General features: G+C 35.6%; 48 protein-coding genes, 7 pseudogenes, 1 riboswitch and 1 other annotated feature (1 of these 57 running past the window's edge). Of the genes and pseudogenes, 7 read left to right on the top strand and 48 right to left on the bottom strand.

The genetic code is table 11. From position 1 onward, the window contains the following. From tssK to MKL33_RS12040, 15 genes are all read right to left on the bottom strand, one after another. Positions 1 to 200, bottom strand: the 5' portion of a protein-coding gene (gene tssK, locus MKL33_RS12110; RefSeq protein WP_270907017.1) for a type VI secretion system baseplate subunit TssK. 1,165 nt of this gene lie to the left of the window's left edge; only the first 200 of its 1,365 coding nucleotides appear in the window; the start codon lies at positions 198 to 200; its stop codon lies off the left edge, out of view. Positions 201 to 216: 16 nt separating this feature from the next. Beyond that, positions 217 to 1,311 (bottom strand): type VI secretion system protein TssA, encoded by a 1,095-nt coding sequence (tssA, locus tag MKL33_RS12105; RefSeq protein ID WP_005076736.1) that lies wholly within the window; start codon positions 1,309 to 1,311, stop codon positions 217 to 219. Between the two features lie 22 nt (positions 1,312 to 1,333). Then, a complete protein-coding gene (gene tssH, locus MKL33_RS12100) occupies positions 1,334 to 4,015 on the bottom strand; it encodes a type VI secretion system ATPase TssH (protein ID WP_081320104.1) in 2,682 nt (893 codons plus the stop codon). Positions 4,016 to 4,163: 148 nt separating this feature from the next. Next, on the bottom strand, positions 4,164 to 4,427 hold the full coding sequence (locus MKL33_RS12095; RefSeq protein WP_004793184.1) for a PAAR domain-containing protein: 264 nt from the start codon (positions 4,425 to 4,427) through the stop codon (positions 4,164 to 4,166). Positions 4,428 to 4,443: 16 nt separating this feature from the next. After that, entirely contained in the window at positions 4,444 to 5,211 is a 768-nt protein-coding gene (locus MKL33_RS12090; RefSeq protein ID WP_270907016.1) for an OmpA family protein, read from the bottom strand. 2 nt (positions 5,212 to 5,213) lie between these two features. Beyond that, entirely contained in the window at positions 5,214 to 6,173 is a 960-nt protein-coding gene (gene tagF / locus MKL33_RS12085) for a type VI secretion system-associated protein TagF (RefSeq protein WP_086400014.1), read from the bottom strand. Positions 6,174 to 6,210: 37 nt separating this feature from the next. Then, positions 6,211 to 10,032: a type VI secretion system membrane subunit TssM gene (tssM, locus tag MKL33_RS12080; protein WP_270907015.1), complete on the bottom strand. Its 3,822-nt coding sequence runs from the start codon at positions 10,030 to 10,032 to the stop codon at positions 6,211 to 6,213. 30 nt (positions 10,033 to 10,062) lie between these two features. Next, positions 10,063 to 11,472 carry a hypothetical protein gene (locus tag MKL33_RS12075; RefSeq protein WP_270907014.1) on the bottom strand — a complete coding sequence of 470 codons (1,410 nt, stop codon included), beginning with the start codon at positions 11,470 to 11,472 and terminating at the stop codon, positions 10,063 to 10,065. Further along, positions 11,469 to 12,467, bottom strand: coding sequence for a type VI secretion system baseplate subunit TssG (gene tssG / locus MKL33_RS12070; RefSeq protein ID WP_032003317.1), 999 nt, complete (start codon positions 12,465 to 12,467; stop codon positions 11,469 to 11,471). The genes MKL33_RS12075 and tssG overlap by 4 nt, the downstream gene beginning before the upstream one ends. After that, positions 12,431 to 14,242: a type VI secretion system baseplate subunit TssF gene (gene tssF, locus MKL33_RS12065; RefSeq protein ID WP_069122792.1), complete on the bottom strand. Its 1,812-nt coding sequence runs from the start codon at positions 14,240 to 14,242 to the stop codon at positions 12,431 to 12,433. The genes tssG and tssF overlap by 37 nt, the downstream gene beginning before the upstream one ends. Positions 14,243 to 14,258: 16 nt before the next feature. Continuing rightward, positions 14,259 to 14,735, bottom strand: a complete 477-nt coding sequence (gene tssE, locus MKL33_RS12060; protein WP_002048404.1) for a type VI secretion system baseplate subunit TssE — start codon at positions 14,733 to 14,735, stop codon at positions 14,259 to 14,261. Positions 14,736 to 14,813: 78 nt separating this feature from the next. Continuing rightward, positions 14,814 to 15,317, bottom strand: a complete 504-nt coding sequence (locus tag MKL33_RS12055; RefSeq protein ID WP_000653195.1) for an Hcp family type VI secretion system effector — start codon at positions 15,315 to 15,317, stop codon at positions 14,814 to 14,816. Positions 15,318 to 15,366: 49 nt separating this feature from the next. After that, the gene (gene tssC / locus MKL33_RS12050; protein WP_161281980.1) at positions 15,367 to 16,848 is read right to left on the bottom strand and encodes a type VI secretion system contractile sheath large subunit; all 1,482 of its coding nucleotides are present in this window, start codon (positions 16,846 to 16,848) and stop codon (positions 15,367 to 15,369) included. Further along, positions 16,841 to 17,344 (bottom strand): type VI secretion system contractile sheath small subunit, encoded by a 504-nt coding sequence (tssB, locus tag MKL33_RS12045; RefSeq protein ID WP_005041656.1) that lies wholly within the window; start codon positions 17,342 to 17,344, stop codon positions 16,841 to 16,843. Before tssB ends, tssC begins: the two co-directional genes overlap by 8 nt. Before the next feature lie 16 nt (positions 17,345 to 17,360). Further along, positions 17,361 to 18,050 carry a hypothetical protein gene (locus MKL33_RS12040; protein ID WP_119685752.1) on the bottom strand — a complete coding sequence of 230 codons (690 nt, stop codon included), beginning with the start codon at positions 18,048 to 18,050 and terminating at the stop codon, positions 17,361 to 17,363. Between the two features lie 742 nt (positions 18,051 to 18,792). Between MKL33_RS12040 and MKL33_RS12035 the strand changes: the two are divergent. Beyond that, a pseudogene (locus MKL33_RS12035) lies at positions 18,793 to 19,796 on the top strand (formylglycine-generating enzyme family protein). A 235-nt stretch (positions 19,797 to 20,031) separates the two neighbouring features. On the opposite strand, the gene MKL33_RS12030 reads toward MKL33_RS12035, so the two are convergent. From MKL33_RS12030 to MKL33_RS11940, 18 genes and pseudogenes are all read right to left on the bottom strand, one after another. Continuing rightward, positions 20,032 to 20,937 carry a tetratricopeptide repeat protein gene (locus MKL33_RS12030; protein ID WP_161281978.1) on the bottom strand — a complete coding sequence of 302 codons (906 nt, stop codon included), beginning with the start codon at positions 20,935 to 20,937 and terminating at the stop codon, positions 20,032 to 20,034. Positions 20,938 to 21,012: 75 nt separating this feature from the next. Continuing rightward, positions 21,013 to 21,913 (bottom strand): annotated as a pseudogene (locus tag MKL33_RS12025) (tetratricopeptide repeat protein). 80 nt (positions 21,914 to 21,993) lie between these two features. Next, the gene (locus MKL33_RS12015; protein WP_161281976.1) at positions 21,994 to 22,899 is read right to left on the bottom strand and encodes an SEL1-like repeat protein; all 906 of its coding nucleotides are present in this window, start codon (positions 22,897 to 22,899) and stop codon (positions 21,994 to 21,996) included. A 16-nt stretch (positions 22,900 to 22,915) separates the two neighbouring features. Further along, the gene (locus MKL33_RS12010; protein ID WP_069037101.1) at positions 22,916 to 23,686 is read right to left on the bottom strand and encodes a putative type VI secretion system effector; all 771 of its coding nucleotides are present in this window, start codon (positions 23,684 to 23,686) and stop codon (positions 22,916 to 22,918) included. Positions 23,687 to 24,370: 684 nt separating this feature from the next. Beyond that, entirely contained in the window at positions 24,371 to 24,868 is a 498-nt protein-coding gene (locus tag MKL33_RS12005; RefSeq protein ID WP_270907011.1) for a hypothetical protein, read from the bottom strand. Between the two features lie 184 nt (positions 24,869 to 25,052). Further along, the gene (locus tag MKL33_RS12000) at positions 25,053 to 25,499 is read right to left on the bottom strand and encodes a hypothetical protein (protein WP_228143220.1); all 447 of its coding nucleotides are present in this window, start codon (positions 25,497 to 25,499) and stop codon (positions 25,053 to 25,055) included. A 45-nt stretch (positions 25,500 to 25,544) separates the two neighbouring features. Beyond that, positions 25,545 to 25,859 carry an SUKH-3 domain-containing protein gene (locus tag MKL33_RS11995; protein WP_250621027.1) on the bottom strand — a complete coding sequence of 105 codons (315 nt, stop codon included), beginning with the start codon at positions 25,857 to 25,859 and terminating at the stop codon, positions 25,545 to 25,547. A gap of 159 nt (positions 25,860 to 26,018) precedes the next feature. After that, on the bottom strand, positions 26,019 to 26,327 hold the full coding sequence (locus MKL33_RS11990; protein ID WP_161281975.1) for a hypothetical protein: 309 nt from the start codon (positions 26,325 to 26,327) through the stop codon (positions 26,019 to 26,021). Positions 26,328 to 26,475: 148 nt separating this feature from the next. After that, positions 26,476 to 26,781, bottom strand: coding sequence for a hypothetical protein (locus MKL33_RS11985; RefSeq protein ID WP_161281974.1), 306 nt, complete (start codon positions 26,779 to 26,781; stop codon positions 26,476 to 26,478). A gap of 182 nt (positions 26,782 to 26,963) precedes the next feature. Next, a complete protein-coding gene (locus MKL33_RS11980) occupies positions 26,964 to 27,446 on the bottom strand; it encodes a hypothetical protein (protein ID WP_204084727.1) in 483 nt (160 codons plus the stop codon). Positions 27,447 to 27,515: 69 nt separating this feature from the next. Beyond that, positions 27,516 to 28,058, bottom strand: a complete 543-nt coding sequence (locus MKL33_RS11975; protein ID WP_270907010.1) for a hypothetical protein — start codon at positions 28,056 to 28,058, stop codon at positions 27,516 to 27,518. A 76-nt stretch (positions 28,059 to 28,134) separates the two neighbouring features. Then, positions 28,135 to 28,652, bottom strand: a pseudogene (locus tag MKL33_RS20690) (SMI1/KNR4 family protein). A 17-nt stretch (positions 28,653 to 28,669) separates the two neighbouring features. Further along, positions 28,670 to 29,221, bottom strand: a pseudogene (locus MKL33_RS20630) (RHS repeat-associated core domain-containing protein); the annotation flags it as partial. 109 nt (positions 29,222 to 29,330) lie between these two features. After that, positions 29,331 to 30,149, bottom strand: a complete 819-nt coding sequence (locus MKL33_RS11960) for a PoNe immunity protein domain-containing protein (RefSeq protein WP_270907008.1) — start codon at positions 30,147 to 30,149, stop codon at positions 29,331 to 29,333. Between the two features lie 131 nt (positions 30,150 to 30,280). Beyond that, positions 30,281 to 31,297: a PoNe immunity protein domain-containing protein gene (locus tag MKL33_RS11955; RefSeq protein WP_119684745.1), complete on the bottom strand. Its 1,017-nt coding sequence runs from the start codon at positions 31,295 to 31,297 to the stop codon at positions 30,281 to 30,283. 7 nt (positions 31,298 to 31,304) lie between these two features. After that, on the bottom strand, positions 31,305 to 32,876 hold the full coding sequence (locus MKL33_RS11950; protein ID WP_057053269.1) for a hypothetical protein: 1,572 nt from the start codon (positions 32,874 to 32,876) through the stop codon (positions 31,305 to 31,307). Then, a complete protein-coding gene (locus tag MKL33_RS11945; protein ID WP_270907007.1) occupies positions 32,876 to 35,953 on the bottom strand; it encodes a DUF2345 domain-containing protein in 3,078 nt (1,025 codons plus the stop codon). The genes MKL33_RS11950 and MKL33_RS11945 overlap by 1 nt, the downstream gene beginning before the upstream one ends. Before the next feature lie 104 nt (positions 35,954 to 36,057). Continuing rightward, positions 36,058 to 36,954, bottom strand: a complete 897-nt coding sequence (locus tag MKL33_RS11940; protein WP_270907006.1) for a LysR family transcriptional regulator — start codon at positions 36,952 to 36,954, stop codon at positions 36,058 to 36,060. A gap of 98 nt (positions 36,955 to 37,052) precedes the next feature. Here MKL33_RS11940 and MKL33_RS11935 point away from each other — a divergent pair, with 98 nt between their 5' ends. From MKL33_RS11935 to MKL33_RS11925, 3 genes and pseudogenes are all read left to right on the top strand, one after another. Continuing rightward, on the top strand, positions 37,053 to 38,393 hold the full coding sequence (locus tag MKL33_RS11935; RefSeq protein ID WP_270907005.1) for an MFS transporter: 1,341 nt from the start codon (positions 37,053 to 37,055) through the stop codon (positions 38,391 to 38,393). Further along, positions 38,386 to 38,787 carry a hypothetical protein gene (locus tag MKL33_RS11930; RefSeq protein WP_270907004.1) on the top strand — a complete coding sequence of 134 codons (402 nt, stop codon included), beginning with the start codon at positions 38,386 to 38,388 and terminating at the stop codon, positions 38,785 to 38,787. The genes MKL33_RS11935 and MKL33_RS11930 overlap by 8 nt, the downstream gene beginning before the upstream one ends. A gap of 95 nt (positions 38,788 to 38,882) precedes the next feature. Then, positions 38,883 to 39,233, top strand: a pseudogene (locus MKL33_RS11925) (ABC transporter permease); the annotation flags it as partial. Here MKL33_RS11925 and MKL33_RS11920 read toward each other — a convergent pair. The 5 genes and pseudogenes from MKL33_RS11920 to MKL33_RS11900 all read right to left on the bottom strand — a co-directional run. Further along, positions 39,128 to 39,598: pseudogene (locus MKL33_RS11920) on the bottom strand (amidase family protein); the annotation flags it as partial. The pseudogenes MKL33_RS11925 and MKL33_RS11920 overlap by 106 nt on opposite strands. A gap of 12 nt (positions 39,599 to 39,610) precedes the next feature. Beyond that, on the bottom strand, positions 39,611 to 40,045 hold the full coding sequence (locus MKL33_RS11915) for a CopG family ribbon-helix-helix protein (RefSeq protein ID WP_001118705.1): 435 nt from the start codon (positions 40,043 to 40,045) through the stop codon (positions 39,611 to 39,613). Between the two features lie 4 nt (positions 40,046 to 40,049). After that, the gene (locus tag MKL33_RS11910; RefSeq protein ID WP_001000625.1) at positions 40,050 to 40,175 is read right to left on the bottom strand and encodes a hypothetical protein; all 126 of its coding nucleotides are present in this window, start codon (positions 40,173 to 40,175) and stop codon (positions 40,050 to 40,052) included. Positions 40,176 to 40,341: 166 nt separating this feature from the next. Next, a complete protein-coding gene (locus MKL33_RS11905; protein WP_270907003.1) occupies positions 40,342 to 43,053 on the bottom strand; it encodes an SIR2 family NAD-dependent protein deacylase in 2,712 nt (903 codons plus the stop codon). A gap of 127 nt (positions 43,054 to 43,180) precedes the next feature. Beyond that, the gene (locus MKL33_RS11900) at positions 43,181 to 43,534 is read right to left on the bottom strand and encodes a winged helix-turn-helix transcriptional regulator (protein ID WP_270907002.1); all 354 of its coding nucleotides are present in this window, start codon (positions 43,532 to 43,534) and stop codon (positions 43,181 to 43,183) included. A gap of 92 nt (positions 43,535 to 43,626) precedes the next feature. Between MKL33_RS11900 and MKL33_RS11895 the strand changes: the two genes are divergently transcribed. Next, complete coding sequence (locus MKL33_RS11895) at positions 43,627 to 44,163, top strand: NAD(P)H-dependent oxidoreductase (protein WP_270907001.1); 537 nt, start codon at positions 43,627 to 43,629, stop codon at positions 44,161 to 44,163. 39 nt (positions 44,164 to 44,202) lie between these two features. Here the strand turns inward: MKL33_RS11895 and uca are convergent, their stop codons facing one another. The 5 genes from uca to MKL33_RS11870 all read right to left on the bottom strand — a co-directional run bounded on the left by uca (position 44,203) and on the right by MKL33_RS11870 (position 51,881). Further along, a complete protein-coding gene (uca, locus tag MKL33_RS11890; RefSeq protein WP_270907000.1) occupies positions 44,203 to 47,808 on the bottom strand; it encodes an urea carboxylase in 3,606 nt (1,201 codons plus the stop codon). A gap of 2 nt (positions 47,809 to 47,810) precedes the next feature. Further along, positions 47,811 to 48,464 carry an urea amidolyase associated protein UAAP2 gene (locus MKL33_RS11885; protein ID WP_270906999.1) on the bottom strand — a complete coding sequence of 218 codons (654 nt, stop codon included), beginning with the start codon at positions 48,462 to 48,464 and terminating at the stop codon, positions 47,811 to 47,813. A gap of 15 nt (positions 48,465 to 48,479) precedes the next feature. Then, positions 48,480 to 49,220, bottom strand: a complete 741-nt coding sequence (locus MKL33_RS11880; protein ID WP_270906998.1) for an urea amidolyase associated protein UAAP1 — start codon at positions 49,218 to 49,220, stop codon at positions 48,480 to 48,482. Positions 49,221 to 49,248: 28 nt separating this feature from the next. Next, positions 49,249 to 49,344, bottom strand: a riboswitch (guanidine-I (ykkC/yxkD leader). A 186-nt stretch (positions 49,345 to 49,530) separates the two neighbouring features. Further along, positions 49,531 to 50,694 carry a zinc-dependent alcohol dehydrogenase gene (locus tag MKL33_RS11875; protein WP_270906997.1) on the bottom strand — a complete coding sequence of 388 codons (1,164 nt, stop codon included), beginning with the start codon at positions 50,692 to 50,694 and terminating at the stop codon, positions 49,531 to 49,533. Between the two features lie 236 nt (positions 50,695 to 50,930). After that, complete coding sequence (locus MKL33_RS11870) at positions 50,931 to 51,881, bottom strand: 3-hydroxyacyl-CoA dehydrogenase NAD-binding domain-containing protein (RefSeq protein WP_270906996.1); 951 nt, start codon at positions 51,879 to 51,881, stop codon at positions 50,931 to 50,933. A gap of 203 nt (positions 51,882 to 52,084) precedes the next feature. On the opposite strand from MKL33_RS11870, the gene yddG reads away from it, so the two are divergent. Both yddG and MKL33_RS11860 read left to right on the top strand, forming a co-directional pair. Beyond that, the gene (gene yddG / locus MKL33_RS11865) at positions 52,085 to 53,017 is read left to right on the top strand and encodes an aromatic amino acid DMT transporter YddG (protein ID WP_270906995.1); all 933 of its coding nucleotides are present in this window, start codon (positions 52,085 to 52,087) and stop codon (positions 53,015 to 53,017) included. A gap of 128 nt (positions 53,018 to 53,145) precedes the next feature. Then, entirely contained in the window at positions 53,146 to 53,577 is a 432-nt protein-coding gene (locus MKL33_RS11860) for an SRPBCC family protein (RefSeq protein WP_270906994.1), read from the top strand. Positions 53,578 to 53,629: 52 nt separating this feature from the next. Here the strand turns inward: MKL33_RS11860 and MKL33_RS11855 are convergent. The 5 genes and pseudogenes from MKL33_RS11855 to MKL33_RS11835 form a co-directional block, all read right to left on the bottom strand. After that, positions 53,630 to 54,196 (bottom strand): annotated as a pseudogene (locus tag MKL33_RS11855) (TetR/AcrR family transcriptional regulator). A gap of 659 nt (positions 54,197 to 54,855) precedes the next feature. Next, the gene (locus MKL33_RS11850) at positions 54,856 to 55,479 is read right to left on the bottom strand and encodes a LysE family translocator (protein ID WP_046813615.1); all 624 of its coding nucleotides are present in this window, start codon (positions 55,477 to 55,479) and stop codon (positions 54,856 to 54,858) included. Positions 55,480 to 55,502: 23 nt separating this feature from the next. Then, positions 55,503 to 56,156, bottom strand: a complete 654-nt coding sequence (locus tag MKL33_RS11845; protein WP_270906993.1) for a YggS family pyridoxal phosphate-dependent enzyme — start codon at positions 56,154 to 56,156, stop codon at positions 55,503 to 55,505. Further along, positions 56,153 to 56,362: a hypothetical protein gene (locus MKL33_RS11840; protein WP_270907278.1), complete on the bottom strand. Its 210-nt coding sequence runs from the start codon at positions 56,360 to 56,362 to the stop codon at positions 56,153 to 56,155. The genes MKL33_RS11845 and MKL33_RS11840 overlap by 4 nt, the downstream gene beginning before the upstream one ends. Before the next feature lie 45 nt (positions 56,363 to 56,407). Next, positions 56,408 to 57,627 (bottom strand): IS3 family transposase gene (locus MKL33_RS11835; RefSeq protein WP_103270969.1). Its coding sequence is split into 2 segments (ribosomal slippage): positions 56,408 to 57,351 and positions 57,351 to 57,627, totalling 1,221 coding nucleotides; the frame shifts between segments, so codons are not numbered across the junction. Further along, positions 57,236 to 57,352, bottom strand: a sequence feature (AL1L pseudoknot). It overlaps the preceding gene by 117 nt. Positions 57,628 to 57,671: the final 44 nt, after the last annotated feature.

Genomic DNA, 57,671 nt, shown 5'->3' with positions numbered 1-57,671 from the left:
ATCTCTACAGACTCAAGAGCAAGAATATGCGTACTCAACTGAGCTTCATCGAAACTTAACTTTTGAATGCCATACGAAAAAGGCACAACTGCGCGAACCGTATGATTTAGGCGTTGTTCATGATAAGTATCTTGAATTTGGAAATGTTGAGGTCTTAAAAATAAACCTTCGCCCCACAGGACTTTTTCAGCTTTAAACATATGTCTTTACCAATCTTTATTCATATTCATTTTTAGGCTGCACACCTAACATTTCCTGAACCATTTGTAATGGATGCTCATCTTTGATGACTTGCGCTAACCATTCATGTAATGGCATTTGACTCCATTTAATCGTTTTTTGAAGCATATAGCTCACAGGGCTATGCGGTTCATTTGCTTGGAAGTAATCGGCAATATCTTGCAGCACTTTCATTGCTTGTTCACGGTTAGCCAAGTGCGTTTGTGCTTGAGGCTGAAAAGCTGGCTGATCTGAAACAACTTGTACAGGCACTTGATTTTCCATAGATGAACTCGTGATAACAGTAGCTTGTTCTTGGATTGGCGCAAGCCCTGTACCAAAAGCTTCTGCTTTATAAATCTTACGTAATGTGCTGTGAATAGTCTCAAATGCCGAATCAATAGCAGCAAAACTCGGCGAATCTAATCCCATTAAATGATCAAGAGTCTGTTTTAAAACATCCCACTCGGTTAAGACTGAACTAAAATCTTGATAATTAGAATATTGAAAAGTTTTAGAAGTATTAAAAATGGCTTGGTCGAATTGTTCTAGTTCAGATGGTCCCGACTGGCTGTCATACTCTTCAGTTTGTTTACGGCGAACATTTTCGTGATATAGAAAATTATCGTAATCAAGCAAATTATAATAAGGAGCTGTATTGGTTAAAGAAACTTTCTTCAACAAGCCAGGCAACTGATTAATTAAACCCTGTAGTAAACCAATGCGTTGATCTAAGTCATCATCTTCAATAACAGGGTGAATTTCCTGCCAGTATTGATTCAGCATGGTATGGCTTAAAGTTAAACCTTTAGCCATACCTTCAAAACCATAAAGATGAGTCCAAGCCTCTAAGAGCCAAGTTAATAGACGAATATCTTTCGTTTTATCTTTTAGCAAAACACTCGTGTTCTTTGCTACAAAGTCCCAATCGGCTTGTTTGCGCTCAGCAACCCAATCACCTTGATCTAGTAATAGATCATCTTGTGTCTTCGCTTTTTTAATTTCATGAAATTCATTAGAAAACGAAAAGTCATCACCACAAGGCAAACTATCACTAATGGGTTCGAGTAGTTCAGAAATATCAATATTCATCTAATTTTAGCTCTATTCAATTTTAAACTTCTGACTTCAATTTTTTACTAGTCCTTTTTTTAGCAGCTTTTACAACTGGGTCTAGTACATATTGAATTTCGTCATCTTTAGCATCAATCATGATAACTTTTGGTAGTTTTTGCTCTGCTAAAGCCACCAAAATTTCTGTAGCTAATGCAGGTAACACTGTAGAATTTAAAATATTATCAACGTTACGCGCACCACTATCGACTTCTGTACAACGGCTTAAGAGGAGCTCTACCAAATCATCAGAATACTGGACTTGTGTTCCGTATTGTTGCTCAATTCTTGCTGTGATTTTGCCTAACTTATGCTTAATGATTCGTACAAGTAGATCATCATGCAGTGGGAAATAAGGTACAACTCTCATTCGGCCTAAAAATGCAGGCTTGAATTGTTTATATAAACTTGGTTTTAAGTGCTCAATCAACTCTTCAGCTGTAGGCCACTCTTCTACAGGTCTATTTAAGCAAGCCTGCATAATGGCACTTGAACCAGCATTTGAAGTTAACAAAATAGTCGTGTTTTTAAAGTCAATTACTCGTCCTTCACCATCCTCTAAAGTACCTTTATCGAATACTTGATAGAACAGTTCCTGAACATCACTATGAGCTTTTTCAATTTCATCAAGCAACACAACACTATATGGGTTACGGCGAACAGCTTCTGTTAAAACTCCACCTTGACCATATCCGACATATCCTGGAGGCGCACCTTTTAACGAAGATACAGTATGGGCTTCTTGATATTCAGACATATTAATTGTGATTAAGTGCTGCTCACCACCATATAACTCATTTGCCAAAGTTAATGCAGTTTCAGTTTTACCTACACCACTTGGTCCGACCAAAAGAAATACACCTTGTGGCTTATTAGGATCTTCAAGTTTTGCTTTTGAAGTTTTAATCCCTTGAACTAATTGTGTGAGTGCATAATCTTGCCCCATTACACGCTCGCCCAATTTATCTTCAAGCGTTAATATCTGTTTAATTTCATCATTGACCATTTTTCCAACAGGAATACCAGTCCAGTCAGAAATAATTTCATTAATAATTTGAGAGTTTACTCTTTCAAATACTAATGGTTGCTGGCCTTGAATATCGGCAAGATCTTTACGCAGCAGATTAATCTGATCGAAAGCTTCAGACTCATTAGCATGATTCTGTGCTTCTAACTCTTGAATTTTATGAACAAGTTCTAATTCTTTTTGCCACTGCTCTTCGGTTTCATGGATCTCTTTTTGCAGAGATTCTAAATTAGCTTTTAAAGCTTCCAAGCGTTCATGATGAATTGGAATCTGACGATGTTCATTTTCTAAAATTTGCTGTTCAAGCTTTAAGTTATGCTCTTGGGCCTTTAACTGATCAAGCTTTACAGGTTGAGCATTTTGAGTCAAAGCAACACGTGCTGCAGCCGTATCAAGCACACTAATTGCTTTATCGGGAAGTTGGCGACCACTAATATATCGATGTGAAGAATGAACCGCAGTAACGATCGCCTCATCATCAATTTGCAATTTAAAATGCTGCTGCATAACTGGAATCATCGCCCGCAACATATCTACTGCAACTTCTTCGGTTGGCTCTTCTACTTTTACTACCTGAAAACGTCGGCTCAATGCAGCATCTTTTTCAAAATATTGTTTATATTCTGCCCAAGTTGTCGCAGCAATCGTACGCAACTCACCACGTGCAAGTGCTGGTTTTAAAAGATTTGCAGCATCATTTTGCCCTGCTTGTCCACCTGCACCAATTAAAGTATGCGCTTCATCAATAAATAAAATAATAGGATGAGTAGAAGCTTGAACTTCTTGAATAACCTGTTTTAAACGATTTTCAAATTCGCCTTTAACACTTGCACCTGCCTGCAACAACCCCATATCCAGCACATGTAAATGTACATTTTTTAGGGCGTTTGGCACTAAACCTTGAGCAATTTTTAAAGCCAAACCTTCCACTACAGCTGTTTTACCAACACCTGGCTCTCCGGTTAAGATCGGATTGTTTTGGCGTCTACGCATTAAAATATCGAGCATTAAGCGAATTTCATATTCACGGCCAATAACTGGATCTATACCACCTTTTTTCGCTTTTTCAGTGAGATTAATCGTATATTGGTCAAGTGCAGGTGTTTTAGCTACTTTGGTATTTGCTACAGTTGTGTCTGTAGGTTCAGCTTGATCAGAAGATGTTTTTGTTTCATCTTGTTGTTCAACACTCTTCTCACAAATTTCAAGAAACTTGTGTTTCATTGAATCAATCGGTAAAAGGTCAAATAAACTCGAAGCTCTTGTTGCAATTTGATATAAATCAGGCGCAGTTAATAACGCAACTAATAAATGACCACTACGAATAACGGGATTTTGTTCAGCCGAAGCTAATAACCAAGCTTGTTCAAACAAACGAACAATAGATTTAGCAAAAATAGGAGTTCGGGTATTACCTTTTGGTAATTGAGAAATTGTTTCTTTTAAATCATCAGCTAAAGCTTCAGATGAAATTTTATATTTCTTTAATAAAATTTTTAAATCATTCTCTAAAGATTGATTAAGTAATTCTAAAAATAGATGCTCAATTTCAATTTCGTAATTTTGTTGAATAACACAAGCATTAGCCGATTTTTCTAAAGCAGTTCGTGCAACTGTAGAAAGTTTTGTAATTAAAATTTTTAAATTACTCATCATTACTCTCAATATTTTTAAATAATTTAATGCTTAAAATCATAATGCCTGTATATTAACAAAATTCAGCTTTATCAGACAAACTACTCATCATTTCAAGCGTTAATATGTTTTAGTAGATATTTATATCTATATAAGAATATCTCTATCCTTATCCTTGATTAACTAAACTCTGTTTTGGTAATAATTTACAGCCACATGATAATGAATCATTTACACGTGCTGCAGATTTTCCCATAACAAGCATATTTGGGTCTCCCGATACAATCGTAGAAACCGTTTTGTGTAACGGACAAGTAGCCTTATCTCCTACACAGGCAATTGCAATTCCATCAATTAAAAATGTACTGTTTCCTGAAATGACTTGCCCTCCACCAGTTGTTGGGCATCCAATCGTAATGTAAGGGCTAGCCATGTTCTTCTCCTTATATTTATAGAACAGTAAACTCAATCCGACGGTTTTTCTTTCTTCCTTCTGGAGAAGTGTTATCTGCAACTGGCTTAGATGAACCTAAACCTTCTGTAGATAAATGGTCGGCGGGAATACTCTTACTAATCAAATAGTTTTTAACTGCTAATGCGCGGTCTTGGCTAAGTTTTAAGTTTTTATTCGCATCACCAGAACTATCTGTATGTCCTACGATTTTGACTTTCTTACCACCTACTTTGTTTAAAGCAATAGCCATCTCATCTAGAATTTTTTGACCTGCATCAGTTAAAACTGCGCTACCAGATTCAAACTCAATAATTCGATTTTTAAGTGCATCATCAATGATTTTTTGCTCAGCCTGATTGACTGATAATTGCGAATATAGTTGATACGGTGGTTGCACTAATCCTTGAAAAGATTGAATTGTAGGCTGAATATCTACTGGGTTCAGCATTTTTCCACTCAACTCAAACCGAGTACCATTTACGCTTAATTTGCCTTGTGAAACCTTTTTAAGATCAGGCGTAATCACTCGAGTTACCGAGTCACTCCAACCATTAGGAGCAGCTACGGGTCTTACTTGTATTTTATCGACAACCTGATCAGCACCATAAACAGATTGCATTTTTAATAAGATAGCCTGTTTACTCGCTTCGTTAGGAACCACACCTTCTACAACAATCGGCTGAGCTAAAGCATAGTTAGCGATTGTATAGATAAAACAGCCTTTTATGAGCTGTGAAAGTTTAGTTTGATATCGTTGATTCATTATTATTCACCCAAAAAAGTCTGTCTAAATAGTTTTAAACCTTGATTTAAACTTAGTTGGCGTTGGCATAATGATTGTTCTAGCGTAGCTAAACCAGCATTCTGCTCCAAATAAGTATCAATCCATTGTGCTTCTATTAAAGAAACCCAGTGTTTACTATCCATATTCTGAGTAAAAATATCGCTCAGGGCCAAAATATCCGCCCCTTGAAAACCGAAGAATAATACAGGTTGCTCTCGATGTAACAAACCTATCAGCACCTCAGTATTATGCTCTTTTAAAAAGCGACAAATAATACTGACCCAAAATGCTGCTATTTCATAACTGTAAGCAGGATTATTAATAGGCAAAATTAAAACTTTATTTAATCGACTGGTTCCATTTTGTAAAATTGGCTGTAGCAATAATCCCAGCCCAATCATACTTTGCGCTAACTCATAAATACTTATCTTCATTAACTGAGCAAATGAGTGCATCGTATGATTTTCATAGAAACCCACACATTCACGTTCAGTTAAAACCTGAATTTGATTTTGTAAGTGACCTAATTTTCCAAGTAACAGATCTGAATCTTTAATTCCTTTTAAAGCACGATTGTTTTGAAATAAATCAACTAATACATGTTTATAGCTATAGGGCGCATACAACAAATTATCATACGGTAAATCAATTTCTAATAAATGGCTCAGTACCATTGGAAAAGATCGACCCGAACTATCTTCACTTGCAAGAAGGTTCGCCGCTAAAAACATATTTTCTTTCGGATTCGCAATAAAGAAATCCAGCGAAGGCAACGTGTTATAAGCTTCTTTAAAGCTGCCTGATTGCATTGCATATTCCAATGCTTCAGTAATCCACTGATCAAGCAACTGTATTAGAGCATTCTGACCTTTTGTTTTTAAAAAGTCGCCTCGTGCAGGACTTTTGCCGTAATACAAAGGAGTTGTTTTTAATGTTTGCATTATTGCTCCTCCTTTCGCATAGAGGTTATTTTCCATGTCATGGTTTAACTCCCGCAGAAGGCTGAGCAAGTGCAGAAACAGGATTTTCAGTTCTTGCTGGAGCAGCTTGAGCTGGTGCTTGCTGAGCAGACACCACACGAGCAGCTTTGTCGGCAGTGACTTTATCAACCAGTTGCATACCTGCATAACCACGGCTTGAACCGATACTGCCTGAATTACTGCTAATTAGACGGAAATTCATTTTTACAAATAATGATGGATCAGTTTTACTACGCCAAAGCATTTCAAATCCGCCATTTTGTTCCTTACGTTGAGCGCTATCAATTAAACGGTTAATACCGTACTCACCTGGCTCATCAAAAATCGTGTGGGTTTGGCCTTGTAAATCTACAGCGGTAATACGAGCACCCGGAATACTGCCTTGGTTTGGCCAAATGAAGTTAACCCATTGCTGAACACCATTTTCATAAGTCATACGCTGACCATCAATATCAACGGTATATGAAAGTAATTGTGGGTTTGGAATTGGGTAAAACTGGAAGTTAGATTGGTTAGTTGCTGGCGCCGCTTGCGCTTGAGCATTCAACTCACCAGTTGCCATACCATTGGCTGGTGCCACATATCTTTGGAAATTCATAACGAATTGAGGATTTAAACTAATACCTAAATCTTTCCAAGTTTTAGACGTTAACGTATAGCCACGACGAATCACAAATGGATCAAGACTTTCTTTTACAAAGCGAGAAATACTACCGTTCTCACACAAGATTTGACCAATTTCACTACTTGTTGCTTGTAAAGAAGCTGATGAGTTAAATGGATATTTCTTAGCAAGATTTGCTGTAAATGGTTGATAGGCTTGCATTACCCATAATTTATTAATTTCGTCTTGGGTCGGTGTAATTAAACTCTCAAAAGCCTGTGTCAGTGGGCTAACTACTAATTTTTGCAGTAAACGCTGATCAATTTCATTGAAACCAACCGCCATTTTTTCATCTACAATTTTTTGAGTTTGGTTAAATACAGACGTTTGCTCATTAAGGGTTTGCTTGACTAATGTCATCGCATTAGATCCAATTTCACCCGCATTTTTAAGCTCATTAAACTTACTACGAACGAGTGCTAAATTTGTCATATATTCATCAAGCAATGACTTACCTTGTTGATCATCACGTTTGCGAACCAACTGGTAGAACATTTGATATTCTTGAGAAATAGCACCTTGGGCATTGTTTGCCACTTGATTAGCAACTTGCTTGTCATCATGATTTAAAACTTTACGTTTAAACCATGCAATAAATCCTTTTTGTGGAGCTGCAAGCTCAGCTTGAACAACCGGATTATCCCAATTTGTTTCGACTGCAACTCTTTCAATTAATGTTCTAATTGGAGAGTTTTGCGGTTCACCTAAAACATCAATATTTTTTACTTGCTGAGCAAATTGGCCAGCTTTAGCATAGTGAATACCACTTAAGAATTTTCTCCATTCAGCAATGTATTCTTGCTTATAAAGCGCTGTTAGCTGCTTTCTAATTTGCTCTGGACTACCCGAGAAAGTTAAATCATCAGATTGTCGACTATTTAACACCCAGTCTTTACTATCTGTTGGCTTATCTGCAGCTTCCTCAATTGCTTTTTCTACATAGTCATTCCAAGCTTTTTGGGTAAATACGCCTGGTAATGCATAACTACCCAATACAATATTTTTATTTGCCTCACCCACGATCTGACTTACAGTCAGTGCTGGGAAACGTACCGCTGCACGCATTTTTATTTCGTTATAAACACGATCACGCGCTGGCATCCCTCGAACAACAGAGAGCAATACTTGACGAGTTTGATCAACAATTTGCGAATCTGCTTCTAAAACTGGGAATTGTTTATCATTTGCTAAGGTCATTGCATACGACAAGATCTGTTCAGCTTCTTGAATCATATCTGCACGCGGCATTTGGCCTTTATTTGCATCTAACCAAGAACGCCAGAAACGCGTAACCTGATCGCTTAGATGACTAGCATCCATATATTGCGGATTGCTCATCATTAAATAAGCTTTTAATGCATTATAAGCATCTTGAGGATTGGTATCTGAAGGTTCCAAATATTGTTGAGATTGAGCAGTTTGCTTGATCTCAACATTCGTATGGTTCGCTTTTAATGTTGCTTCATTATTTTTTACACGTTGCAAATATTGAGCAATATTTTGCTGTGTTGGTGTTAACACAATCTGCTTAACACCTTTTAAATATTCAGCTTTTAGCTTTTCACGAAGCTCATTGCCCTGATATAAACCAAAACTAAACTTAAGTGGTCTATTTTCATCAAACTCATCTAACTGCTGTAGACGTCTTTGAAGAATCAGCAAAGCTTCTAATTGGGTAGACAGTTGCTGACCAGAGGCTCTTTCTAATTGAACGACCTTATTTAAATCTGCTTGAACTTCACCAATTAATTGCTGGTTATTACGATAAGACCAAACCCATACACCCAAAATAATTGAAACACCCGCTAAAGCACCAATAAATGCAATGTAACGTTGACGTTTTCTGCCCGTATTTACATGCTGCTTAACGAGATCTTTATCTTTTAAAATAACATCTGAAAATAGACCATTTAAGAAATAGCCATGGTTAGGAGTAATTTTTGTATGGTCTTTTAAATCATTTTGAGCAATTTGAGTCAGCTGGAATTCTTGTGCAATTTGCTCAGTCATTGGACTTTCAATTACACCTTCCTGCAAAGCACTGGTGAAATAAAACCCACGGAAAACTGGTTGAAATTGATATGGGTTATCTTCAAAAAGTGTACCAATAAAGCTTTTTAAAGCTGGTTTTAATGTTTTAAATTCTAATGGGAAAGTCATTACGCTTGGTGAGATATTCTGCGAATGACGGCGACTTAAATGAGTCGAACTTACCCCTTTTAGACCATCGTAAAGAATGGTGTAATGTTTTTCGAACAAATCTACCGCGTTATGAGAAGAATTTTGCTCATATGGAAGCGTTGCTCCCCAAGCTTGGTTATATTCTTGAGCTTCATAAAATTCAAAAAACTCAGTAAAACCTGCAATCAAATCCATTTTTGAAAAGACTAAATAAACAGGTACAACCACTTCTAGACGTTCGGTTAGGTCTTGAATACGAGCACGTAAATTTTTAGCAAGCTTTAATGAGTTTTCAGGACTTTGACTAATTAGCTCAGCGATACTAACAATTAGAATCAAACCATTAACTGGTGCTTTAGAGCGGTTCTTTTTTAAAATATTTAAGAAACCTAACCACTCAGAATGATCTTCGCTATAAACAGAATAACGGCCTGCTGTATCGAGCAAAATACCTTCTGTAGAGAAGAACCAGTCACAATTTCGAGTACCACTTAAGCCGGCAGATACCATTTTCTGATGTGTTTCTTCAAAAGGAAACTTTAAACCAGAGTTATAGATAGCTGAACTTTTACCTGCGGCTGGGTTACCAATAACCATATACCAAGGAAGCTCATATAATGCAGCATTCCCTTTTTTATCACCCAACTTAGATTTACGAATCAGTTGAATTGATTCTTTCATTTGTTGACTAACTAGCTGAAGCTCTTCTTTATCTTTATTTTTGCCATATTCAGCTTGGTTATCTTTTTCGATCGCCTCGGCTAATTCTTCACCTTGAGCAGCATGCTTTCTTCGTTGAATAAGCCAATAGATACCATAAACAATAAGACCCAAAGCATAGGCAGTTGCTAAAGCCCAGAATATATGACGAGGAATTGAAGTATATGAAGACATCAATGCCACGAACAATGACAAGGCGATAATTGCTTTAGGATTCGTGATGTACTGCCACAAGTAGCCTAAAATTGTATGCATTCTATTCTCGTTCTAAGTCCAAAGTTTAAATTAGTTATTCAACACCATCGCATCATCTTCTGAGTTTTCAGTGATACTCTGCACAAACGTATGTGCTGATACCGTATTTTCTCCAAAGACAAAAGGAATGATATGTTCAGGGAAATGCATACTCAGCATAAAGCCGTAAATATCAGCTAAATGTTGGGTATGCCCTAATGACGATTTCACATAAATATAGTGATGCGGTTCTACAGGCGTTTGAAGAAAGTGTTGCTGCAATTTCTTCGAAACTTTTACATCGGTTTGATCTGACAATATCAGTACATAAGGCTCATCACCTTCATGCTGAGGTAAATTATTAAATTCAAAATTATTAAAAAGCTTCGCTGTATCTTGTTGACCTACTACCACTTTCAGTGCTTTAGTCGGTTCTAATTCTTGAATTTTAACTAAAGGGTCTGCGAGCAAACAGCTTGCTGCAAATTCAGCAGGAATATAATCTTTAATCATCCAAGATTTTTCATCGACCAGATCCTGATCAATTTCAGAATCAGCTACGACCAAAAAGAACATCTCATGTTCTCTTTTATGAATACCCTTTAATAGGTGTATCAATTCTTGGTAAGCCAGTTGCTCTCCAAAAAAATGATATTCAATATGGATTTTTTGAGCAGGAATACCAATTTCAGTAAAAAACTCTAAAATTAATTCATTACTGTGGTCATCATTCCAGATATGTAACAAATCCTCCGAAAGAAGGATGTGTAGATTTAAGCGATTTAAGCGATAAACTTCTACGATCGGCATTTCAACATCGTCATATTCAGACTCGGGATCTACCCATGCTGGATGCATATGATATTCACGGGCTTGTTGCGACTCATAAAATAACGTTGAACGCTTTAAATGCTCAGCTAGAAGATATAGATTGTCTATATTTTGTTCGAGTTGCTGTCTTATTAATGACATCATACGAACTTGTCGTGGAGATGAGTAATCACTCTCCTCATGATTATCTTCATCCAAATCTTTAATACGGTAAGATAAAAGGGGTAATCCGTAAGAATTTAACAGTTGATTATCCAGCTCTGGACTTTTAAAGTTTTGTAGCTGCTCAATAATGCTTTCATTCTCACCAAAAGCATGTAAAGCAAAAGCAGAATAAATATTGAAATCTAGCTGTTCTAATGGTTGATTAGTTACCGCAGTTTGTTTTGAGTTAACGTCATCTTTATCTTGATTTATTGCTTGCTCTTTTTTGTCTTTATACGTTGTATAAGCGCTATAAATTAACCACGGTGATAAAATCACCAATGTAATTATTGCTGGTAAAACTAAGAAATAAAGGAAAAAATCTGCTTTATCAGGATTATATTGAACATCACGCCAGTAGAAAATAATAATTCCACTAACTACTGAAAAAATAGCAATGAATGAGAGTAATATTTTTTTAATCATATTGTCTCTCCAATAAGGCTATAGCAGGTTTCATGACTATGTACTTTGGGTTGTCGTGATATGAGAAAAGAACCCTGGCCTAACCCACTCTGATTCTTATGAGTGAGACAAATAGGTTGTATTTCTGATTCATCCAAGATAAGCCGTAAATCTATTGATAAAGTTGGACTACACCACGTTTCTACAAGTTTTTTAAGCTTTAAGCTTAACTCTTGATTTGGTAAGAAACTGAGATATTGCTGACGTTTTAATGGTCCAATTTGAATTTCAATTTTTCCATCAATTTGCTGAATGGTTTCCCCACAAAAAGTATTAACACCAAGTAGACTCGGCTGACTTCCACCTAAAGTTGTTAACTGATCACTCGCTAACTTAAAGGATTCTTGTACAAATTCTTTAATCGTAATTTCATGTTTAAAAATACACGACAGCATCGTTTTTAATGCATGAACTGTATTATTTTGTCCCTGCATTAATCCAGAGAATTCTGCAAAATATTCATCAAGATCAGCTTGTTGATGCTGCGAACGCACATAACCATTCAAAGCATGCAAAATATCTAAATAGTCATTTTTATGTTCTATCTCATATCTAATCGGTAGATTATAAGTAATACTAGAATCTACATATTGAGCAGTAAGCTTATGATTAAATAAGCTTAGAAACTCTTTAGTCTCAGCTCGTTGCTGACGTGGAGCTTGCTTAATCTTATTCGTATAGGTATATGGTAAAGCACCTTGTATACCAGTAAGACCAACAATTAAATTCGTGATATAAATCCGCTCGTCCGTTAATTCTAAATTTTCAATCTCTGTAGCAGGAAAATTTAAATTAAAAGATGTCTCAAACTTAAAATGATCACTCCAAGATGAACTAACTGTACGACTTGAATCGTGCCTTAATAGCCGTGTTGCTTGGATAAACTCAAAAGACTTTGGCTTTGTAAAGAGCTCAGCTGTTACAGAAGAGTCTTGCCACCAACGTTCTGACTGCATTGGTATAACTCCTGCTGAGATGAATAATCTTTAACAACCAAATCAACAAAACTATTAATTTGAACCTTTAAATTAAAAACACGACTTAATAACTGACTAAAAATGTATAGGCTATGACCTCTAAATACGGATGAATCAATTTGTAACTCTGCCTTTACTCCTCTTACAAACATTGGAAATGGCTTTCCATCTACAAGTTTGTGAGTAAGTGAAAATTCCAGATGTTTGATTGATTCAATAATTAGATAATTTTCTTTTGATAAAGGTAAGTTATATAAAGCAAGTAATTCTTTAATATGAGATACCGCATCACCTTTCATTAAAGCTAAACTATTTAATGAAAGGTGTGAAATAACACGCCACTGCTCACTCTGGCTTTGACCAAATTGATAAGGTTTTGTAGGTCTTTTTAAAACAATAGCGCGGCGAGCCAGACTACTATCATTAAGGTTTAATATATTATTAGATTGCCCTAGTGCTTCATGCGGCAAGTCACGATTTGAGCATAATAGTTTTGTACTAATAAAGTCCGAACGTGTTGACGAAGGATTTAAATTTTTAGAAATAATTGAATACCCCATTTCGACAAAATTGGGCTGTAGCTTTTGATAGTTTACAGAATAGAAAAAACGTGCTGTGTCAGCATGATAATGACTCATGGCAAAAAAAGGCAGCACCGGAACATAGCTTTCTTCTTGACTCGTTTTTTCACGAACCATATTCATTTCAGTAATTGAATACACCTGATAAAACTCAGGATGATGAGCATCTGTAATCAGCGGATATTCTAATTGCTTATGTATAATTTTTTGTGGTTCAGCGTATTTTTCAAATAAATTAATAACTGGTGTAGTAAACAATTTAAAATTAGCGACATTTAATTCAGAATAATTTCGCACTACAGCTTGATCATTTAAATTTAATTTAAAATGTATAAGCAGTTCAAAATTACTATCTTCTAGAGATAAGCGCTTTAAAAAACCTAAATCGAGTTTTAGATAATTAAATTTTTCAGGAAAACAAAAATACTCCATCAGCAAACGATAAGCATGATGGGTATGCTGATCGAGTGGCAATAGACTTTCTTGCTCAGAAAAACCTGTTAACTCAAATGGATTTTTATCCAGTTCAACAATTTTCTGTCCTATTTTAATGGCAAAAGTTGTTCCCTTCTTAAAAATACTGTCTAGTACTTGAAGTGGAAAATTAGAAATTGCATCTAAATAAATAGGTAGTTTTTCATTTATTAAACATACATGAGCATGATTAAAAATTTCAAACTTAAAAGTTAAAGTCGCATTTTGGCTTAAATGCATGTGTGCACTAGGTGTGCTTTTAAACTCTAGCGCTTGTAAATTTATAGGGAGTAATTTGACTTCTTGCGTAGTATTAAACTCACACTGAACCCCTTTAAAGCTACGTGACTTCAAAACTGTGTGAGCAGGAACAATATGCGCTTCTGTGAGCTGTTTTATTTTATTTATATCTTCAAAACTTATTACTGAACAAGCTGGAAAGTGACGTAAGTATTGAGGGAACATCACCTCAAATAAAGAACGGGTAAATACGTCATAACTATCAGCAAGCTTCTTATCAATACGAGCAGAAATTAATGAAAATGCCTGTATAAGACGTTCGATATGCGGATCATCAATCTGCTCTTGATTTAAAGATAAACGCTGAGCAATTTTCGGATATTTTTGAGCAAATTCACGAGATTGCTGACCAAATTCCTGTAGTTGTTTTTCGTAAAAAGGTAAAAGCTCTTCTATCACAACACACCCACTATGCCTAGGTTCTCGCTGAAATTACATATTGCTGCGTTGTCGGTTTCAACAATGCATCAAAAACGACAGGTTCATACAGTGGATGAATATTTAGATACGCCTGAATGCTTAAACACAATGCCCCCATATTGTGCCCATCCAACAACATCTCTACCCGTATTTGTCTTAACCGAGGTTCATGAGCTGCAATTGACTGTTCAATAGATTGGCAAATCTTGTCACGATCTAGCGGATTGGCTGTAGAAAGCCCCACAAAATCAATAATACCGAACTGAAGTATAGATTTTTTAACTAGCGGGTAATCATCAACTACATGATCCAATTTAGCGACTCGACTGTTAAGTAAGTCTTCTAAATCTTTTGCTACCGATTCTCTTAATTGCTGAATAGAAAGACCTTTTGCATAATCTTCACTTTCAGGAATTAAGCGGTCAAACAAAGTTGAACGAAATCCATATGGATAAAGCCGATCTAAATTCATTCGAGTTCACAACAAGCATGCTTAAAGACAGCAGAGGCTAACTTTAAGTCAGCCTCCACCAAATATTCACTTAAACAATTACGCTGCGTAAGAAGCAGTATTGTTAGAAAGTGACCATTTCTTAGTAACAGCACCTTTAGCAGTACCGTTAATATCTTGTTGATTGTAAGTCCATTCAACAGCTGCGTATTTCAAACCAAACGCTTCTGTTGGAACACCTTCTTCATTAACTGTTGGAGTTACACTAGAAACTAGAACATGCTTCAATTTGATTTGTAAGTACTTGATGCGCTTATCACCATTTGCACGGTAGAAGTCGATTTGCACTTCATCAAATGTATAACCAGCTGAACATGCTTCCCATAATTTCGGGCTAGTTGCATCTAGATCTTTAACAAAAACCATATCTGAATGTTCAACACGTTCAGCAGTATGACCACCAACACTACTTGAAGTAGCAGATTTAGGTTGACGAATGTTATGAGACCAAGAGTTAACTTCTAACCAGCCTTTGTGCTCAGAGTCACGAGACTCTCCATCAACTTTATATTTACCGCGAAACTCAACGTATATATCTTTCATTTAGAACTTTCCTATTTGTAATTTAAAGTTATTCTTTCGCTGACCTTTATTAATTTGAGGACTGAGGTAACTCAGTGACAAGTCGTAAAGAAACTGACAACTCGTCCAGCTGGAAGTGTGGTCGCAAGAAAACCACAGATTTGTAGTGACCTGGTTGAGCAGGATCTTCTACAACTTTTACAGACGCTTCACGTAGAGGGTATTGAGCTTTTGCTTCTTGAGAAGCGCCATCATCAAGTAATACATACTGTGACAACCACTCATTTAAGAATGCTTCAACATTTCCAGCAGAAGCAAAGCTACCCACTTTGTCTCTCATCATTGCTTTTAAATAATGAGCAATACGTGAAACGGCCATGATGTACTGAATTTGACTTGATAAAGCAGAGTTAGCATTTGCTGTATCATTGTCATATTTTTTAGGTTTTTGAGTTGATTGCGCGCCAAAGAAAGCAGCGTAATCGGTATTTTTACAATGCACTAAAGGAATAAAGCCCAGATCGCTTAATTCTTTTTCGCGGCGATCAGTAATCGCAATTTCTGTTGGGCATTTGAATACAACTTCGCCATCTTGTGTTTTAAACGTATGAACAGGTAAGCCTTCGACTAAACCACCGCCCTCAACACCACGAATTGCAGCACACCAACCATGCATATCAAATGCATTTGTTAAACGAGTACCGAAAGCATAAGCAGCATTCATCCACAAATATTCATTGTGGTTTGCGCCTGAAACATCTTCAGCAAAGTTAAAGCCTTCAGTAGCCGTTCCTTCCTTTGGATGATAAGGAAGACGACCAAGCACATGTGGCAATGTTAGAGCAACATAACGAGCATCTTCACTGTCACGGAATGAACGCCACTGTACATATTCAGCTGTTTCAAAGATTTTTGAAACATCTCTAGGACGGTCAATATCAGTAAATGACTCTAGACCAAGAATGCTTGGGCTAGCGGCCGAAATAAATGGCGCATGAGCTGCTGCAGCAACATGAGAGATTTGCTCAAGCAAATACATGTCAGAAGGCGTACGGTCAAATTCAAAATCACCAATGAGCGCTGAATATGGTGCACCACCAAAAGATCCGTATTCTTCCTCATAGATTTTTTTGAATAAGGTACTTTGATCGAAATCTGTAGCGCCTTGGAAATCTTTTACCAACTCTTTCTTAGTCGTATTCAACATACGAATTTTAATAAGAGAGTTAGATGGTGTCTCTTGACAGAAATAATAAAGACCACGCCAAGTTGACTCAATTTTTTGGAATTGTTCATTGTGCATGATCTGACTTAATTGACTTGAAATCAGAGCATCAATTTCTGCAATACGCTTATCAATTGATAAGGTCATATTTTCAGAAACTGTAATTGTGCCTGCCATTACTTCTTTAGCAAGCTCACCGATTAAGCTTTTTGCACGCGAATGTTCTTCTTCATTTCGGGCAATACGGCTTTCTTCAACAATCGAGTCTAAGAGATTAACCTGTTCATTTTCAACAAGTGGCATTGCTGCAGATTGAGTATTATTCATGATCAGCCTCCGCACTTAATTTACGAATCTGATCTGTATTTTTAAGAACTTCATCAAGTAAATCTTCTAAACGTTCACTGTTAGAAATTTTGTTTCTTAAATCAGTTAAACGCTCACGAGCTTCCACAAGTTTCTTTAATGGATCAACCTGTTGAACCACATTTTCTGGACGAAAATCTTCCATTGACTTAAATGTTAAATCAACAGCGATCTTACCGCCCTCTTCTGTCAACGTATTATCTACTTGGAAAGCAGCTCTTGGAGACAAAGACTCCATAACTTCATCAATATTATCTAAATCAACATTAATGAATTTTTTATCTTTTAATTTTGTACGCTCAAGCTCAGATGCAGCCGAAAAATCACCCATCACACCTACAACGAATGGTAGTTCTTTCGCTTCTTTTGCATCACCAATTTCGACATCATATGTAAGCTGAACACGTGGAGGTCGAATTCGCTGAAGCTTCTTTTGTACGCTCTCTCTCTTAGCCATAAGATTCTATTCCGGATTATTTAATTAAAGGGTCAAAAGGCGAACTTTTTGATTTATTCACAGTGGCTGCGGGTGCAGTTTTAGGTTTTACTGTAGTCGTCTTTGTTGGACTTGATACTCGTTTATTTGATGTTCTAGACGTACTCGCTTTATTACGTGTTACATACTGTTTTTTATAACTTCTTTTTTCGTTATCATCTGAGCTGCTTTCTGAACTCGCTTTAAAGCTCGATGGATCAGGAGCAGGCATAGCAGTATGAATATTTTCAATTAGCTGTTTTGCAGGAGGATAAGTCACATTATTGCTTAAATATCTCAGTTCCTGAGTACGCATTTGCTGCAAAGAGTTATTTGCAATGCTCACACCAGATAAAAACAAGACATCTGTTATTAATGAACCGCGTATATTTTGACTTTGCAATTGACTTGCTAAATTCAACGCTTTAACTGGTTGATTGGTTTGATAAAACCGCATAGCAGCTTTAGCTAATAAATCATTTTTTTGAGTTGTATTATCGCTATCACAAACTTGTTTAAAAATATTCAATAGCTCAGGATCATTTTGACCTTCAGCTAAAGGGTTCTTCTTAATACAACTTTTTTTAAGTTTTACAGGCTCTAGTTCTGCTGCTTGAGCATATGATAGACCGATAATGTTTCCAGTCAGAAAAAGTATCAAAATACTTCGTTTCAACACAACTTTCATTCCTCTGTTTTCTTATTTATTCAAGGCTTTACCGAAAAATTAATATTCTTAAAACATTAAAAAATCAGTCTAAAAACCTTATATTCAAAAAATTTAGACACAGTTTATCATATAAACAAACATATTTTATATAAAAATCATATCAACTTAAACTAAAAGTAAATAGTTAAGATGCTTATAAAATATAGCTTAATAAAGTTTTTCTAACAAAAAAATAATAATGTTATTTTTTGTAATTAAAAATAAGTTATTGAATTTTAATAATTAATTAAAAATTAAAACTAAATTAAAATTTATCATAAATATCACTTAGTTAAGATTTTACGAAACATTTTCTTAAAAATATTTTATTTGATTTAAAAGAAAAAGAATTAAATGATTGTAAAAGATACATTTCGGATTTATGAAAGTAGAAACTTAATATAAATAAAAACAAAATTGTCAAGACTAATCTGTCTATTTATTATATTTTGTTTCAGTTTTAATTTACTTAGCAACTTGCTAAAAGAGAAGTTCCTATAGACATTGGATACTATTATTACAACTTTGAGTAACATTTGTATAGATCATACCCAGCTAAATTTTTTAATGAATATAGATTCTTAAGAACCTCTCTAACCGAAGGAAATTAACGCGAATGCATTTCTTTTAAAAGAAAGCATTAACATAATGCCTCTTTATAGCAAATTCGATTTCCTTTAAAGCATACATTTAATATGTACAACCTAATGATTTTCAAAAAATGATGAAACAAAATATAGCTATTATCTTATTTTCAAGCATTGCTTTAAATGCTTGTGCCAAATCCACTGAATCAAATCAAAAACAAACAAAGCCCTCACCTGAACTGGAGCAAAAAATTCAGAAATTGGTTGAGAAAACTAAAAAAAAAATGATTTTTGTCGAAGGTGGTAGCTATCTCATGGGAGATTTTGGGCTAGTAACTCCTGAATTAGAAAAAACTGTACTTGATAGCATGGCAGTAAAAAATCCTAAAGGTAATACTAAAAAACCTAATAACCAACCATTCTCCCTAAGGGGCGATAATAAAACACTTCATAAAGTTTCCCTTAGCAGTTTTAACATGAGCGCTTAAAAACCACCTTAGAAGACTTTAATATTTTTACAAAAGCAACTGGACAAATTGAAAGTACTGATAATAAACGATATGGTGCAAACATTGCTCATGAAGTAGCAACTGGTATGGCGTGGCAACAAGCCAAAGATTATTGCCAATGGCTCGGACAACAAGTGGGTACACCCATGGACTTACCTACTGAAGCGCAATGGGAATATGTAGCCCGAAATAAAGGACAATATACTTTATTCGCAACAAATACAGGTAAAGTAGAACCAAAGAAAAATCTATGGAAATTAGATCAATATGATAACTACAGGCATTCACATGACTTACAAACTGTCGTGAACATTCCGGTTATAGGTCAAACACCACCAAATCCTTTAGGTTTTTACGATCTTGTTACCAATAATTATGAATGGATGAATGATTGGTACGATAAAGATTATTATAAACACTCACCTAGTGATAATCCAACAGGACCCAAAATGGGTACAGAAAAGGTTTTAAGAGGTACTGTAGCAATGGGAGCCGATAACTTAATGATGGCTGATGGTTTTAATATAGCTAGAAATAAAGCCCCACCAACCCCAGATGAGGAAACCAAATCAAAATATCGCTTATATTCTGTTCGTTGTGTTGCCAATATCCAACAACCTATAAAATAATTCTTATACAGTATGTTTGTTCATAATTTACTGTAATAGTGAATCACTGTTGGGAGCTAAAACTGTTTTTTCCTGCATATCTGGCACAGTATGCTTATTTCAACCCACACTATAAGCAAGATTTAAAAGTGCGTCTAATAATAACAAGTCAAATCTTTTTTTTAATAACTCATTAAAAAAGGCATGTTCATACTTAATATTAACATGCCTTAAAAAATTCTTACGCTAATCTCAATTAGAGCTTAGACTTCCAATAATTAGCTTTTTCAGGATTATATTTAGGTTTTTTGTCATTTGAATAGATATCAACCAACAATTGTATGGCATCTTTATTCTGCGCATTTGCTGCTTTTTCTGCATACTCAATTGATTTTGAAAAATTCTGTTCCACACCATTACCATCAAAGTACTTAAGAGCAAGGTTATATTGCCCTAATACAAAACCATTATTAGCAGCTTTTTCAAACCATTTTTTAGCAAGCACTGGGTCTTTTGCAACCCCATCTCCATTTTCATAAGCTAAACCAATATTATTTTGCGACTCAACATCCCCTTGATTCGCGGCCTTTAATGCCCACTCAAAAGCCTTTTTATGGTCTTTAGTTACACCTTCACCGTTGTATAAAAGCCCCGCAACTATTACCTGTGATTGTAATAAGCCCAATTCTGCAGATTGACTAAAACACTTAAAAGCTTTCGCTTTATCTTCTGTTACACCTAATCCTTTATAATATGAAACGCCTAGATTATGTATAGCTAAAGGATTACCTTTTTTAGCCCCCTGCTCAAACCACGTTAAGGCTTTCAAATCATCTTTTTTTATGAAATCATTACCATTTCTATAAATTAATCCTAATTGCAACATAGCATTAGAAGAACCGAGTTTTGCAGATTTTTCGAATAGTTCGAATGCCTTCTTCTGGCTAAATTCAGTACCTTCACCTGTTGCATACATAGAACCTAATACAAACAATGCTTCAGGATCATTCGCATTCGCCGCACTCTCCAAATCTTCCTTCGACTTATAATCGGAAACTTTTCTGTAGTCTTTGGTTAGAGTTGCTTGTGTATTATTTTGACTACCCTCACTACATGCAGATGTCAAAATAACCAATATTAAAGATAAAATAATATTTTTCATAACTTATATTATTAAAAATAAGACTTATTAGCTTAAAGTACAAATAAGTCTTATAGACTTTATAAATTGTAAAAATTAGAGCTTAGCTCGCCAATAATTTGCTTTCTCTGTATTATATTTTGGATTTTTTATATCAGAATAGATATTAATTAATAGTTGAATCGCTGCTTGATTTTGTACTTTTGCTGCTTTTTCAGCATATTCAATTGATTTATCAAAATCTTGATCAGTACCATTTCCAGCAAAATATTTTAACGCAACATTATATTGAGCCTCAGGGTTACCATTGTTCGCTGATTTTAGAAACCAATTCATTGCTTGGATTGGATCTTTTTCTACACCCTCACCTTTTTCATAATTAAGTGCCACATTATTCTGTGACTTAATATCACCTTGTTGAGCTGCTTTAAGAGACCAATAAAAAGATTCTTTTAAATCTTTCTTTACTCCTGTACCAGTATATAGCTGATAGGCAATAATTTTTTGTGATTGTAAAAAGCCAAATCTCGCTGCCTTAACAAAATATTCGTAAGCCTGTTTTTTATCTAATTTAGTTCCTATACCCTCATAATAAGCTACTCCAACATTGTGTAAGGCCATAGCATTATTCTTTTTAGCTGCTTGCTTATACCAACTTAATGCTTTTTGGTCATCAATATTTATATAACTCGATCCCTCTTGATAAATTAAGCCAAGTTGCAACATAGCTTCATCATTCCCGAGCTTTGCCGATTGTTAATAATTCAAAAGCTTTTTTTTGATCTTCAACATCTGTACTGTTTGTTGCATAAGCAGAAGCCAAAGTATATAAAGCTTTAGGATCTTTTTTTTGTGCAGCTTTATTGAGCTCATCTTGAGAACTATAAACTGTTTTTTTTAGGTGTGTATCGGACACAGTATGATTATTTCCACCTTCACTACAAGCAAGATTCAAAAGAGTACAGAATAACAGCAATATAAAATTTTCTTTCTTCATAATTTATAATAACTTAGTTAAAGATAGGCATGTTCATACTGATACTAACATGCCTTAAAAATCCTTATACCAATATTCAATTATAGCTTAGATTTCCAGTAGTTAGCTTTCTCAGAATTATATTTTAAACTGCTATCATCCGAATAAATATTAAATAACAATCTTACCGCAGATTTACTTCCATTGTTAGCAGCCTTTTCCGCATATTCAATTGATCTATCTAAATTATGCTCAATTCCCGCACTATTATAATATTTAATTGCTGTATTGAATTGTGCTTCAGTATGACCATTATCAGCTGCTTTTTTAAACCAATAAAGTGCTTTAATAGGATCCTTGGCAACACCTTCTCCTCGCTCATATGATAGGCCCACATCATTTTGCGACTCAACATCTCCTTGTTCAGCAGCTTTCAAAGACCATTTAAATGATTCCTCAAGATTTTTATCAACTCCGTCCCCTCTATATAATTGAGAAGCGACTATTGTCTGGGATTGCAACAACCCCAACTGCGCCGATTGGATAAAATATGTAAATGCTTTTGTTTTATCTTCAGTCACAGCTAATCCTTTATAATATGCCAACCCAACATTATGTATGGCTGAAGGATTACCTTTTTTTGCTCCTTCCTCAAACCACTTTAAGGCTTTTAAATCATCTTTTTTTATAAAGTCATTACCATTCCGATAAATCAAACCCAACTGCAACATTGCATTAGAAGAACCTAATTTTGCAGATTTTTCAAATAATTCAAATGCCTTCTTCTGGCTGAATTCAACACCCTCACCTCTTGCATACATAGAACCCAACACAAACAATGCTTCAGGATTACTTGCTTTTGCTGCTTTCTCGAGTTCTCCGATTGATTTATATTGAGAAACTTCTCTGTAATCTTTAGTTAAAGTCCCTTGAGTGTATTCTTCTTTCTGTTGACTGCATGCAGACGTAACTAATATTAGGGTAATGACAAACAATCTAAGCTTCATTAAATAACCTTTTTCTTCAAAAATTTTTCTTATCAAAATAATCTTCTGGATAAGGGTCTCTTCCTTTTAAATTTTCTCGATACTTCATTACACTAATCTGAACACTATCATCCGTTAAAAAATCATTATAGAAATCCTGCTCTTTAGGATTTTCAAAACCTAATTTTTCAAATATTTGTTCAGATAAATAGCCAAAATTCTCGTATGATTTTCGAAAACTAAAATAATTTATGAATGCAGAAAATGAAACTGAAATAAAAAATGTTATAAGCACTGTCTCAAAGAAGAATATTATACTTTCACCAGAATAATCAGAAGAAGAGATAAAACTGAATATAAGTATCACCATGAACAAGCCAAATGACAGAGCACTAAAAAAACAAGTCTGCATCACAATAGCTTTATATCCCATTTTTACTGAACGACCCATTTCATAGATCATATACAATAGGCCTGATTTAGGATCAACAATTGCATAAACTTGATGACGTCCATCAATAGGTTTTTCGCTAATTACAGCAATCAATTCGTCATTTTCTTCAAAACGTGCTGTTGTAAATTGCCCTATTAATGGATACTTATCTATTTCACCAATAAAAGTTATCCCATCTTTTGCTTTTCCAGCCATTAATAAAATAGGTGAGCTTGTGAGTAAGGAACTACTTCCAGCAAGTACACCTGCAAAAGCAGTACCTGCTGCGATGCCGCCCACATCTTGGTTTACAGGTATTTTAGATTTGGCTTTATCTAGAGAGTGGATTGGCCCCTGAATTAATTTAAGTTCCATTACTATTCTCTTGTTGTATTCTTATCAAAATAATCTTCTGGGTATGGATCTGGGGCTTTTAAATAGATTATCATTAACAGAATTACCCTGACTAACAAGCAATCTTTCACCATAAATTATTTCATTACATTTATCAACTTTCTCCAATATTTTTTTAAAATAAACCTCTACCATTAAGACTCCTATTTAATATAATTAAATAGACTAATTTCTTAAATTAATTTTATTCAACTTTATTAAGCTCTTCGTATATATCCAATTCTTTTTAAGTTGTTGATAATAAAATGCTATTTTATAAAGTCTTCAAAATTAATTTTCATATCCAGAAACTGAGTAATATTCAAATACTCGTCTTGGTTATGATCATAAAACAAGATATTATTTTTTCCTTACCGATAAACCACTCATTACCTTGACCAGTACGACCAATTATCTAAACTTTCTCACTAATTTCAGGATAATTTTCATGAAGATATCGATTTTCTTTTAATGCTATTTCATATTCAAAAATTAAGATACCAGATGTAATTTCTATTCCTTCTAATTTATATAAAAAGATAAATAATTGTCATTAAGATGACACAAGCTTATAGATTTTTAATTTTATTCATCACAAATTTAATTAAAACTTATGAAAAGTATAAGCATTATAAACCTTATACTTTTCATCAAACAAAAAATAAGTCAGTTATTTGAGTAAACTACTAATTTACCATTAGGTAGATGATCATCCCAACCACATGGAAACCCACCATTTAAATAGACTTCAAGAATTTTTTTCCAGATTTCTGGGAAACAATCATTCGCATAACACTGAAAAATAATCCCTATATCTCTATACATTAATTCAGTAAGTATACAAGCTTCCCCATAAACCCATTTTTCTTTAGCACCATTAAATTCTTTTTGTTCAAAATCAAAATAATTATTCTGTTTTAACTTATATTTAATTTTATCATTCCATTTAAAATCATCTGGAAATACGTTGGGCGTATCTGTTACAGTTTCCCACTCATCAAAAGTATCATAGTCATCATTCGTAGCATAATTGATACCAACCTTAGCATCAGTAATGATTTTATAATTTCCACTCATCAGAAATGGTTTATTAAAGAAATTTCCTTGTTCTAAGAATGAAATAAAATCACTAGCATCTTTAGTCACTTGATCCCAACTTTTCATTTATTTACTCATACTAACCTATACAAAACACCCTATTATTGAAAAATAATAATAAAACTATTTATTCAAAATTAAGGGTGTCTTTCAATATATTAAAATTATTTTTTTATCTCTAAAAAATCTTTTAGATTTTTGGTTAAAACATTAATTTCTTTTGCAGTGGATACCTCTATATTAGGATTTCCTAAGATAGATACAAAGAAAACAATTTCTTCAATACTTTTATCCATTTTTTTATTAATTTATTTTTTGCCTCTTTTAAAGCATATACATAGAGCTCTAAGTTTTCTTTAAATTCTACATCATAATCAAATCCTTTCTGAAACTTTGGAGCAATATCATTCTCATAATGTTCCATTATAATTGGAGTAAAAGCTCTAACTCCAAAAGTATCATCATCACTTAAGCCCTGTATCCATGAATGTGGTTCCCACTCAACTCCTGCATGTGCACTATTTCTAGTACGTTCTGTTGATATCATTATATAATTTGTCAAAGCATCATCGTCAGTAATTAATGCTAAAGCATATATTTTATCTTCATCTTTATTATAATTTTCGTAAAGAACTAGAAACTCATCCACAATTAAATTTACTAACTTTTCTGAATATAACTTATGCCACGAATCCATTATCTATAACCTCCAAAAAATTTTTCCCAACAATTTTTAATTCCGCTAACTGAATCTCCCAATTTTGCAAAAATAGTCATCATAACCACCATAAAACTGAAATGATTGATCAATAAAATATATTAAATTTTCACTATAGCCCAATCCAATTGATAAAATGTCACTTCCTACCTTTAATGAATACTCCTCAAATATCCAGGCAGGATCTATACCTTCTGTTGCTTTAATAGAATTAAAATACGAAAAATCTTTTTCTTTTCCTCTATATACCTCATGAGCTATATTTAATCCATTGAAACTATGAACGAAGACTATAGCAGAATTAAAAATTTTATAATTATCTGCTTTCCATGCTTCTATGATGTACTCAATATCTATTTTTCTTCCTGTATACCAACCGCAATTGATTCAATATTGACATTCAAATTAAAATTGGATTCTTGCATCCGCTTCTTTCCTGTTAATGCTTTGTATATTAAAGAGGGTTCACAACCCTCAAATTAGTAATGTGTTCACTACCTAAATATTATTAGATATAATATTTGATATATTTTCCTTTAAACTGCTTATATCCCCACACTCTTTTTCAATTATAGGTGAATCCCAATTCCTATCTTTTATCAATATAATTTTAAAAAAACCAACTACCTCTAGATCTGGATACCACTCGACATCCAATATTTTATTGTTAATAAAAGAAATTTGTAGTAAATCTTTAGACAAGTCAAAGACTGTATCTTCATTTATTTCAAAATTATCATCAATCCAAGAAATGGAGTCATGACTAACAACTCCATCTTTAATATCAATATTCCACCAAATATTCATTTTCACTGTTAAACCTAATATTTATATAATTACTTAAACTGTAGCTTTACTTTATGTTTTTCCCAAACAATTATTTAAAAATATTCTATGATATCTAATTAATAACTTAAATTAATCATTAGATATCATAATTAAATTCTTTTTAAGTTTACTTTCTAGCCTCCCAGAAATCTATATTTTCCAATGCTCTTTCAATATCAGACATATCATCCACACCTAGATCATTATTAAACTTACAAGATAAAACTTTTCTAATATTAGCTAACCTATCACATATATTATTATTATCTATAAAATCAGTGGTTTCTTTTGCATGTTCTTCATAAGAATTAGGCAGAGTTTTAGCATAATAGGACCCAATTTTATGTAATGAAATTAATATAAACTCTATCTCTTGTAAAACCTTCAAAATTTCATCACCTGAATATACTAACTTCCTATTAACTTTTAACACAATCCACCTCTTTTAAAAACTAAGCTATATGATTAAGAACAGCAGCTGTCTTTGCAAGTTTGACTCTTTAGCAATGTAAACAAACAAAAAATTACCCCTAATTTCTAATTTCTATTTATCAACCTATGAATTATGACTAAAAAAAACTTAGCTTTGATTTAAATATTTAGCAAAAAATATTATCATTTATTTTTTTCAAAAAAAACATCTAAGTTTTCAAATATATCATTCTCACTAATAGAATCTCCTAAATTATGATAGATATCTATCAATATAATATTCAAAAACTCACAAATATCCAAAATATTATAAAAACTACAATTCCTCATAAAAATCAACTTATTCTTTTTTGAAATTTCATACAACCCCAAACCAATTTCATATTCAAATTTCGTATATAAGCCCTCTTTAATTTCTGGATAAACAGAAATATCAACCACAAAACTATATGTTAAATTATTAATTATTCTCTTTAAATTCGCATAAAAGATATTTTTATACAGAAAAATTTCTGACATCTTAAATTTATCTTCATCATTTAATTGATTTAACCAATTACAGCTAACCTGATAAAGATAGTTTTTAGAAATATACCAATTTGAAGGAACTTTTAGAGGTAATAAAAGTTCTTTATTTAAAAAATATTCTAAATCATCCATATTCATCTATATATCTTCTTTTAAAGTACCACTCCCAAATATATTAAAGTGCTACTTTCAATTATAAAACAACCTTTACACCTTAACCATAAAAAATTCTAAAAAATAGTCTACATCCAATACTACATTTTCTTTTATAAGAGTTTTCTTTAGTTCTTCTAAGAAACCTTTCTTATATCCTCCATTTTCATCTCTAGGGTTAGAATAATATAAGTCAACAATTAAATTTTGCACAATATTAATTTGCGAAAAAAAATCAAATAAATTTTTAGCAATGATATGTAATTTATCGCCTGAAATACATGCTCCTATCTCGCCACTATTATGATTTATGTATACTATATTTACATCATGTTGTGTTAAGAATACTGTAGCACTTTCTCCATCGAATATATCTTCAAACATATATTGAATATTGTCTAACGAATCTTTTCCTAAAAAATCATTTATATTTCCGCCTATATCAATATTAAAATCATTTTCAGAAATATAACTTAAATAGCTTTTAAATAGATCATCACTAAAAGAATTATCCTGATTAAGAAGGAATCTTTCACCATAAATTATTTCATTACATTTATCAACTTCTTCTAATAATTTTTTAAAACAAACCCGCACTATTAAGACTCCCTATTTAATACAATTAAATAGTATCAAATATTTTCACCTAAAAATTATTAAAGATCAATAAAAATTAAAAATATTCAAAGGGATATCTTCCATATAAACCTTCATTAATCGAATTGACTAATTTCTTAAATTGATCTTGCTCAAATTTATTAAGCTCTTCGTGTATATCCAATACTTCTTCAAGTTGTTGATAAGAAAATTCCATTTTAAGAAAGTCTTCAAAATTAATTTTCATATCTAGAAACTGATTAATATTCAAATACTCGCCTTGGTTATGATCATAAAACAAGATATTATTTTTTTTCTTACCTATAAACCACTTATCACCTTGACCAGTACGACTAATTATCCAAACTTTCTCACTTATTTCAGAATAATTTTCATGAAGATATTGATTTTCTTTTAATGCTATTTCATATCCAAAAATTAAGATATCAGATGTAATTTCTATTTCTTTTAATTTACCTAAAAAAGATAAATAGTTATTATTAAGCTGAGGCAGTTTGCCAAATTTCTTTATTTTGCTACTTTTTCAAATAATTTCGCTTTAACTTCTTGATCTGTCATTAATTTATCAAACATTTCATATACCTTTTAACTTACTGTAATTTACAAAAGTTTGCATCCTTAACAGCTGTAGCATTATGCTTTCCAATACGCTTTTTCCTTGCTAATGCTCTCAAGCGTTGTTCCAAGATTTCCTTCGATTCAGCTTGTGATGAATTCATAGCTTCAGCTTAGTTTAAAATTCCTCCCTAAGTTTTATTCCAATTCTGACCAGTACGCGAACTGTTAGTTTGAATACCAGGAGATTTAGTATGCTTTTCTTTTTGGAAGATTATAATAATATTGTGGATTATTCACATCGATACCAGCTATATTTTTAAATCTTTCTGTATATTCTTCGGGAAAACCATGATGAATATCTGAATTAGTATGTTTACAGCCTACATAATTTTTCCAATTTTTTACAGAGTTCGGGTGGGTGTTTTTGCTAGCCCAAGCTGATCAATTCAACCCACAGAATTCGGCGCATAAGCATAATTATTATATCCTCCAAATAGCCCAATAGGATCTTTGGAAATAAAACGCCCTACATACGGCGAATAATAATAATAACGGTTGTAATGAAGCCCTGTTTCCCCATCAAATATTAAAGCAGGTCTAGTAGAGAGATAATACTTTTCATCTAAAAATTGTTGTCTTCGACTAAAATCTTTATCAAATATTATATTTCTCTATTAGAAAATTAATTGTTAGTTATGCACCATATTTGCTTCGAGCATAATCAACCAAGTCTTTTGGATAGTATGGTTTATCTCGATAACTACTATCATCTATTCGTAAAATAATAGTAATTGCTGTTGCTTCTAATGACCAATACCCCGGAAACTGACTACTTTTATGACGGTCATGATAAGGTTCTCTTTTACTTGCACCATACCAATCATCCATATAAGCAGACATCAAAGCTGGACGGTCAGCTTCATTCGCCGTAAATACTTTTTCAAGCTTTCTATATGGAAGTTGTCTTAAATATACTTCCGAGATTTCCCGATCTGGTAACCATGGGGAAACTAGTTTATCTAGTAAGGCATCTTGCTCATCATTTTCATAAGCTAGAAGTTCCATAATTATTTTTAAATGCTCAGGTTGAGCAAATAAAATTGAGAAACAAACTAATTGTAAAGCTTCCCAATATTCATCAGTTACCAGTTCTAAATGTGGTACTAAATGTCCATCACATTCTGAACTTTGATGAAAATTGATATGATGCTTTGCATAAAGCTGCCAATATTCCACTACCTTTGGAAAAAAATCAGCAAGTTCGTCTACAGTTAGACCAGCAGAATAACTAAAAAAAATACTTTTAAGGGATAGTTGAGCAATAGCATTTGCAGCATTCATTAACCCAACATAATAATCATCAGGTCCATGATAAAAATTATTCTCTAGATTATTTAAACCTATTTGAATATTTTTAAGATTAAAATCCAATCGTTTTTGATAATCTGAAAATTTTTGATATGGCTCTCGTCTTAAATTTTTCCAGTCTTTCTCATTTAATAGGCTAATCATATAAGTATTATTCCATTAAAAATATTATGGGCAATAAACTACAATCTGCCAAATACTATTTAAATTTAATAAATTACGAAAAAGCCTATCCGTTAGATAGGCCCTATATTAAAAGATCAAAAAATAAAATATTATTCATTTTCTATATCTAAATACCAAATGGTTTCGCCCCAAGGATTATCTTTAATTTCCGGCATAATTTCGCCCTGATTAAAATGACGCTTTTGCATGCCATTCGCTGGGCTATACCATTCTCCAGACTGTGGACAAGGCTCACCAGCTTCACAACGTAAACGGTTAGCTTCTCCCTCTACATTTCCATGTTCATCTAGAACTGTATACTGGCTTCGAGCATAATCAACTAAGTCTTTTGGATAGTATGGTTTATCTCGATAACTACTGTCATCTATTCGCAAAATGACCGTCATAGCTGCTGCTTCTAGCGACCAATAGCCTGGGAAAAAACTACTCTTATGGCGATCATGATAAGGTTCTCTTTTGCTTGCACCATACCACTCATCCATATAAGCAGACATCAAAGCTGGACGGTCAGCTTCATTCGCCGTAAATACTTTTTCAAGCTTTCTATATGGAAGTTGTCTTAAATACACCCCCGAGATTTCCCGATCTGGTAACCATGGAGAAACTAGCTTATCCAGTAAAGCATCTTGCTCATCATTTTCATAAGCCAGAATTTCCATAATTGTTTTTAAATGCTCAGGTTGAGCAAATAAAATAGAGAAACAAACTAACTGTAAAGCTTCCCAATATTCATCAGTTACCAGTTCTAAATGTGGTACTAAATGCCCATCACTTTCTAAACTTTGATGAAAATTGATATGGTGCTTAACATAAAGTTTCAAATATTCAATAATATTTGGAAAATAATTAGCTAACTCTTTTATAGATGAACCAGCAGAATAACTATAAAAAATAAGCTCTAAGCTTTCTTTAAACAAAAGACTTGAGGCATTCATTAAACCACTAAAATGATACCCCTCTACAGATAAGCTATCATCATTTATGGACCTCATAGTCTCCGGAATGCCATCAATTGCAGAGGAAACAACCATCTGATAATCCTTATATTTCTGATAAGGTTCTCTTCTTAAATTTTTCCAGTCTTTCTCATTCAATAAGGTAATCATTTAAGTATTATTCCATCAAAACATTATCGGGTAATAAAATTATAGGCTGCTGAATATTATGGGTTTTACCCTTAGATCGATCATGTTGCTCATATTGTTTACCTGTTACCATATAAATTTCACGACAGTATAACGTAATAGGCTTTCTTAACCTCTGAGCACTACGATATTCAAGAATAAATTGATTTTTATAACCCACTGATATCGATGCATCAACAATTATTGATGAGTTAATCCATTTATGACTCATCTGACGACCTTTAGACTTAGTTCCACTTAACCCAGCTTTCCCTTGACTGCCCGTTAGAGCCCCTTCATTTTTTATAGAAGTTTCTGCACTAGTCGATCTTTTACCTAACCCTGACTGTTCATTGTACTCAGTCTTCTCATCAAAAATTTTACCAATCTCGCTCCGATTACCTTCAATAGCCTTAGCATCAGAATCTGCCATTCCCGCTAAAAAAGCAAAATGACCAAAAATGCTTCCCTTTGTTTCACCAACCAAATATTTACGACCTTTATGGCTTCCAAACCACAAATGATCTATACCAGTTTGGTTAATATCTTGTTTACGTATCCGGTCACCCGCTGCATTACGCTTTAAACGATCATGTTCTTCTATTAAACGTCCATTATCATTAATTTTACGTAAACCTTTTCGTCTTTCTTTTGAATAGTAATCTACAATATGCTCAGCAGGCACCCCGGTAGACCAACGCTTTTTTTTCGATTGCCTAATTTCTTGACTACGCTTTGTTTTATTAGCAGCAGAACTCTGAACAGTTGGCGCTTTATCTTTTACTTGCTGCTGTGCTCCACCTCGTTGATGACTTGAAGGTTGTTGAGATGAGTTTTTCCCTTTCCCTGCAACTGTCGTCTGTCTAGGCGGAACTTGACGTGTCGTCTTAGCTGCTGCTGTACTTGGTAATGGGGGATGCATATTCAACATTTGATTAACTGTTTTTTGAATTTCTGCAAACGCAGAATTCATATATTTTGGAGCATCTTTTTTTACTTGTTGAAGCATACGAATTACGTCGTTTACTTTGGGTCTACCCATTACTTGTTTTGCCAACCAAGAATCCAGAACATCTACAAATTCATCAATCATTTTATTAAGTAAAGAAAGACATTTGTTTTTAAGTTGATTCCAATCCATTTCTTTTAATGCTTTTTTAGGATCTATCTTGGCATATTTACGCATAGCATCAAATACACGCTCTGCATTTGCACCACTTCTTGCAAGCTTAAACCCTGCTTTGAATGCATCTCCAAATCCAGGAATACATCCAATTAAAGTTATGACTAAATCTACCCATCCCATTATATTAGCCGGATTTGTGGCTACTAAGATAATTCCCTTAATTAAATCACGTAAATCAAATAATTGTCCTACGACAGGAACGCATCCTAAAATTGCTGTAACAATAATTTGACTAGGCCCCGTACCACTCCCATCTAGTAAGCCTAAAAACCACTTCCCTACATCATCATCTGCTTTTTTTAACTGCTGAGGTGTTACTCTTTGTGTTACAGGTTGTTTAGTTGCTTTTGCTGGTACAGAAGGTAAAGTCGCCATTAAATATCACCTTCTTGATAACTACGCTCAGATTCAGCTTCGTCATCTGTTAAATCTTGCGAATGCATTTCTTTATATGGTTTTGTCTCAGGTGTAATTTCATTTTCTAAAATATAATCATCATAGTAGTCATGTATAATTTCGCTGCTATTTTGCATTTCTTCAATTTCATCATCAAAAAAATTATCTTTTAGATAAGCATTGTATGTATCAGAAAATGTTGCCCTCGCAGATAACACCTCTTCTTCAGTACGTATTTTTTGCTCAGCAATAGGATTTTCCAAAAGATCTATAAAATGTTCTGGTTTAACTCTAATATCTTCACCATATAAAACTTTGGCTTTCTTACCTAACTCGATATTGTCAATTTTAGCGTAACCATTTGCATCCAACATACCTTTTTTACTGGTCCCATCTTCAAATAAAAGTTCATATGTTGCTTGTTTTACAGGAGATAAATCTTCATAAACATAATTAAGCTCTATTGAACCCGTATTTTTTCCTACTGCTGGCAAAGCAGGCAAAGTAGCAGAAGTACTTCCTCCCCCCATAAACAAATGCTGCCCAGCTTTTACCTCAAACTTGCCGCCAGTGACAGGGAAAATTCCTGAACCATTAATCTTGATTTGAGATCCACCCGCCGTGATAACGATTTCTTTAGAAGCACTAATCTCAATTTTGTCTTCAGTTGAAATAATCTGAACCGCTTTACGGGCAATTAAATCAGCTCCATCACCTTGTGCTTGTATCTCGACTTTGCCTTTGCCTGCATAGAGTCTTGCCCCTTCTTGCGCTGCGAAAAGGCTAATTTTATTTTGGGCATGCGCAATCAGGTTTTTTTGAGTGGTCAGGTTGATGCTGTCGCCCGCAGTTTGACTTAACTGAGCATCTGCGCTGAGGTGAATGTCTTCGTTACTGGAGAGAGCAATACTGTTAGGCGCAGTTAATATCATCAAGGCTTGCTTAAAAGCGGCAGCTTTGTCTTGATCTTTTTCTTCAATTTGTTCTATGAACGTTTTTAAGTTCTCAAGAACTTCCAATGGATCAGTTTGCTGATTTTTAGCAACTTCACTGAGTGCCTTGGCATTGTTAAGGCCACCTTCGATTTGTTGTTTGGCCTCATTTGCATCAAGGTGTACGCCTTGAGCTTGGTCCTGTTTGTGGGTACTAACGAGTAAGCCACTACCCGCTCTTACCGCTCCCCATTGGTCTGTTCTAAGTTCGAAACCTTCACCACGACCTTCACTTTCCGCCTTGTCTTTTGGATGGCTTAAGTTACCGAGGTTTAATTGGCTGGCTGCATGGCTGCTTTGCAACTGCGCACTGATTTGTCCCGTGGTGTCATCAAAACGTAGCTGGTTAAAGCCTTTGCCATCCACTTCTTCGGAGCGGATACCACTGAGCTTTTTAGTGTCAGGTAGTTGGCCTTTCTGGTCGAATTGCGTTGGATGACGTTCAGCTTCGTGAATACGACCCACCACAAATGGTCGGTCAATGTTGCCGTCAAAGAAGTCGATGACCACGATCTCACCCACGCGAGGTAAGAAACGTGCACCATAACCTGCACCTGCCCATGGGGTCAGCACATCAACCCAAGCCGAGTCGGTGTCATTGTCGTTACTGCCTGCTCCACCGTCATGACTATGATCATCTGTTCGGGTAAACAGGAAACGGACTTTAATACGCCCCCACTGGTCAACATGAATGCTTTCGCCCTCTAACCCAACTACTCTAGCACGCTGCGGGTGAGCGGCTGGTCGGTGTTCTAGCGGGCTATATTCAGGCACAGCTTTAATGTTGCGTCGAACCACGTTCAGCTCAGCATAGTGGCGCTGCTCAGGATTTTGGCTGTCGAGCTGAGCTACCTTGAGTTTGTCTTTGGGCAACAGACGCTCAAGTTGCTGTTGTAATTCTTTCGGTAAATTATTCTGGTTATAGTAGTGCTTGCTTAAAATTAAGAATTCTTTATCAGCACTGTCATGTTGGTCGAGTTCAGGATGATCATTCAGCTCAAACCAGTAACCCACCTGTGCATCACGGACGTTGCCCGAAACCGTAAACTGTTTAGAACTCAAGTGATGGTACGCATTGATGTGCTGATTAAGCTGTTCAATCTGGCTATTGCCTGAAGCTGTAGCTTGATCTTCACCGTTTAAATCTTGCATCCACGCTGGGCTGACATGCCATGCATCTTCAAGGTTTAAGCTGGCATTGTCATAGTGTTCGCTGTGCTTTTGTGTGCCTTGTACGCTACCGCTGCCTTCTTCTTGTTGTAGGACATCAGCTTGCCAGCGTTGCACATGAACCGAAGTTGGCTGTAAGCGGCGCTCTGCCTTGACTTGAGTAATGGTATCGAACTGTTCTGTCGCACTGCTGCGTTGGTAGCGGAGACTACGGCGTTCAAGCGCCTGATAGTTTTGGTTATCATCAATTAAGCGTAACACTTGTGGCTGAATGGAAGCATTCTGGTCAGCGACAAAAAGTTGTGATTCGTCGACTAACCAGTTAATGCCTTCACTACGCCATAAACGGGTTAAAAAGTCATAATCACTTTCGTTTGACTGCATCACAAATGGACGCACATCGTAGTCTTTAGTTAAGCCTGCCGTGTCGAGCGTTAAGCTTGAAGCAAATAACGGACTTTTGCCTTGCCATTCCTTAAATAAAATTTCGCTAATATCGCGGACGCTTTTGTTCATAAACACACGGCTATTACGGCGTTTATGCCAGAGTGCAGTTGGGTCTTTTAAGGTTAAGTTATAAATAGTCAATGAACCGTCGCTTTGCCCTTGGCTCGCTTCTGTAATAATGCCCGTAGTTCTAAAAAACTGCCCCATGTCAGTGACTTGATCGACGGCAACCTGACAGCCAATAAATTGTTTTAATGCAATATGCGCGTTTGTCGATAAGCACAGTAACTCAGCAACGCTACCTTGGTTGAGGGTATGTTCGCCCTCGATGCGTTGCAAGAAGACTTGATTGTTTAATGATGCGTTGGAAAATTGCACATGAAGAACGCGGTTCTGTGCGACCAACCCTAAACTATCTAAAATTTGAAATATTTTATGGGACATCATTATTATAAAAACTGAGTCATAATCATCGATATTTTATAAAAAACAGACAGAATTGTCTATTTATATAAAATAGCTTATCTTCCATGACTTACATACTTTTTAGCTTATCTAAAAGAAAGATGGGACACCAAAAAGTCTATAAATGCTCTCGTTTTGCCCGATAAATTAGAAGTATTAGGATAAAGTAATTGAATATTTTGTAGCGGTAATGAGAAATCGGGAAATAATCGAATTAACCGGTTTTGTTGAATATCTTCATCAACTAACCATGCTGGGCAAATCGCAATACCTAAAGATGAGAGAGCCATTTGATGAATGGCTGTTACCGAGTTTGATTCATACTGACTTCGAATAAAAGGTAATGAATACTGCTCACCTAAACTATTTTCCAAAATATATTGTGAATCTTGCCAGTTCAATAATGTGTGACCAATCCACGGAACATTCGCTAAATCAGATATATTTTCTATAGGATGGTCTTTTATAAACTGCGGAGTAGCCACAAGATAGATTGAATATTCTCCGATTTTTCGAGTTTTTGGAGATGAGTTTTTTAAATTCCCTAGTCGAATAACCAGATCTAATTTTTCAGTCACTAAATCATCGAGAGATGAATTAAATGAATACTGTAAACGTAAATGTGGGTAAAGCCGAGAAAACTCAGGAAGTAAAGGCAAAATGAAACGTTGGCCAAATTCATTGGTAGACGAAAACCGTAAAGTGCCTGTAATGCTTGTACCTAAGTGTTGACTTCGCTCAAATGCCTCATCAATCTGAAGTTGGATTTGTTTAAAATCTTCATAAAAATGCTGACCAATTTCAGTTAATGCAATATTACGGGTGTTGCGAATTAATAGGCTTGTATTTAGCTGCTTTTCTAATTGTTTTATATCAATACTCACCATTGATCGGCTTAAGCCTAAAATTTCAGCAGCCTTGGTAAAAGAACCGGAATCAACGACTTGTAAAAAACTGGTTATTTGCTTGAGGTTTTTTTGCACAATTAAGCCAATTGTTTAAAATTATCAAACAATGATTTTACTTCGCTTGCATCGACAATAAAAGAGCTGGATCTTACCCTGCCTACACGGAGGTAGGTATGTCTTATCGATATAAAATAGCGACAGTGTTTTTACTTGGGTTCTTTATTGATTGCATCAACATTTTTATGTCCGCAATTGCATTGCCTAATATTGCATCGTCATTTTCAGTTAGCCACTCCATGATCGCTTGGGTAACAAATGCGTATATTCTCGGCCTCATTTTAATTATGCCTATGAGTTTATGGTTAGCCACCAAACTTGGGAACCAAAAGTTATTGTGTTATTCGATGCTGTTATTTTCGATCAGCATTTGCTTTATTGGCTTTAGTGAATCGATTTATAGCTTAATTTTTTGGCGATTTATTCAAGGCGTAGCTGGAGGCTTATTAATTCCAGTCGGGCAAGCACTCGTATATGCCTTATTCCCGAACCAAGAACGCCAACGTATTTCTACCATGATTATGGCAATTGCTTTAATTGCACCAGCTTTTTCACCTGCGATTGGCGGCGTGATTATTGATTCATTGAACTGGCGATGGGTATTTTTATCTAATCTTCCTTTTTCTTTACTGGCAGCAGCTCTGGCATGGTTATGGATTAAAAAAACACAGAATGTATCGAGTGAAAAACCAGATATAAAAGGCTTGGTTATTTTTAATATAAGCCTATTATCTTTATTACTCTCCTTTTCATTTTATAGTGATTATCATAACGCCTCATTCGCTCTAACGAGTTTTCTAATTTCAGTCGGAATGCTTATTTTTTACATTCGACATGCGAAAAAAATTTCCCATCCTGTTCTTAATCTTGAGTTATTAAAAAATAAAAATTTACGGAATGCATTTATTGTCTATTACGCCGTTCCGGGTATTTTTACAGGCATTAATTTACTCAATATTTTTAATTTACAGCTTAACTTTGGCTTTAATGCAAAACAAACTGGTTTATTCATGTTGCTCTATGCAACTGGGGCACTCGCAGCCATGATTAGTGGTGGCCTGCTCTATCAACGGCTAGGAAAAAAGTATCTTCTTATTATTGGAATAACCCTACATAGCCTTGGCATATTTCTTTTATTTTGTATTTCAAACACTAGCCCTTTGAGCTTTTTAGTGATTGCTTATTTATTAATGGGTATGGGTGGCGGTCTAAGTGCCAACATTGCCCAAATTAGCTCACTGATTGATTTTTCAGGCCAAGATTTATTACAAGGAAGTGTGCTCTGGAATATTAATCGACAAGTTTCATTCAGTGTCGGTACTGTTGTTCTCATTTCGATATATAACTTGATGTCTGGCTCAAGCGATCTACTTCGCTATCAACATACTTTTTTAATTGCAGCTTTACTCTGCTTACTTTCACTCATTCCCGTTTTAAAGGAGAAAACCCATGTCTAAACAAATGGATCAAGCCATTCAAAGTGTCATTGACCTACATGTTTTGATCGAAAATGTATTTACAGGAAAAAATGCAGAGCAAAGTCTGAGCCCGCTTTTAGATAGCTTTGATCAAAATTTTAAGATGGTAACGGTTCAAGGTCAGAGTATTGGCTTAGCCGAGGTTAAAAACTTATTTAGTCAAAATATTGGAAAGAAGCCTTCTTTAAAAATCGACATTATTAAGAGTACAGCTTTATACGAATTTGAAAATTATTGTTGGGTGCAATATCAGGAACATCAGCAAACGAGTGAAACCGAGACAGTACGCACTTCGACGGCCGGCATTAAAGTAGACGGCGAAAAATGTTATTTGGTTTATTTACATGAAACTTTAGTTCCCTCATCTTTTTAACCCATCTAGAGCACCTTAAAGATGGCACCTATTTTGCTTAACAATATTACGCTTTATGAAAATCGTAATACTGATAAAAATGGGGAGCTCTCGATATGGGTTATGTTGCAAAGGAATTTACGCGAAAGAACAAGCTGATTCTCAGTATTTGTTCTTTCGTGATTCCAATATGTCTTTGGTGCGCAATCAGTTATTTACCTTTTGTTTGGCATCCTCAAGTACAAATCACAAGTTCAGGCAGTGTTTCTTACTTACAAGTAGGAAGTCGCATTGATAAAAATGTGTTCTATCTCGAAGCACAAAATGCAGTCAATCGAAATTCTGCACCACCACAAGGTATATTGGCAACCACTACTGAAGAACCAGAGCTTGAACCACCACTAATATATTCAGGGTTAAAACTATTTTTTACTGCACCGTATGGAGAGCGAACGCCAACCAGCCCCGTTGCAAACTGATCGAGGTTAGTTTTACCAATCACAATCGCCCCTGCTTTTTTCAGCTTAGCAATTACGGCGGCATCTTGGTTCGCTAAATATTGAATCTCTTTACAGGCAGCAGTCGTGTGAAAGCCAGCAACATCAATGTTGTCTTTAGCTGCAAATGGCACACCGTATAGAGGTAAGTCAGTAATATTCTGTTTTTTTAAAACATCGATTTGTGCCTGAATCTGCTCGTTCGATGCAATTTCAATCCACGCATTATCATCATTTTTAATTTCTGCAACGTAGCCAGTCAAATCTTCAAGATGGATTTGCCCGTTTTGATATGCTGTTTTCCAGTCTTGAATTGTCCATAAATTTTTCAACACGCTACTCCTCATTTAGTCATTTTGCTGTATAGGCGGCATGACGGCATCCATCAGTTCTAGATGTCCTTTGATTACCCCTTTAAGCACAATAAATTGCTGGCTAATTTGTCTAAGCTCAGAACTCGCGCCCTGCATTAACATGACTTGCAATATCTTTTGTTGGTCGAGCTGGATATGAAGTGAGCTAATCACCTGTGCTAAAAACTGTTGTTGTAAATCGACCAATTGATTGCGCAAGGTCATTTGGCTAGCGTCATAAAGTAGCGTCAACGTGCCTACCATGACTTCATTGGCCTGTGCTTGCTCTGCAATCAGGTGTTTATTAATCATGTCGACAATGGCTTGCGAGCGGCTTTCATAGTTCTGCTCGACAATTTTTTGGTCGAGTGCGTTAAGTGTCGTTTCAGGCACGGTAATACTGATTCGAGCCAACTTTTGTTTTGCCACAGTCTTATCCTTTTGTTTTAGGCGGCTGATTGTTTTGCTTGATATATACGCCTGCACGTACGCTAAGCAATTCGACTAAAAAAGCTTTTAAAGTTGGCTTTGGTTGAACCACAGGTTTTACATCGTTCATATCGCACCTCTAGTTTGGTATTACCAAATTCAGTTTTTGTATTACTGATATGAGATGCAGAAAATGTGCCAGTTTTTAAGCATCGTTTTGATAGGCTTTATGGATATTTATGAGTGATTTTTGGGCAGAAAAAAGCCCCATGCACAGGGATGGGGCTTTTAATTAATTAACTAGCTCTATCTAATGTTACAATCATATGTTTCTCATAATTATTCCGTAATTGCTGCTTTAAGTTATCTGATATTACTGGCCATTGTTGGAAATAATAATAAAAGTGGTGATCAATATTTATTAATGTCTTGATGTTCGATAAAGTTTGCTGGTCATCCATAAGTGATTTACAAGATATCGTAATTTCTTGTGAAAGAGATTTAGAAACGATCTTCTTCAATTCTTCATAAATACTATTTGATAATTGCCCATTATTAATTTTTTTGTAAGCAGTAGCTTCATTAATTTTTAGCACAGCTCTGTCATCCTCATCCAAATCTTGAATAATCTCAGAGCTATTTTTTAAACATTCTAGAACTTTATCAAATTTCTCTGCCAAAAGTAAATCATAGGTATATTTAATTAAATATCTTGAAAAACTAGGACAGAGTTTTCTTGTATTTTCTAAATAATCCATAAATTCATCAGATTTTGCACCATACAGTAAAAGTGAAACATTCTTTGAAAATAAACTAGCTTCATATGGTGTTAATTTATCTTGATGGTTTTTCATTATCAAATCCAAACTTCTTACTTCATCCTTTAAATCTAAACTTTCTAGAAGAGAAACTAACTCTAAAGCAATTTCATAAACATTTTTATGATTAATACATTTTTCAATTAGATTGTAAAATGAAATATCTCTTACATTTAAAGAAATCATAAACATAGTTTTATATAACAAATAAAATATATTACTATCAAATTCATGTTTCGAGAAAAAGTTTACGGCCTCTTTTTTAATATCACTATCTTTTTGATAACGCTCTAACATTTTTCTTTTATTAAACAACATAGCAAAACTTTTAATAATATATCTTTTTTGTTTCTTACTAGATTTATCAATATTTAAAAAAATTTGATTATAAAATTTTAAAAAATCAACTGAGGAATCGCTCTTTATTAAGTAATTAATTAAACAATCAATACTATTTTGATGTTTTGGACTCACTGTTAAAACCTTAACAATTAATTCTTTTATTTGATCATTAGTTTCATCAATAACTTTATTACGATTAAGAGTACTTGAGGTTTTCTTTGAAATTAAATCTTTTTTAATAAAAAGCAATTCTACTTTTATTTCATAAGCAAGATTATCCAAACTATTATCAATATTTAAACTTTCTTCAATATAATTTAAACACTTATCAACATTAATTAAATCAGGTTCAACTTTACTCTTCAAATAGTATGAAAGATAACTTCTACAAATATCATTTCTAATTGATGAGCTATAAGGAAACAAATCAAGAATAGACAATAGGTATTCTATATTTTTTTTACTATCATTAATAAGTAATATTTTTTTATGATGATAGGTTAAGTTAAATTTATCACTTGCTATTAAACTATTAATTGCTTCATTGGCCTGCTCGATCTTTTTTTCTTTTTCAAGACAATCTATTTTCATAAAAAATAAATTTTCCTGAAACTTTGTTAATTCACTTGATAAATCACATCCGCTATCTTGCAAAAGCTTATCAATTTTAGCTACTGTTTTATTAAAACTACCGGTTAGAATCAAATTTTGTATTTCTAGTATTTGTTTAAATTCTATTGAAGATAAATTATTATTTTGATTAGATTCATTTAATTTTGCAATTAATTCAGAAATATCTTGATTATTAGATTTTTCTTTTAATTTAAGTAAATCTTTTCTAATATAATCATTAGAACTTAAATTAAAATCATCTTTAATAAAATTTTCAATACACTTATCAATTTTTAAAGAATTTTTTTCTGAAAACTGTTTTAGATTAATACCCAATTCATTATTTAATTCCGCAAACAATTGATCAAAACCATCAATTTTCACACAATAAACTTTATCTTTCCATAATATCTTTCGAACCTCATGCGATATCTCATCATCTTCTCTAAAACACCAATATACTCCATTTTTAAGATATTCTTCTTGCTGTACTAAATAATTTAAAACATCCATAATGGACCTATCTTGGCCAGAATAACCAACTATTATCAACCCATAATCTTTTGAAAATTCAATAAACTTTTCTCTTGTGTTATTTTCTAAGCTTTCAGTTTCTTTTAAAGTATTCTTAATATCATCAAATAAATAATCTCCGTGTAGTTTAATAATTTTAGGTCTATCAGATAAGACTGAAAGACTACCTATCGAGGAATCATGAGCGCAAACATGGGGCCTAACATCCGAAAAATGATAAAATGCTTCATTTAACAAATCATCAAAATTAGTTGTAAAAATTGTATTAAATGCCTTTTCATTAACAAGATTGATTAGATAATTATATCCTATAGATGGTTTTTTATTATCTACTATTGATTCTACAAACCTTCTTCTTTGAGATGGTAAATCAAATTTCCTTTCAAATAGAGAAGAATATTCATTTTGAGGATTATACCAAATCCCCTCATTTTTAGACAAATAATTAATTATTTCCAACTCATTATCTTTTAAAGATTCAATATTACTATCAAATACTTCCTTATATATTTCTTCGCGCCATTGTTTAACTAAACTTCCTCCGGTTGGTATTCCAGATGTTACAGATGCACCAGCCCCTAAAAATACACTATATGACGGATAACCATTATTACGCTGAACAAACCTTGCTAGATCTTTAATTGATCTGGTTTTATTTTTAAGTTCTTGTTTAACTAAATCTTTAAACTTTTGATTTTGCATTTTATTCCAAGGATTTTATTAAGTGTAAAGTTTAAATAATACTCTTTGATAAATATTAAAAACAATACTTTATCACTAATAATTTGAAGAAATTCTTGGTGATAAATTACAACAACTAATTTTGATACTAATTTGGACCAATCATCGTATGTGCCCATACTGATAAAGACTCTAAAACAGGCTTAAAAGATTGGCCTAATTCGGTCATTTCATAAACCACCTTAATCGGTGCTTTTTCACCATAAACAGTTCGAGATATTAAGCCACTTTGCTCTAATTGCTTGAGTTGAAGGCTTAAAGTCATTTCTGTGATCGTTGGCATTAATTGATTGATTTCATTAAAACGTTTTGGCCCATCTTTTAGATAATACAGAATAACGCCTTTCCATTTTCCACCCACCAAATCCATAGCCATACTGATATGACATGGATACGTTTTTCCATTCATGGTGATTTCACATTTATTTTCAGTATTTGCCATTTTTCATGCCACCTATCAACTTTGATAGTTATTGTACACCCATACTATAAAAATTATAGTGACTATGATTTTTATAGCTACAAGGTATTATTATGGCTTTACTTATTTTGGCTCATCCCTACTACACTCAATCAATTGCAAATAAAACGATAGTGAATGAACTTATAAAAACCTATCCGGACCTTGAAGTGCGAGATATTTTTCAGCTTTATCCAGACTATAAAATTGATGTAAGTGCTGAACACGAAGTGTTGCTACGCCATGACACCATCATTCTGCAATATCCTATGTTCTGGTTTAATATGCCGGCAATTTTGAAGTTATGGTTTGATGAAGTTTTTACTTATCAGTTTGCTTATGGCTCTCAAGGCGACAAATTAAAAGATAAAAAAGTCATTATTAGTATGACAGTCGGGCAAAAAGAAGCCGATATGGTGAATGACCGAGAAAACTTAGCGGATAGTTTTTTAAAAGCGGTTCAATATTCAATTCAATATACACAAATGCAGTTAAGCGCCACCTACTTGCTTTATGACGTTTCGCCTTTATCAGGTAATCCAGAGTCGAAAATTAAATTAGAAGCGGTTGAACATGGTCATAAAGTATTAAAGCATTTGAGCGAAGCATAATAAAAAAAGAGAGCATCAATATTGATGCTCTCTTTTGGTTTAAGCGACAGGTGCTAAGGTAAATAGCACTTGTCCTGTTTTTACGGTTTGCCCTTTTTCAATGGTAATGGTTTCTACCTTCATACGTTCCGGCGCAATAATTGGAATTTCAATTTTCATTGCCTCAATTACCGCAAGGGTTGCACCTTCTTCAACAATATCACCCGATGCACATTCGATTTTCCAGATTGACCCCGGCATGTGTGATTCGACTGTACAGCCTCCTTCAGGGATCACCACGGTTTCGCCATCATCTACAGCATCTAGGCTTTCAGAAATATATTCTTGCAAGCCCGCTTCGTGCCAACGGCGGCGTTCAGCCTCAAAGTTAGCTTGCTGTGTATCTTTAAAGGCTTGAATGCTGTCTTGATGCGTCTTTAAAAACTCGTTGTATTCTTTTAAGTTAAGCACACCATCTTCAATACGAAGTTGTAGACGACCTGCCTTAAAGTCTTCACGCATTTGCAGAAGTTCAGCCTCAGAAACTTCATAAAACTTAACTTGGTCAAAAAAGCGCAATAACCATGGTTTGCCTTCTTCGAAGTCGGCATTTTTACGATAACGACTCCACATTTGAGTGGTACGACCAACGAATTGATAGCCGCCCGGCCCTTCCATACCGTACACACACATATACGCACCGCCAATGCCGACCGCATTTTCAGGTGTCCAAGTTCGCGCAGGGTTATATTTTGTGGTGACTAAACGTTGGCGTGGATCGAGCGGCGTCGCAACGGGTGCACCTAAATACACATCGCCTAAACCCATCACCAAATAGTTTGCGCTATAGACCACATCTTTAACCGCTTGCTTAGAAGCTAAGCCATTAATACGGCGAATAAACTCGACGTTATCTGGGCACCACGGTGCATCTGGTCGAACAATTTGTGTGTAGCGCTCAGTTGCAAGTTGAGTCTGCGAATCTTCCCAAGCCAAAGGCAAATAGACAGTCCGTGAAGGCACCTGCATATTTTGAATATCGGGTAACTCGGCTTCTGCTTGTTGAAGTTTCTGTAAAAGCTCCAGTTGATCGAGTTGAATTGAATCAAAATGAATTTGTAGTGAACGAATACCCGGTGTTAAATCGATAATACCCTGAATGTTTTGATCTTTGACCCATTGTATGAGTGCATGAATACGGAAGCGTAAGTTTAGGTCGAGTACTAACTCGCCATATTCCACCAACAAATAGCTATTTCCTGCTGGTCGATAGGTCACGCTTGGTAAGTCAGCTTTACCGTCTAAAGTTGCCAAAACTGCATCTTTTAAAGTGTCGGGTTCTGCTTGAATGGCTGGGTTAAAATCGATCTGAGTTGTATCAGCCGCAGTTAAGCTTTGATAATATTTTTGATCAAGTGCTTTTGCTTGCACATAACTCACTGGTACAAATTTAACTTTATCGCCTGCTTTTAGCTGCCCAATTTTCCAAAGCTCGGAATGAATGACTACCGCAGGGCAAACAAAGCCGCCTAAGCTCGGACCATCTGGACCCAAAATAATTGGCATATCGCCCGTAAAATCAATTGCCCCAATCGCATAAGCATTATCGTGAATATTGGATGGATGTAAGCCTGCCTCACCGCCGTCTTCACGTGCCCACTCAGGTTTTGGACCAATTAAGCGAATGCCTGTACGGCTTGAGTTATAGTGAATCTCAAACTCATTGGCAAAGAAGGTATCAATATCTTGTTTGGTGAAAAAATCTGGTGCGCCATGTGGACCATACATCACTGCAATTTCCCAGTTTTGGGTAAAGCTAGGAATTTGCACTTGAGCTAAAGCTGTGGTCGATTGAGTAGAATATTCAGTAATCGGCAGCATATCGCCAATTAATAAATTACGGCCTGCGTGCCCACCAAACTGCCCTAAAGTGAAAGTCGCCTGTGACCCTAAATACTCAGGAACATCAAAACCACCTTTCACACCTATATAGCTACGGCAACTTGAACGGATAATCCCACATTTTAAAACTTGGCCTTTTTTCACATTGATGGTTTGCCACATCGGCACCAGTTCACCATCAAGTTTTGAAGGCATATCACCGCCCGTAATCACAATTTGGCTATCGCAGTGAAACTTTAAAGTTGGCCCTTGCAAGGTACATTCAAGCCCTGCCGTATTTGGTTCATTGGCCAAAAGCTGGTTTGCCACAGTTAAACTGAGCGGATCGATAGCACCTGATGGTGGCACACCAACATCCCAATAACCTAATCGACCTGTTACGTCTTGAATGGCAGTTTGAATGCCAGCCTGCAACACCTCAATTTTTTGAGTTTTCCATTCAAACGTATTTAAAAATCGAGTAGTTTGAGTACCTAAAGCAAACACATCGCAAGCAATAATGTTTTGTAAATATTCCAGATTGGTTTCAATCCCTGCGACTTGCGTGTTGGCAAGACTAGCACTCATTGCCTGTATGGCTTGGTCCCGTGTTGCAGCAGTCACAATGATTTTGGCAATCATTGGGTCATAAAAAGACGACACCGTTGAACCTGTTTCAACCCATGTTTCGACTCGGGCTTGCGGGTCAAATTTAACATGCGTGAGTAAGCCCGCACTGGGTTGGAACTGTTTAATTGGGTCTTCGGCATAGAGACGAACTTGAATGGAATGTCCTGTTGGCTCTAACTGTTCAGTGGGTGCTGACCAGTCACCGCTTGCTAAAGTAACCATCCACTCGACTAAGTCGACACCAAACACTTGCTCGGTCACGCCGTGCTCGACTTGCAAACGCGTGTTGACCTCCAAGAAATAAAACTCTTGGGTTTCGGTGTCCATGACAAACTCAACCGTACCTGCCGAACGGTAATTCACCGACTGCATGAGTTGAATCGCAACTTTTTGAAGGTAGTCACGTTGCTGTTCATTTAAATGTGGTGCGGGTGTTTCTTCAATCACTTTCTGATTACGGCGTTGTACCGAACAATCACGCTCACCCAACGCTAAAACTTGCCCTTTCCCATCACCAAAAATTTGTACTTCGATATGGCGTGCATGTTGTACAAATTTTTCTAAATACAAACCTGCATCTTTAAAATTGACCTGTGCCAAATAAGACACGGTTTGATAGGCATCTTTTAACTCGGTTTCATTCCAAACCAGACGCATACCAATACCACCACCGCCCGCGGTACTTTTCAGCATGACCGGATAACCAATACGGGCCGCTTCGATTAAAGCCTCAGCTTCATCGGCAAGTAGTGAGCTGCCCGGAAGTAGAGGTACATTACTTTTAATAGCAAGTTCACGTGCAGTATGTTTTAAACCAAAATCGAGCATTTGGCTTGAAGTTGGCCCAATAAACGCAATGCCTTGGCTTTCGCACAAATCACAAAACTCGGCATTTTCAGACAAAAAACCATAACCGGGGTGAATGGCTTCTGCTCCCGACTGTTTAGCAACCTCAAGGATTTTTTCAATATTTAAATAACTTTGATGCGCAGGCGCAGGTCCAATCAAGAAAGCTTCATCGGCCAAAGTCACGTGTAACGAATCACGGTCGGCTTCGGAGTAAACTGCAACCGAAGCGATCCCGAGTTTTTTAAGGGTGCGAATGACGCGACAGGCAATTGCACCGCGGTTAGCAATTAGAACTTTTTTAAACATGCTTACCCCCCTTCTGCTTCATGGACAACCAGTTGAATTTTGGTTGGGTTATAGGCGTTACATGGGTTATTGAGCTGAGGGCAATTGGAAATTAAAACAATTAAATCCATTTCGGCCCGAACTTCGACATATTTACCGGGGCCTGAAATTCCGTCATCAAATTTAAGCTGACCGTCTGGTGTCACAGGCACATTCATAAAAAAGTTAATGTTTGGACCGATATGACGGACATTTAAACCATGCTTTTTTGCAATCGGATGTTTTGCCAAGGCATACATAAAGTTGTTACGGCAACTATGCATAGGGTACGTTTCATGTGCATAGCGAACCGTATTACTTTCACAAGAACAGGCACCGCCAATGGTGTCATGGCGCCCGCAGTTATCATCATGAATAACAGCAATTGGACGGCCAAAGTTACTATAGAGCTTGGTACCCTTTTCTAAATAGATTTGTTGGTTGATAGCCAAAGTGTCCATTGCGCTATAACGCTCAGTCGGGTTTTCGGCACTCATAAACAAAGTATCGACCGCTTGGTTTCCTTCCAGATCAATAATTCGAAAATATTGGCCCTTTTTAATCTCACACATCCACGCTTCACCCGCAGGACAAACTTCATTTAAAACTGCTTTTTCAAATGATTGTAAAACTGTCATGATGCTTCTCCTGATTTAAATATTGCTAAGCGCGTAGTAGCGGGCTGTGTTTTGAAACGCACGCTGATTTTGTGAACACGCATCACGACAAATATCGTCGTCTGTTAGTGAATTGGCTTTAAATAAACTGAGTTGAATATCAGCAGGTTGATAGCTTTGGCTGGTGTCTAAACCATGCGGCGCGGCAGATAAAAATAGCAGGCAGTCCATTTCAAAACGCAGTTCAATAGTTTGATCGGTGTTGTCAGAACTGACATAAGACAAAGCGCCGTTTTCATCTGGCACAACTTTAGAAAATAGGTTAACGGCGGCACTCAGGTCTTGGCTGGCAAGTCCGTATTTACACATTTCAATGAGTAAGCTGTCCAAGCCGTTTTGGTACATATCATTGCGGGCATCTTGAAATGTGCGCGCACTAAATTGCTTTTCAATTTGCTCTGGTCGGCTTGGGCCACAAAGCGCGTCATTCCAACCATGGTCATCATGAACAATGGAAGCCATCACACGGCCAAGGTCTGAATAGAGCACATTGGAAGCTTTTAAATAGGCGGTGTGTTGCCCTTTTAAACTGTCGGGCATGTTAAAACGTTCAAGCACATCGGCAGCATTTACACAAAACAAAGAAACATTTGCCTGAGCGCCAAGCGATGTAAATCTAAGAATGGTTCCTTTTTGAATACGACCCGACCAGTGGTGTCCGCCGGGTAAAAGTTCGGTCCAAATCGCCTGATTGTTATGATAACTTGCAGTGTTCATAGCTACTCCTGTCGGATAGTTTTAGACTTCCTCCCGGGCTTTTATCCCTCCGTGTAGTTCGCTAGGAACCGTGAACTCTCGGTCCAGTCATACATAAAGTATCGGAACCCTAGATCACTTTTGATTGGTTATGACTATGCAAAGGACATGCCAGCTTAGTATTACGGTTTTGGTTAAAAGTAATACTAAACTTGAGCTGTTTGGGTGCGGTTTAAAACACAAAATAAAAAGCTGCACTCAAAGTTGTGCATTTCAAAATAAAAAAGCCCCTTTCACTAAGAGGCTTAAGACTAAATTATAAGAGAGCGTATTAAGGAAGCAGAATCACCTTACGACAGTCCTCTTCTCTTTCATTAAAAATGCGATAACCCTCTGCGGCATCTTCTAATTTCATTCGGTGGGTAATAATCGTTTCAGGTGTTAATTCGCCACGCTCAATCAATTCTAAGAGTTGCGGTAAATATTGATGCACATGGGTTTGACCCATTTTAAAAGTTAGTCCTTTATCAAAAGCATCGCCAAATAAAAAACCATGAATTGGGCCTGCATATACACCCGGTACGCTGACCACCCCACCACGGCGAACTGCCGCAATGCATTGACGCAGTGCTGCACCACTTGAACCTTCAAGTTTTAAATTGGTCAGGACTGTTTCAATCACACTGCCTTTTGCCTCGAAACCAATGGCGTCAATCACAGCATCGACACCGCGGTAATTGTCGGTATGTTGAATAATAAATTCGGCCGCATCGACTTCATCAAAATTAACTGGAATGGCACCGTATGTTGCCGCTGCATAGTTCAATCGATAGTCATTGTGATCGACCATAAATATCTTTTCAGCACCGAGCATCTTGGCACAAGCAGCACTTAACAGTCCGACTGGACCAGCACCATAAATTGCAACGGTTGAGCCACGAGTCACTTGGGCATTGGTCACTGCCTGCCAAGCAGTCGGTAAAATATCAGTCAAGAAAAGTACTTTTTCATCTGACAGTGAAGTTGGCACTTTAAAAGGACCTTTATTGGCTTTTGGTACACGCACATATTCTGCTTGCCCGCCTGGTACACCGCCGTAAAGATGGCTATAGCCAAATAAAGCCGCACCTGATGGAATCTGCTTTTTATTAATAATTGCGCCGCGCCCTGTATTAGTTGTTTCGCAAGCAGCAGTTAGGTCAAGTTGGCAAAAGAAACATTCACCACAGGCAATCACAAAAGGAACAATGACACGATCCCCCTTTTTGACTGCGGTGACAGCTGAACCGACCTCTTCAACCACGCCCATAAATTCGTGCCCAAAGATATCACCCTGTTCGGTTCTAGGGATTTTGCCTCGATATAAATGTAAGTCAGAGCCACATATCGCTGTGGCAGTCACGCGTAAAATGATGTCATCTGGTTCTTGAATAATAGGGTCTGCTACTGTTTCTACTCGAACGTCTTCTGCACCGTGGTAAGTTAAAGCGCGCATATTGTTATTCCTCTATTTTCTATCATGTCCTTTGATTATGAGGAGGCTTTCTTTACGGTTTGCAACGATTCTTACTTTTCACGTAAGGCGTATAGTTCAAATGCAACGCGATAGGAATTTCAGTAACATTTAATGAATGTAGGATTATTTCTGCTAGACATGTTTTGTTATTTACCCCAATAAAAAAGCCAATCATCTCTGCAATAAAATGACTGGTTTCGTCTTAAAGATTTGACTCAATCTAACTTGAGTTGCTGTCTGAGCTTTAAGATATCGACCAGACCTTTATCTCTGGTTTCATATAAATCGATATTTTTATATTGTGTTAATAGCTGGTTAGTTTGTGCTTCCAATAACTCTGTTGTCTCGTCTGAATGTTGAAATGCGTGCATATCATTCCACCATTCTGTCATTGGTGGGCCTAAATGATGAATTGCTTCTTTAAAGCCCTTTTGGTTGGCAAGCTGCATATTAATGTAAGGACCAAAGAGCGCCCATCTTAAACCCGGCCCGCTGGTAATCGCGACATCGACATCTTCAGCAGAGCACACGCCTTGTTCAACCAGTGAAAAAGCTTCTCGCCATAGCGCAGCCTGCAAACGGTTTGCGACATGCCCTTTTACTTCTTTATTTAAAACAATTGGATTTTTGCCCAGTTGTTTATAGAACTCAGAAGCCTGTTTTAAAATTTGAGGATCAGTCAAATTACCGCCAACGATCTCGACCAAAGGTAAAAGATGAGGTGGATTAAAAGGATGACCTAATAAAATACGTTCAGGATGCTGCGCCTCTTTTTGAAAATCGGACACTTTTAAGCCCGATGAACTTGAAGCAATAATGGTGTGTTTGGGGCAATATGCTGTGATGTGTTGATATAGCTGTTGTTTCACATCGAGACGTTCAGGGGCATTTTCTTGAATAAAATCTACATCTGAAACAGCATCTTTTAAATGATTAAAAATTTCCAGATGAAGCAGCGCATCTGATTGAGAATGGGCGTGTTCAGCATTTTGATCTAAAGCCAATAAATCATTTAAATTTGCAGATATTCTATTTTTAAAGACCGCTTCATCTAGAGGATATGGGTCATAGACCTTAACTTTAAATCCTTTATATAAAAATAAGGCAGTCCAACTCGCACCTATTACACCTGCTCCAACAACACCAACCGTTTTAATGACTTCCATATTTTCCTCGTACAAATGTTGTTTTATTCGAAATTTCGTTACTCAATTGAATGCTAAATAAACATAGCAGATTCAACCAATCAATAAATTTAATTGTTTATATTTTATATAATTTGTCCTATATTCCTTAGCTTGAAAATTGATTCCTTTCATCTATATAGCTTCATCTTTTACCATTTTTTAACCGTTATTTACTGAATTTTATGTCAAAAAATCTAGCAACATTGATTGGTTTAAGCGCCATTCTCATGTGGGCATCTCTGGTCGGCTTAATGAAACAAGTCAGTGCCGCCATTGGACCTGAGCTAGGTGTTACCTTTATTTATTCTTTAAGTGCGCTACTGTTGCTTGCCATTTTCAAAGTTCCAGATTTTAAGCAGATCTCTAAAAAATACTTAATATTTGGCACAATTCTATTCGTGGCTTATGAGGTGTGCTTCTCGTTTGCGATTGCTTATTCTCAGACAGCACGGCAAGCAATTGAAATTAGTATTGTTAACTATCTGTGGCCGAGTTTAACGGTTTTAGCTTTTGTTATTTTTAAGGAATTAAAGTTTAATTTCCTTATTATTTTAGGTCTAATGCTTTCAATTTTCGGCATTGTTTTTATTCAAACTGGAAGCGGTGACTTTAGTCTAAATAGTCTTGTCGATAATTTTCATAGCAACCCACTGAGCTATATTTTGGCATTTGCAGGCGCCATCATTTGGGCTTTTTACTGTGTACTCACCAAAAAATTAAGTAATGGGCAAAATCCAATTTCCATTTTTTTTGTTGGTGTCGCGCTCACTCTCTGGCTCAAGCTGCTTGTATCGAGCCACTTTGCTATTCCTTCAATGGATATTCCAACAGTCATGACTCTTTTAGTTGCTTCTGCTGCCATGGGTTTTGGTTATGCCGCGTGGAATATTGGCATCATTCATGGAAACATTACCGTGCTTGTGGTGGCCTCTTATTTCACCCCGATTATTTCGTCTATTTTGGCAATGTTTGTTTTACAAACTCAACTTTCAATGAGCTTTTGGCAAGGAACAGCAATGGTGACGGCTGGTTCCTTTATTTGCTGGGTTTCAACCAACTGGTCTGTGATTCAGCCCTTCTTTAAAAAATTAAGAAAAGGCCAAAAAGCATTGTAGATGTACCAAAGTGAATTTTTTAAGTATGCGATAACTCCGACGAAGGAGATTTCCCCCATTGCTCAAAGCGTGCTAACATCCAGATTCTGACAATCACCAATGTCAAAATAATTTCTAGAGGGAATAAGATGTTAAAAACTCAAAAAATCAACATCGTACAAGAATTTGATGCACCTGTAGATAAGGTCTTTGCAACCTTAAGTGAGCATGAAAACCTAAGTAAACTTTTCGCTCCTGCTAAAGTGACTCGCATTAGCAACGGAAAAGACGCTCGTAATGGTGTTGGCTCTGCGCGCAAAATGTCTATTCCATTGACCCCTTCATTTGTAGAAACCAATTTAGTCTATAAAGAAAATGAACTGATTGAATATGCAATTACGAGCGGCATTAGCCCAATTAAAGGTCACCGTGGTGTCATGAAATTTACTGACTTGGGAAATAATCGAACTCGTTTGGATTACATCATTAGCTTTAAAGGCCGCGTACCATTTATTGGCCCTATTATTAAAGCCGCCCTACAAAATGGTGTGAGTCGTGGGCTTAAAAAACTTAAGTTTTAATCGCCACGCCAAAAATAAAAAGCCCAATCATGGGCTTTTTTATTTTTAAGGTTTAAGTTGAATGCTCAGATAGCATAAATAAAAAGTAATCTAATAATTTATCCCGTTCATCTACGCTATTAATACTTAACAGCTGAACCATTGCCCCATCAATTGCAAATAGAAACATGTGTGCGTCTTTTATTGAAGCGGTAGTTTTGACGGTAAGAAGCAGCTTATAAAGCTCATTTATAAACCAATTTCTATAATCAACAACCACTCGATAAGCCATTGCATAACACTTTTCAATTTCAAAAATTGCCTTAAATGGCAAACGGTAAAATCCTTCTAAATTGGCATGTAAAAAGTAAATTTGCTTGAGTTTATCGAACACCATAAGTTCGCTGTATGAATTGATAATTGAAAGAACTTTTACTTTGAGCGCATCCGTTTGAAAAGTTAAACACATCTCGATCAGTCGTGCTTTTGAATGAAAGATGTTATAGAAAGTCGCTTTGGGAATTTTGGCCTCAGCAATAATTCGGTCAACTCCGACCTTGTTAAACCCATTTTAAGTAAATAAGCCTTTTGCTGTGTGCAGCACTCGTAGTGCTCTAAATGAAGATTCTAAATTTTTCATGTATACCGCTTAAAATAATTTTTTGTTGTATGTAAAAGAGATAGAAATGCCGTCACTCTTAAATTGAGTGCTAAAAACAGGCATGCAAAAGCGGCACTAAAGGTGTGCTCGCCTATCTCGGGTTTATTGTTGCTATGTTTTAGTCGTAACGATGTTTAGGCATAAAAACCTAGGGTCGGTTAAACCGATTTATAGACTGTTTAAGCGGTATGGCTAGAGAGAGTTTGGCAAAGGCCAATAAATGAGAAGAATTAGTACGCATAGCGGACTCCTAGATGAAATAGAAGTTCTACCAGATCACTGCTAAATGATTATGGTGGCAGAACGAAGAAGGGTTAGCAGACCAGTCATCTAGGAACTGGCACGCCCGAAGGCGTCCCTCCTCCGTCCTACCGCTACGAAGGGGGACGAACGAGTTCACCACCAAAAAATTACTTTTTTGATGTTCTAGATGAAAACGGTCTGCTAAAACCGACTGGCGATGTAGGCCAGCACGCAAAGGATAGTATTCGCACTTGTTGGCGTCAAGCGTGGGAAATGACAATCGTATTAAAGTAGAGCGGTTGAGGTAAATAAAAAAGCCATTACAGTGTGGGTAAGTAATGGCTTTATTCATTAGGAGTTTAAAATAAATTTAAATAGAATTATTAGATTAACTTTTAATTTGTATTAAAAGCTAAAAATAAGCCTAATCCTATAAAAATTGATCCCCCCATTAAAGACATGACTTTTTGAGTCTTTTCAGACTTTTTAAACCTTTTCAAAATATAATTTGCTAGAAAGACACATACTATATCGGCAGAAACAAAAGCTAAATTTACAAAAAGTCCTAATATTATGAATTGTAGCCATACGGAAAATCCGGAAGTCGTATTTATAAATTGAGGTAAAAAAGAAATATAAAATATTGCTGTTTTGGGGTTAAATACTTCAACTAAAATACTTTGCCTGAATGAAACTTCAGGAGCATGCAGATCAATTTCTAGATTTCCTTGTAGCTTTGATCTTATTAGCTTGATCCCAAGCCAAATTAAGTATGCCGCACCGAATAGTTTAATTACATCATAGAGCATAGGTGTTGTTTTAAAAATTGCAGTTAATCCAATTGAAGCTGCAATTATGTGGAAACATCCACCAATAAAAATTCCTAATGATGCCATTAACCCAGCTCTTTTCCCTTTAGAAAGAGTCTGAGCTGCTGTATAAAGCATAGCTGGTCCAGGCATATAGGCAAAAATTAGTGTAGTTATAACAAAAGTTATAAGTAATTCAATTGAAACCATTATTTATCCTTAATACAGTTTATTTAAGAGTAATCTCTAACTCCGAATAGAGAACTACCTATACGAATATAGTTGGCCCCTATCGGTATAGCCTTTTTATAGTCATTACTCATTCCCATACTTAAATTTTCTATTTCATATAAAGACTTTAATTCCTTCATTTTTAAAAAATAAGGCTCTACTTCTTCAGTATTGGGCGGAATACACATGAATCCTTCTAGTTTAATACTTCTACTACTAATGGCTTTATGAAATAAATCATTTAGATCGCTTAAATCAACACCACTTTTCTGCAATTCATTTCCTATATTAATTTGAATAAAAATCCTTACTATCTTTTGCACTTCTGCTGCATATTTTATAATTTTATTTAGAGTATTAACGCTGTCTACTGATTCTATCACATCAAAAAAATTAACTATTTTCTTAATTTTTTTTGACTGAATACTACCAATAAAATGTAATTCTAGATCAGTATATTTATCTTTCAGCAAAGACCATTTTTCATAGGCCTCCTCTACTCTACTTTCACCAAACATGCGGTGCCCATGTTCTAAAAGAGGTAAAATTTTTTCTACCGGTTGAAATTTAGAAACTGCAACCAATTGTGTAGAAGAGTTTAACTGGTGAATATCATTAATAATCTTATTAAAATTATCTAATATTATTGAGTTCATTTTACGACTTTTACCTCTTCAGGAAATACTTCAATTTTCATAATTGAGGTCACATCTAATCCTGTAATTTCTTTTACTTTTTCTTTACCCTTATTTTGAACTTTTTCAATTGCACATATGACTTTTTCAATAGTACTTCCTGCTGTTTTTAATGCTTCAGCAAGGGCAATCACGGCTCCTCCTGTACTTAAAGTATCATCAATAATAACTACTGAACCGTACCGGGTTTGTCGGAGACTTTTTTATTTAAGTTAGGCCACCTGACCTAACGGGTTAATCTTATCATAGTACATTGCTTCAAACTCAAAAGGCGATACATAACCCAGTGCACTGTGTACACGCTTTTTATTGAACCAATCTACCCAGTTTAGTGTCGCAAGTTGTACATCTGCTAAACCTTGCCAATCTGCTTTTAGATATTCAATCACCTCTGTTTTGTATAAGCCATTCACCGTTTCAGCCAAAGCATTATCGTATGAATCACCAGTCGTACCGACTGATGCTCGTAAATTTGCTGCTTCTAAACGATGGGTATAACGAATGGAAAGATATTGCACACCTCTGTCGGAATGATGAATCACATTCTTTGGCATGCCTCGATCATGCAATGCTTGCTCTAATGCATCGAGCACCATATCTGTATTCATTCGTGTAGATACTTTCCAGCCAACAATTGCTCGTGAGAACACATCAATAATAAAGGCGGTATAGACCCAGCCTGAATGAGTTTGAATATACGTAAAGTCACTGACCCACAGTTGGTCAGGATGATCAGCAGTAAAATTACGTTTCACTAAATCATCTGCTCGTTTTTGGTCATCTCGGCTACGGGTGGTTTGTTTGTTCTTACCTCGCCAAACACCTTGTATACCTAGCTTTTTCATTAATCGAGCAACAGTACAGCGTGCAATAATATAGCCTTCACGTTTCAGTTTTTGCCAGACTTTACGTACACCATACCGACCTGAACTTTCCTTCCAAATTCGTTTAATCTCCTCAGCATGATGCAAGTCATGTAAATCTCGCTTTGCTCGATGTTCTGGATTTTCGCAGAGATCTAGAGTCCGGTAATAGGTTGAGGGTGCGATCGGTAAAATTCTACAAATCGCCTCGACTCCGTACAGCTCTTTATTATTATGGATAAAATCCACCATTATTTGTGTGGGCGGTCGAGCTCCGCCTGGGCGAAAAAAGCGGCTGCTTTACGTAGAATCTCATTGGCGCGTTGCAGTTCTTTATTTTCACGTTCGAGTTGTTTAATACGTTCTTGATCTGAAAGCTGCTGTACTTTAACTGGATTTAGTTTATCTAAATATTTTTGATACCAAACACGTAGTGTTTCAGGAGTACAACCTATCTTGGGAGCAATAGCGGTGATCGCAGCCCAATTCGATGGATAATCTTTTTCAGATTCAATCAATAATTGAACCGCTCTTTCTCTGATTTCAGGGGTATATTTTAATTTTGTCATCGGGATAGTCTCTCAGAATATTGACTCTCCGACAAACCCGGTAC

The sequence above is a fragment of the Acinetobacter sp. AOR43_HL genome, from assembly GCF_027854635.1.
In the GTDB taxonomy this organism is placed as follows: domain Bacteria; phylum Pseudomonadota; class Gammaproteobacteria; order Pseudomonadales; family Moraxellaceae; genus Acinetobacter; species Acinetobacter pittii.
The sequence above is the reverse complement of the archived record's forward strand: the minus strand, read 5'-3'. Positions and strand labels throughout refer to the sequence as shown.

What these genes read in the sequence shown, in the direction of transcription:
- MKL33_RS11930 (WP_270907004.1), top strand. Translation starts at nt 38,386, where the DNA reads ATGTCTAAACAAATGGATCAAGCCATTCAAAGTGTCATTGACCTACAT.
- MKL33_RS11880 (WP_270906998.1), bottom strand. Translation starts at nt 49,220, where the DNA reads ATGAACACTGCAAGTTATCATAACAATCAGGCGATTTGGACCGAACTT.
- tagF (WP_086400014.1), bottom strand. Translation starts at nt 6,173, where the DNA reads ATGCAAACATTAAAAACAACTCCTTTGTATTACGGCAAAAGTCCTGCA.
- MKL33_RS11860 (WP_270906994.1), top strand. Translation starts at nt 53,146, where the DNA reads ATGTTAAAAACTCAAAAAATCAACATCGTACAAGAATTTGATGCACCT.
- MKL33_RS11870 (WP_270906996.1), bottom strand. Translation starts at nt 51,881, where the DNA reads ATGGAAGTCATTAAAACGGTTGGTGTTGTTGGAGCAGGTGTAATAGGT.
- MKL33_RS12030 (WP_161281978.1), bottom strand. Translation starts at nt 20,937, where the DNA reads ATGAAAAATATTATTTTATCTTTAATATTGGTTATTTTGACATCTGCA.
- tssE (WP_002048404.1), bottom strand. Translation starts at nt 14,735, where the DNA reads ATGAATTTAGATCGGCTTTATCCATATGGATTTCGTTCAACTTTGTTT.
- MKL33_RS11910 (WP_001000625.1), bottom strand. Translation starts at nt 40,175, where the DNA reads ATGAACGATGTAAAACCTGTGGTTCAACCAAAGCCAACTTTAAAAGCT.
- MKL33_RS11850 (WP_046813615.1), bottom strand. Translation starts at nt 55,479, where the DNA reads ATGGTTTCAATTGAATTACTTATAACTTTTGTTATAACTACACTAATT.
- MKL33_RS12095 (WP_004793184.1), bottom strand. Translation starts at nt 4,427, where the DNA reads ATGGCTAGCCCTTACATTACGATTGGATGCCCAACAACTGGTGGAGGG.
- MKL33_RS12015 (WP_161281976.1), bottom strand. Translation starts at nt 22,899, where the DNA reads ATGAAGCTTAGATTGTTTGTCATTACCCTAATATTAGTTACGTCTGCA.
- tssB (WP_005041656.1), bottom strand. Translation starts at nt 17,344, where the DNA reads ATGGCTAAGAGAGAGAGCGTACAAAAGAAGCTTCAGCGAATTCGACCT.
- MKL33_RS11945 (WP_270907007.1), bottom strand. Translation starts at nt 35,953, where the DNA reads ATGATGTCCCATAAAATATTTCAAATTTTAGATAGTTTAGGGTTGGTC.
- MKL33_RS11885 (WP_270906999.1), bottom strand. Translation starts at nt 48,464, where the DNA reads ATGACAGTTTTACAATCATTTGAAAAAGCAGTTTTAAATGAAGTTTGT.
- MKL33_RS11905 (WP_270907003.1), bottom strand. Translation starts at nt 43,053, where the DNA reads ATGCAAAATCAAAAGTTTAAAGATTTAGTTAAACAAGAACTTAAAAAT.
- MKL33_RS11950 (WP_057053269.1), bottom strand. Translation starts at nt 32,876, where the DNA reads ATGGCGACTTTACCTTCTGTACCAGCAAAAGCAACTAAACAACCTGTA.
- MKL33_RS11935 (WP_270907005.1), top strand. Translation starts at nt 37,053, where the DNA reads ATGTCTTATCGATATAAAATAGCGACAGTGTTTTTACTTGGGTTCTTT.
- MKL33_RS12040 (WP_119685752.1), bottom strand. Translation starts at nt 18,050, where the DNA reads ATGAAAGTTGTGTTGAAACGAAGTATTTTGATACTTTTTCTGACTGGA.
- MKL33_RS12010 (WP_069037101.1), bottom strand. Translation starts at nt 23,686, where the DNA reads ATGGAACTTAAATTAATTCAGGGGCCAATCCACTCTCTAGATAAAGCC.
- MKL33_RS11990 (WP_161281975.1), bottom strand. Translation starts at nt 26,327, where the DNA reads ATGAATATTTGGTGGAATATTGATATTAAAGATGGAGTTGTTAGTCAT.
- MKL33_RS12055 (WP_000653195.1), bottom strand. Translation starts at nt 15,317, where the DNA reads ATGAAAGATATATACGTTGAGTTTCGCGGTAAATATAAAGTTGATGGA.
- MKL33_RS12075 (WP_270907014.1), bottom strand. Translation starts at nt 11,472, where the DNA reads ATGATTAAAAAAATATTACTCTCATTCATTGCTATTTTTTCAGTAGTT.
- MKL33_RS12000 (WP_228143220.1), bottom strand. Translation starts at nt 25,499, where the DNA reads ATGGATTCGTGGCATAAGTTATATTCAGAAAAGTTAGTAAATTTAATT.
- tssH (WP_081320104.1), bottom strand. Translation starts at nt 4,015, where the DNA reads ATGATGAGTAATTTAAAAATTTTAATTACAAAACTTTCTACAGTTGCA.
- MKL33_RS11955 (WP_119684745.1), bottom strand. Translation starts at nt 31,297, where the DNA reads ATGATTACCTTATTGAATGAGAAAGACTGGAAAAATTTAAGAAGAGAA.
- tssG (WP_032003317.1), bottom strand. Translation starts at nt 12,467, where the DNA reads ATGCAGTCAGAACGTTGGTGGCAAGACTCTTCTGTAACAGCTGAGCTC.
- MKL33_RS11960 (WP_270907008.1), bottom strand. Translation starts at nt 30,149, where the DNA reads ATGATTAGCCTATTAAATGAGAAAGACTGGAAAAATTTAAGACGAGAG.
- yddG (WP_270906995.1), top strand. Translation starts at nt 52,085, where the DNA reads ATGTCAAAAAATCTAGCAACATTGATTGGTTTAAGCGCCATTCTCATG.
- tssC (WP_161281980.1), bottom strand. Translation starts at nt 16,848, where the DNA reads ATGAATAATACTCAATCTGCAGCAATGCCACTTGTTGAAAATGAACAG.
- tssA (WP_005076736.1), bottom strand. Translation starts at nt 1,311, where the DNA reads ATGAATATTGATATTTCTGAACTACTCGAACCCATTAGTGATAGTTTG.
- MKL33_RS11980 (WP_204084727.1), bottom strand. Translation starts at nt 27,446, where the DNA reads ATGAATATGGATGATTTAGAATATTTTTTAAATAAAGAACTTTTATTA.
- MKL33_RS11845 (WP_270906993.1), bottom strand. Translation starts at nt 56,156, where the DNA reads ATGAACTCAATAATATTAGATAATTTTAATAAGATTATTAATGATATT.
- MKL33_RS11875 (WP_270906997.1), bottom strand. Translation starts at nt 50,694, where the DNA reads ATGCGCGCTTTAACTTACCACGGTGCAGAAGACGTTCGAGTAGAAACA.
- MKL33_RS11895 (WP_270907001.1), top strand. Translation starts at nt 43,627, where the DNA reads ATGGCTTTACTTATTTTGGCTCATCCCTACTACACTCAATCAATTGCA.
- tssM (WP_270907015.1), bottom strand. Translation starts at nt 10,032, where the DNA reads ATGCATACAATTTTAGGCTACTTGTGGCAGTACATCACGAATCCTAAA.
- MKL33_RS12090 (WP_270907016.1), bottom strand. Translation starts at nt 5,211, where the DNA reads ATGAATCAACGATATCAAACTAAACTTTCACAGCTCATAAAAGGCTGT.
- uca (WP_270907000.1), bottom strand. Translation starts at nt 47,808, where the DNA reads ATGTTTAAAAAAGTTCTAATTGCTAACCGCGGTGCAATTGCCTGTCGC.
- MKL33_RS11900 (WP_270907002.1), bottom strand. Translation starts at nt 43,534, where the DNA reads ATGGCAAATACTGAAAATAAATGTGAAATCACCATGAATGGAAAAACG.
- MKL33_RS12005 (WP_270907011.1), bottom strand. Translation starts at nt 24,868, where the DNA reads ATGAAAAGTTGGGATCAAGTGACTAAAGATGCTAGTGATTTTATTTCA.